Source organism: Pseudomonas sp. B1(2018), from assembly GCF_003097365.1.
Classification (GTDB): domain Bacteria; phylum Pseudomonadota; class Gammaproteobacteria; order Pseudomonadales; family Pseudomonadaceae; genus Aquipseudomonas; species Aquipseudomonas laurylsulfatiphila.
Genome location: NZ_PYUK01000016.1, coordinates 1 through 57,671 on the forward strand (window position 1 = coordinate 1; position 57,671 = coordinate 57,671).

52 protein-coding genes (1 of these 52 running past the window's edge) are annotated in these 57,671 nt (G+C 59.9%); 27 read left to right on the forward strand and 25 right to left on the reverse strand.

Annotation, left to right across the window (positions count from 1 at the left end):
* Window positions 1-254: 254 nt before the first annotated feature.
* The gene (gene tyrS / locus C9422_RS22665; protein ID WP_007980168.1) at window positions 255-1,454 is read right to left on the reverse strand and encodes a tyrosine--tRNA ligase; all 1,200 of its coding nucleotides are present in this window, start codon (window positions 1,452-1,454) and stop codon (window positions 255-257) included.
* Window positions 1,455-1,665: 211 nt separating this feature from the next.
* Between tyrS and C9422_RS22670 the strand changes: the two genes are divergently transcribed.
* Both C9422_RS22670 and C9422_RS22675 read left to right on the forward strand, forming a co-directional pair.
* The gene (locus C9422_RS22670) at window positions 1,666-3,090 is read left to right on the forward strand and encodes a peptidoglycan DD-metalloendopeptidase family protein (RefSeq protein WP_116582232.1); all 1,425 of its coding nucleotides are present in this window, start codon (window positions 1,666-1,668) and stop codon (window positions 3,088-3,090) included.
* Window positions 3,091-3,093: 3 nt separating this feature from the next.
* Window positions 3,094-4,185, forward strand: coding sequence for an anhydro-N-acetylmuramic acid kinase (locus C9422_RS22675; protein ID WP_116582233.1), 1,092 nt, complete (start codon window positions 3,094-3,096; stop codon window positions 4,183-4,185).
* A gap of 68 nt (window positions 4,186-4,253) precedes the next feature.
* Here C9422_RS22675 and erpA read toward each other — a convergent pair whose 3' ends face one another.
* Window positions 4,254-4,604, reverse strand: coding sequence for an iron-sulfur cluster insertion protein ErpA (erpA, locus tag C9422_RS22680; RefSeq protein WP_007906865.1), 351 nt, complete (start codon window positions 4,602-4,604; stop codon window positions 4,254-4,256).
* 166 nt (window positions 4,605-4,770) lie between these two features.
* A complete protein-coding gene (gene argC / locus C9422_RS22685) occupies window positions 4,771-5,805 on the reverse strand; it encodes an N-acetyl-gamma-glutamyl-phosphate reductase (RefSeq protein ID WP_007980174.1) in 1,035 nt (344 codons plus the stop codon).
* A 134-nt stretch (window positions 5,806-5,939) separates the two neighbouring features.
* Between argC and hemJ the strand changes: the two genes are divergently transcribed.
* From hemJ to coq7, 6 genes are all read left to right on the forward strand, one after another.
* A complete protein-coding gene (gene hemJ, locus C9422_RS22690) occupies window positions 5,940-6,368 on the forward strand; it encodes a protoporphyrinogen oxidase HemJ (protein ID WP_116582234.1) in 429 nt (142 codons plus the stop codon).
* A 33-nt stretch (window positions 6,369-6,401) separates the two neighbouring features.
* Window positions 6,402-7,370, forward strand: a complete 969-nt coding sequence (locus C9422_RS22695) for a nitronate monooxygenase family protein (protein ID WP_015097043.1) — start codon at window positions 6,402-6,404, stop codon at window positions 7,368-7,370.
* A 93-nt stretch (window positions 7,371-7,463) separates the two neighbouring features.
* The gene (locus C9422_RS22700) at window positions 7,464-8,429 is read left to right on the forward strand and encodes a DUF805 domain-containing protein (RefSeq protein ID WP_116582235.1); all 966 of its coding nucleotides are present in this window, start codon (window positions 7,464-7,466) and stop codon (window positions 8,427-8,429) included.
* Window positions 8,430-8,490: 61 nt separating this feature from the next.
* On the forward strand, window positions 8,491-9,279 hold the full coding sequence (locus tag C9422_RS22705) for an SDR family oxidoreductase (RefSeq protein ID WP_033048446.1): 789 nt from the start codon (window positions 8,491-8,493) through the stop codon (window positions 9,277-9,279).
* Window positions 9,280-9,359: 80 nt separating this feature from the next.
* Window positions 9,360-9,698 carry a histidine triad nucleotide-binding protein gene (locus C9422_RS22710; RefSeq protein WP_007980184.1) on the forward strand — a complete coding sequence of 113 codons (339 nt, stop codon included), beginning with the start codon at window positions 9,360-9,362 and terminating at the stop codon, window positions 9,696-9,698.
* Between the two features lie 211 nt (window positions 9,699-9,909).
* Window positions 9,910-10,557: a 2-polyprenyl-3-methyl-6-methoxy-1,4-benzoquinone monooxygenase gene (gene coq7, locus C9422_RS22720; RefSeq protein ID WP_116582236.1), complete on the forward strand. Its 648-nt coding sequence runs from the start codon at window positions 9,910-9,912 to the stop codon at window positions 10,555-10,557.
* Between the two features lie 118 nt (window positions 10,558-10,675).
* On the opposite strand, the gene speD is transcribed toward coq7, so the two are convergent.
* Both speD and C9422_RS22730 read right to left on the reverse strand, forming a co-directional pair.
* Window positions 10,676-11,467, reverse strand: a complete 792-nt coding sequence (speD, locus tag C9422_RS22725; protein ID WP_007980189.1) for an adenosylmethionine decarboxylase — start codon at window positions 11,465-11,467, stop codon at window positions 10,676-10,678.
* A 239-nt stretch (window positions 11,468-11,706) separates the two neighbouring features.
* A complete protein-coding gene (locus C9422_RS22730) occupies window positions 11,707-12,129 on the reverse strand; it encodes an OsmC family protein (protein ID WP_003176451.1) in 423 nt (140 codons plus the stop codon).
* Window positions 12,130-12,353: 224 nt separating this feature from the next.
* On the opposite strand from C9422_RS22730, the gene crp reads away from it, so the two are divergent.
* On the forward strand, window positions 12,354-12,998 hold the full coding sequence (gene crp / locus C9422_RS22735; RefSeq protein WP_104449986.1) for a cAMP-activated global transcriptional regulator CRP: 645 nt from the start codon (window positions 12,354-12,356) through the stop codon (window positions 12,996-12,998).
* A gap of 10 nt (window positions 12,999-13,008) precedes the next feature.
* On the opposite strand, the gene C9422_RS22740 is transcribed toward crp, so the two are convergent.
* The 4 genes from C9422_RS22740 to C9422_RS22755 all read right to left on the reverse strand — a co-directional run bounded on the left by C9422_RS22740 (window position 13,009) and on the right by C9422_RS22755 (window position 16,295).
* The gene (locus C9422_RS22740; RefSeq protein WP_116582237.1) at window positions 13,009-13,710 is read right to left on the reverse strand and encodes a lipoate--protein ligase family protein; all 702 of its coding nucleotides are present in this window, start codon (window positions 13,708-13,710) and stop codon (window positions 13,009-13,011) included.
* A gap of 99 nt (window positions 13,711-13,809) precedes the next feature.
* A complete protein-coding gene (trpC, locus tag C9422_RS22745) occupies window positions 13,810-14,646 on the reverse strand; it encodes an indole-3-glycerol phosphate synthase TrpC (RefSeq protein ID WP_104449988.1) in 837 nt (278 codons plus the stop codon).
* Window positions 14,643-15,692 (reverse strand): anthranilate phosphoribosyltransferase, encoded by a 1,050-nt coding sequence (gene trpD / locus C9422_RS22750; protein WP_116582238.1) that lies wholly within the window; start codon window positions 15,690-15,692, stop codon window positions 14,643-14,645. The genes trpC and trpD overlap by 4 nt, the downstream gene beginning before the upstream one ends.
* 9 nt (window positions 15,693-15,701) lie before the next feature.
* Window positions 15,702-16,295, reverse strand: coding sequence for an aminodeoxychorismate/anthranilate synthase component II (locus C9422_RS22755; RefSeq protein WP_007980194.1), 594 nt, complete (start codon window positions 16,293-16,295; stop codon window positions 15,702-15,704).
* 408 nt (window positions 16,296-16,703) lie between these two features.
* Here C9422_RS22755 and estP point away from each other — a divergent pair, with 408 nt between their 5' ends.
* On the forward strand, window positions 16,704-18,614 hold the full coding sequence (gene estP, locus C9422_RS22760) for an esterase EstP (RefSeq protein ID WP_116582239.1): 1,911 nt from the start codon (window positions 16,704-16,706) through the stop codon (window positions 18,612-18,614).
* A 187-nt stretch (window positions 18,615-18,801) separates the two neighbouring features.
* Here the strand turns inward: estP and trpE are convergent, their stop codons facing one another.
* From trpE to C9422_RS22815, 10 genes are all read right to left on the reverse strand, one after another.
* Entirely contained in the window at window positions 18,802-20,283 is a 1,482-nt protein-coding gene (gene trpE / locus C9422_RS22765) for an anthranilate synthase component I (protein ID WP_095964072.1), read from the reverse strand.
* Between the two features lie 69 nt (window positions 20,284-20,352).
* Window positions 20,353-21,171: a phosphoglycolate phosphatase gene (locus C9422_RS22770; protein WP_015097053.1), complete on the reverse strand. Its 819-nt coding sequence runs from the start codon at window positions 21,169-21,171 to the stop codon at window positions 20,353-20,355.
* Window positions 21,168-21,842: a ribulose-phosphate 3-epimerase gene (gene rpe, locus C9422_RS22775; RefSeq protein ID WP_116582240.1), complete on the reverse strand. Its 675-nt coding sequence runs from the start codon at window positions 21,840-21,842 to the stop codon at window positions 21,168-21,170. The genes C9422_RS22770 and rpe overlap by 4 nt, the downstream gene beginning before the upstream one ends.
* A gap of 115 nt (window positions 21,843-21,957) precedes the next feature.
* Window positions 21,958-23,106: an iron-containing alcohol dehydrogenase gene (locus C9422_RS22780; protein WP_116582241.1), complete on the reverse strand. Its 1,149-nt coding sequence runs from the start codon at window positions 23,104-23,106 to the stop codon at window positions 21,958-21,960.
* A gap of 182 nt (window positions 23,107-23,288) precedes the next feature.
* Window positions 23,289-24,113: an ABC transporter permease gene (locus C9422_RS22790; RefSeq protein ID WP_007980200.1), complete on the reverse strand. Its 825-nt coding sequence runs from the start codon at window positions 24,111-24,113 to the stop codon at window positions 23,289-23,291.
* A 12-nt stretch (window positions 24,114-24,125) separates the two neighbouring features.
* The gene (locus C9422_RS22795; protein ID WP_007980201.1) at window positions 24,126-25,373 is read right to left on the reverse strand and encodes an ABC transporter permease; all 1,248 of its coding nucleotides are present in this window, start codon (window positions 25,371-25,373) and stop codon (window positions 24,126-24,128) included.
* A 177-nt stretch (window positions 25,374-25,550) separates the two neighbouring features.
* A complete protein-coding gene (locus C9422_RS22800) occupies window positions 25,551-26,594 on the reverse strand; it encodes an ABC transporter substrate-binding protein (protein ID WP_056726652.1) in 1,044 nt (347 codons plus the stop codon).
* Between the two features lie 48 nt (window positions 26,595-26,642).
* Window positions 26,643-27,767, reverse strand: coding sequence for an ABC transporter ATP-binding protein (locus C9422_RS22805; RefSeq protein ID WP_095964077.1), 1,125 nt, complete (start codon window positions 27,765-27,767; stop codon window positions 26,643-26,645).
* 339 nt (window positions 27,768-28,106) lie between these two features.
* Complete coding sequence (locus C9422_RS22810; RefSeq protein ID WP_007993216.1) at window positions 28,107-28,760, reverse strand: response regulator transcription factor; 654 nt, start codon at window positions 28,758-28,760, stop codon at window positions 28,107-28,109.
* 102 nt (window positions 28,761-28,862) lie between these two features.
* Window positions 28,863-31,259: a PAS domain S-box protein gene (locus C9422_RS22815; protein ID WP_116582242.1), complete on the reverse strand. Its 2,397-nt coding sequence runs from the start codon at window positions 31,257-31,259 to the stop codon at window positions 28,863-28,865.
* 73 nt (window positions 31,260-31,332) lie between these two features.
* On the opposite strand from C9422_RS22815, the gene C9422_RS22820 reads away from it, so the two are divergent.
* Window positions 31,333-32,322, forward strand: coding sequence for an alpha/beta hydrolase family protein (locus C9422_RS22820; protein ID WP_116582243.1), 990 nt, complete (start codon window positions 31,333-31,335; stop codon window positions 32,320-32,322).
* Between the two features lie 137 nt (window positions 32,323-32,459).
* Here C9422_RS22820 and C9422_RS22825 read toward each other — a convergent pair whose 3' ends face one another.
* The 3 genes from C9422_RS22825 to C9422_RS22835 are packed head-to-tail and all read right to left on the reverse strand — an operon-like array spanning window position 32,460 to window position 34,916.
* Window positions 32,460-33,227 carry a TerB family tellurite resistance protein gene (locus C9422_RS22825; protein WP_116582244.1) on the reverse strand — a complete coding sequence of 256 codons (768 nt, stop codon included), beginning with the start codon at window positions 33,225-33,227 and terminating at the stop codon, window positions 32,460-32,462.
* A gap of 1 nt (window position 33,228) precedes the next feature.
* The gene (gene murU / locus C9422_RS22830) at window positions 33,229-33,900 is read right to left on the reverse strand and encodes an N-acetylmuramate alpha-1-phosphate uridylyltransferase MurU (protein ID WP_116582245.1); all 672 of its coding nucleotides are present in this window, start codon (window positions 33,898-33,900) and stop codon (window positions 33,229-33,231) included.
* Window positions 33,897-34,916 (reverse strand): aminoglycoside phosphotransferase family protein, encoded by a 1,020-nt coding sequence (locus tag C9422_RS22835; protein WP_116582246.1) that lies wholly within the window; start codon window positions 34,914-34,916, stop codon window positions 33,897-33,899. Before C9422_RS22835 ends, murU begins: the two co-directional genes overlap by 4 nt.
* Before the next feature lie 130 nt (window positions 34,917-35,046).
* On the opposite strand from C9422_RS22835, the gene C9422_RS22840 reads away from it, so the two are divergent.
* The 11 genes from C9422_RS22840 to C9422_RS22890 all read left to right on the forward strand — a co-directional run bounded on the left by C9422_RS22840 (window position 35,047) and on the right by C9422_RS22890 (window position 49,237).
* Complete coding sequence (locus C9422_RS22840; protein ID WP_116582247.1) at window positions 35,047-37,857, forward strand: LPS-assembly protein LptD; 2,811 nt, start codon at window positions 35,047-35,049, stop codon at window positions 37,855-37,857.
* Entirely contained in the window at window positions 37,832-39,154 is a 1,323-nt protein-coding gene (gene surA / locus C9422_RS22845; RefSeq protein ID WP_007980211.1) for a peptidylprolyl isomerase SurA, read from the forward strand. Before C9422_RS22840 ends, surA begins: the two co-directional genes overlap by 26 nt.
* A complete protein-coding gene (gene pdxA, locus C9422_RS22850) occupies window positions 39,151-40,140 on the forward strand; it encodes a 4-hydroxythreonine-4-phosphate dehydrogenase PdxA (protein WP_116582248.1) in 990 nt (329 codons plus the stop codon). Before surA ends, pdxA begins: the two co-directional genes overlap by 4 nt.
* Entirely contained in the window at window positions 40,137-40,955 is an 819-nt protein-coding gene (gene rsmA, locus C9422_RS22855; RefSeq protein WP_007980213.1) for a 16S rRNA (adenine(1518)-N(6)/adenine(1519)-N(6))-dimethyltransferase RsmA, read from the forward strand. The genes pdxA and rsmA overlap by 4 nt, the downstream gene beginning before the upstream one ends.
* 115 nt (window positions 40,956-41,070) lie before the next feature.
* The gene (apaG, locus tag C9422_RS22860; protein ID WP_007980214.1) at window positions 41,071-41,451 is read left to right on the forward strand and encodes a Co2+/Mg2+ efflux protein ApaG; all 381 of its coding nucleotides are present in this window, start codon (window positions 41,071-41,073) and stop codon (window positions 41,449-41,451) included.
* Window positions 41,451-42,332: a symmetrical bis(5'-nucleosyl)-tetraphosphatase gene (locus tag C9422_RS22865; RefSeq protein WP_116582249.1), complete on the forward strand. Its 882-nt coding sequence runs from the start codon at window positions 41,451-41,453 to the stop codon at window positions 42,330-42,332. Before apaG ends, C9422_RS22865 begins: the two co-directional genes overlap by 1 nt.
* A 33-nt stretch (window positions 42,333-42,365) precedes the next feature.
* Complete coding sequence (gene glpE, locus C9422_RS22870) at window positions 42,366-42,695, forward strand: thiosulfate sulfurtransferase GlpE (protein WP_116582250.1); 330 nt, start codon at window positions 42,366-42,368, stop codon at window positions 42,693-42,695.
* Between the two features lie 297 nt (window positions 42,696-42,992).
* Window positions 42,993-44,915 carry a PrkA family serine protein kinase gene (locus C9422_RS22875; protein ID WP_007980217.1) on the forward strand — a complete coding sequence of 641 codons (1,923 nt, stop codon included), beginning with the start codon at window positions 42,993-42,995 and terminating at the stop codon, window positions 44,913-44,915.
* 204 nt (window positions 44,916-45,119) lie between these two features.
* Window positions 45,120-46,391 (forward strand): YeaH/YhbH family protein, encoded by a 1,272-nt coding sequence (locus C9422_RS22880; protein WP_007980218.1) that lies wholly within the window; start codon window positions 45,120-45,122, stop codon window positions 46,389-46,391.
* Window positions 46,388-47,950, forward strand: coding sequence for a SpoVR family protein (locus C9422_RS22885; RefSeq protein WP_007980219.1), 1,563 nt, complete (start codon window positions 46,388-46,390; stop codon window positions 47,948-47,950). The genes C9422_RS22880 and C9422_RS22885 overlap by 4 nt, the downstream gene beginning before the upstream one ends.
* A gap of 63 nt (window positions 47,951-48,013) precedes the next feature.
* Window positions 48,014-49,237 (forward strand): multifunctional CCA addition/repair protein, encoded by a 1,224-nt coding sequence (locus C9422_RS22890; RefSeq protein ID WP_116582251.1) that lies wholly within the window; start codon window positions 48,014-48,016, stop codon window positions 49,235-49,237.
* An 83-nt stretch (window positions 49,238-49,320) separates the two neighbouring features.
* Here the strand turns inward: C9422_RS22890 and folK are convergent, their stop codons facing one another.
* Entirely contained in the window at window positions 49,321-49,839 is a 519-nt protein-coding gene (gene folK, locus C9422_RS22895) for a 2-amino-4-hydroxy-6-hydroxymethyldihydropteridine diphosphokinase (RefSeq protein ID WP_116582252.1), read from the reverse strand.
* Complete coding sequence (gene folB, locus C9422_RS22900; protein ID WP_007980224.1) at window positions 49,830-50,186, reverse strand: dihydroneopterin aldolase; 357 nt, start codon at window positions 50,184-50,186, stop codon at window positions 49,830-49,832. The genes folK and folB overlap by 10 nt, the downstream gene beginning before the upstream one ends.
* A 74-nt stretch (window positions 50,187-50,260) precedes the next feature.
* On the opposite strand from folB, the gene plsY reads away from it, so the two are divergent.
* Complete coding sequence (gene plsY, locus C9422_RS22905) at window positions 50,261-50,830, forward strand: glycerol-3-phosphate 1-O-acyltransferase PlsY (protein WP_007993197.1); 570 nt, start codon at window positions 50,261-50,263, stop codon at window positions 50,828-50,830.
* A 23-nt stretch (window positions 50,831-50,853) separates the two neighbouring features.
* On the opposite strand, the gene tsaD is transcribed toward plsY, so the two are convergent.
* A complete protein-coding gene (gene tsaD / locus C9422_RS22910) occupies window positions 50,854-51,879 on the reverse strand; it encodes a tRNA (adenosine(37)-N6)-threonylcarbamoyltransferase complex transferase subunit TsaD (RefSeq protein ID WP_116582253.1) in 1,026 nt (341 codons plus the stop codon).
* A gap of 199 nt (window positions 51,880-52,078) precedes the next feature.
* Between tsaD and rpsU the strand changes: the two genes are divergently transcribed.
* The 4 genes from rpsU to C9422_RS22930 form a co-directional block, all read left to right on the forward strand.
* Window positions 52,079-52,294 (forward strand): 30S ribosomal protein S21, encoded by a 216-nt coding sequence (gene rpsU, locus C9422_RS22915; RefSeq protein WP_002551877.1) that lies wholly within the window; start codon window positions 52,079-52,081, stop codon window positions 52,292-52,294.
* Window positions 52,295-52,774: 480 nt separating this feature from the next.
* Window positions 52,775-54,742, forward strand: a complete 1,968-nt coding sequence (dnaG, locus tag C9422_RS22920) for a DNA primase (RefSeq protein WP_007980233.1) — start codon at window positions 52,775-52,777, stop codon at window positions 54,740-54,742.
* A gap of 67 nt (window positions 54,743-54,809) precedes the next feature.
* Window positions 54,810-56,657, forward strand: coding sequence for an RNA polymerase sigma factor RpoD (rpoD, locus tag C9422_RS22925; protein ID WP_007980239.1), 1,848 nt, complete (start codon window positions 54,810-54,812; stop codon window positions 56,655-56,657).
* Window positions 56,658-56,780: 123 nt separating this feature from the next.
* On the forward strand, window positions 56,781-57,671 hold the start of the coding sequence (locus tag C9422_RS22930) for a bifunctional diguanylate cyclase/phosphodiesterase (RefSeq protein ID WP_116582254.1). 2,856 nt of this gene lie beyond the right edge of the window; only the first 891 of its 3,747 coding nucleotides appear in the window; the start codon lies at window positions 56,781-56,783; the stop codon falls past the right edge of the window.

Genomic DNA, 57,671 nt, shown 5'->3' on the forward strand with positions numbered 1-57,671 from the left:
GTTTTCAAGGAATCCTTAACAACTTCAACCACTTGCGCCTTCGATCTCTCGTCAGCGGGAGGCGAATTCTACAGCGTTACTCGCTGCTGTCAACACCTCTTTTTCAACTTCCTTGGCGCTTCGATGACCTGAAGCAACCTGCTGCCGAAAACCGCGTAACTCTTTGTTTACCAAGGAGTTTTCCGTTTCGACTGCGCCGGAAGTGGGGCGAATTATAGGCCTCTAAAATTCGCCGTCAACACTTAATTTCAACCTTATTCAGCTTTGAGCGTAATACGCGCAAATGCCTTCTTGCCGGCCTGGCAAACATGGGTCGCACCCACTGCGTATATAAAGGTGCGATCAACCACCTCACCATCTATACGCACGCCACCCGAGCCGAGAAGATCGCGCGCCATTGCCGAGTTCTTCACCAGGCCCGCCTTATTAAGGACGGCAGCAATCGGCATATCCTCGGCAGCTGTCAACTCGATCTCTGGCAGATCGTCCGGCAGCTCGCCATCCTTCATTCGATTACCGGCAGCACGATGAGCGTTGGCAGCAGCCTCTTCACCATGGAAACGCGCAACGATCTCCTCAGCCAGCTTGATCTTGATGTCGCGCGGATTGGCACCCGCCTCCACATCAGCGCGGAACGCATTGATCTCATCCATGGAGCGGAAGCTGAGCAATTCGAAGTAGCGCCACATCAGCGCATCCGGAATGGAAACCAGCTTGCTGTACATCACACCCGGCGCTTCCTGGATGCCGACGTAGTTGCCCAAGGACTTGGACATCTTCTTCACGCCATCCAGCCCCTCAAGCAGCGGCATGGTCAAGATGCACTGAGCCTCCTGACCATAACCACGCTGCAGCTCACGCCCCATCAGCAGGTTGAACTTCTGATCGGTACCTCCGAGCTCGACGTCTGCCCGCAGAGCTACCGAGTCGTAACCCTGAACCAGCGGATACAGGAACTCGTGAATGGCGATTGGCTGATTGGTCGTGTAGCGCTTGTCGAAGTCATCGCGCTCGAGCATGCGAGCCACGGTGTACTGCGAAGTCAGGCGAATGAAGTCGGCCGGCCCCATCTGATCCATCCAGGTGGAGTTGAAGGCCACTTCGGTTTTTGCCGGGTCCAGAATCTTGAAGACCTGAGTCTTGTAGGTCTCGGCGTTCTCGAGGACCTGCTCGCGAGTGAGCGGCGGACGTGTAGCACTCTTGCCGCTCGGATCACCGATCATCCCGGTGAAGTCACCAATCAGGAAGATCACCTGATGCCCCAGTTCCTGGAACTGACGCAGCTTATTAATAAGCACGGTGTGACCCAGGTGCAGGTCCGGAGCCGTTGGATCGAAGCCTGCCTTAATACGCAGCGGCTGGCCACGCTTGAGCTTTTCAATCAGCTCGGACTCGACCAACAGTTCTTCCGCACCACGTTTGATCAGCGCTAGCTGCTCTTCAACCGACTTCATAACAGACCCGCAAGGCTCAGATTCAAAGGGAACCAACCATACAAGATCGCGCGTCAAATACAAGGTTTGCCCGGCGCACGGACGCCAATCCGCAGGCAGGGCACCTACGGACTTGCTTCAGAGATGATTTGGTTATATTTTATACAGTTATTTCATCTTCATCATGTCATTCATCTTTTCCAATTCATCTTTTTCAAAGTCAAAATCACTTATGACCAACGAATCGTCTAAAGCGCCGCCGCTTTACCCGAAGACCCACCTGCTCGCCGCAAGTGGAATCGCCGCCCTTCTCAGCCTGGCGCTCCTGGTATTCCCTTCCAGCGATGTTGAAGCCAAAAAAACGACCCTGAGTCTTGAACTGGAAAGTCCTGCTGAACAACTGACACAAGATCAAGACGCTGCAGAAGTCGTTCAAGCCACAAATGAACCCGCAACATCCCCCTTCGCGCAGATCGACAACAGCGCCGAGGACACCCAGGAAGCCGCTCAAGCCGAACCGGCGCCGGTCGTTGAAGTTGAAGAAAAGAAGCCGGCAAGCCACAGGGAAGTGATCGTCGCCAAAGGCGATACCCTCTCCACGCTGTTCGAGAAAGTCGGGCTTCCAGCCACTTCGGTGCATGAAATACTGGCCAGCGACAAGCAGGCCAAGCAGTTCAGCCAGCTCAAGCGTGGCCAAAAACTTGAATTCGAACTGAGCCCTGACGGCCAGTTGACCAACTTGCACAGCAAGCTCAACGACGTCGAAAGCATCAGCCTGACCAGGAACGACAAGGGCTACACGTTCAATCGCATCACTGCGAAACCGACCGTGCGCTCCGCCTATGTTCACGGCGTGATCAACAGCTCGCTGTCGCAGTCTGCGGCCCGAGCGGGCTTGTCCCACAGCCTGACCATGGACATGGCCAGTGTGTTTGGCTACGACGTGGACTTCGCCCAGGACATTCGCCAGGGCGATGAATTCGACGTGATCTACGAGCAGAAAGTGGTCAACGGCAAGGCCGTCGGTAATGGCCCGATCCTGTCGGCACGCTTTACCAACCGCGGCAAGACCTACACCGCCGTTCGCTACACCAACAAACAAGGCAACAGCAGCTACTACACCGCTGACGGCAACAGCATGCGCAAGGCGTTCATCCGCACGCCAGTGGACTTCGCCCGCATCAGCTCGAAATTTTCCATGGGCCGCAAACACCCGATCCTGAACAAGATCCGCGCCCACAAAGGCGTCGACTACGCAGCACCACGCGGCACGCCGATCAAGGCAGCCGGTGATGGCAAGGTCTTGCTGGCCGGTCGTCGTGGTGGCTACGGCAATACCGTCGTTCTCCAGCACGGCAATACCTACACCACGCTCTACGGCCACATGCAAGGCTTCGCCAAAGGCGTGAAAACTGGCGGCACGGTGAAGCAGGGCCAGGTGATTGGCTATATCGGCACCACTGGCCTCTCCACCGGCCCGCACCTGCACTACGAGTTCCAGGTCAATGGTGTGCACGTCGACCCGTTGGGCCAGAAGCTGCCGATGGCCGATCCGATTGCCAAGGCCGAACGCGCACGCTTCCTCGCCCAAAGCCAGCCTCTGATGGCGCGCATGGATCAGGAAAAAGCCACGATGCTGGCTTCGAGCAAGCGTTAAGTCATGGCGCTCTATATAGGTGTGATGTCCGGGACCAGCCTTGATGGCCTGGATATCGCGCTGATCGAGCAAGCCCCGGCGATCAGGCTGATCGCCTCCCACTACATCCCGATGCCCGCCCCCCTGCGCGCCGAGCTGCTCGGCTTGTGCGCCAGCGGCCCGGACGAAATCGCCCGCTCCGCCATTGCCCAGCAGAACTGGGTGAAACTGGCAGCGCAAGGGATTCACACCCTCCTCGCTCAACAGCAACTGAAGCCTGACGACATTCGTGCCATTGGCAGCCATGGCCAGACCATCCGCCATGAACCGGCACGCGGCTTCACCGTGCAGATTGGCAACCCGGCCCTGCTGACGGAGCTGACCGGCATCACCGTGGTCAGCGACTTCCGCAGCCGCGATGTCGCTGCCGGGGGACAAGGTGCACCGCTGGTTCCCGCCTTTCACGAAGCCTTGTTTGAAGAGCGGATCGGGAACCGTGCAGTACTGAACGTAGGCGGCTTCAGCAATCTCAGCCTTATCGAGCCCGGCAAGCCAGTCGCCGGTTTCGACTGCGGCCCGGGCAACGTGCTGCTGGACGCCTGGATCCATCAGCAACGCGGCGACCACTTTGACCGAGACGGCCAATGGGCTGCCAGCGGCAACATTCAACCGGTGCTGTTGAATGCGCTACTGAGTGACCCGTTCTTTGTGACCAAAGGCCCGAAGAGTACCGGGCGGGAAGTGTTCAACCTGCCATGGCTGACGCGGCATCTGGCCCAGCTGCCAGCCTTCTGCGCCGAAGATATTCAGGCGACGCTGCTTGAACTGACTGCACTGACCATTATCGAATCACTGCAAAGCGCCCAGACAGACACGCAGGAACTGCTGGTCTGCGGCGGCGGCGCCCACAACACGGCCTTGATGAACCGCCTGGCCAGCCTGCTGCCAAACGCCAGTGTCAGCAGCACCGCGATATACGGTGTAGACCCCGACTGGGTCGAAGCCATGGCCTTCGCATGGCTGGCTCATTGCTGCCTCGAAGGCATCGCGGCCAACCGTCCGAGCGTTACCGGTGCCCGCGGATTACGCGTACTCGGCGCCATCTACCCCGCATAAATCCTCCACACAGCAAAACGCCGCAAGACCCTGAGGCCGTGCGGCGTTCTGTGAAACAGGTGCGCTGATCAGATCGAGAACGAAGAACCGCAGCCACAGGTGGTGGTCGCATTCGGGTTCTTGATGACGAAGCGCGAACCTTCCAGACCTTCCTGGTAGTCCACCTCGGCACCGGCCAGGTACTGGAAGCTCATCGGATCGACCACCAGGCTCACGCCTTCGCGTTCGACGATGGTGTCGTCATCGGCCACTTCCTCATCGAAAGTGAAACCGTACTGAAAACCTGAACAACCGCCGCCCGTAACGAATACGCGCAGCTTCAAGCGATCATTCCCCTCTTCATCGACCAGGCTCTTCACCTTGTGCGCGGCACCGTGGGTGAATTGCAAAGCCGTGGGGGTGAAGGATTCGACGCTCATGCTGACTATCTCCCGGCGTTACGCCGTCATATTGCGTGATGACGCGCATTATCCGCTTCTCCTAGAAAAGCGGTCAACTATTGTTATGGTATATCAACCAATCCGATCGCCGGCCCGAAATGCAAAAAGGCCCGTCAGACGGGCCTTTTGCTGTACGCGATAAACCTTACGGCAGCATGCCGGCGTGGGAGAGACCCAGACGCTCATCCAGCCCGAACAGAATGTTCATGTTCTGCACGGCTTGACCCGACGCCCCCTTGACCAGGTTGTCGATCACCGAGAGCACCACCACCAGATCACCGTCCTGAGGGCGATGCACGGCAATACGGCAAACGTTGGCACCCCGCACGCTACGCGTCTCCGGATGGCTGCCGGCCGGCATGACATCGACGAACGGTTCATTGGCATAACGCTTTTCAAACAACGCCTGCAGGTCCACCGAGCGATCGACAACAGTGGCGTAGAGCGTCGAGTGAATGCCACGAATCATCGGTGTCAGGTGCGGAACGAAGGTCAGCCCGACGTCTTTGCCTGCTGCACGACGCAACCCCTGGCGGATTTCCGGCAAATGACGGTGACCTTTGACGGCATAGGCCTTCATGCTTTCCGACGTCTCGGAGTACAGCGAACCTACGGAAGCACCACGACCGGCACCGCTGACACCGGATTTGCAGTCAGCAATCAGATGCGCAGCATCGGCCAGGCCGGCTTCGAGCAATGGCAGGAAACCCAATTGCGTTGCAGTTGGGTAGCAGCCCGGCACGGCAATCAGGCGCGCTTTCTTGATCTGCTCGCGATTGACTTCCGGCAAGCCGTAGACCGCTTCGTCCAACAACTCCGGTGCACCGTGCGGCTGGCCGTACCACTTGGCCCATTCATCGGCGTCTTGCAGACGGAAGTCGGCCGACAGGTCGATGACCTTGGTCCCGGCCGCCAGCAGTTCGCCCGCCAAGGCATGGGCAACACCGTGCGGTGTAGCGAAGAACACCACATCGCAGGCGCCCAGGGTCTTGATGTCCGGAACGCTGAACGCCAGGCCGTCGTAATGGCCTCGCAGGTTCGGGTACATGTCGGCTACGGCCAGGCCAGCCTCGGATCGGGAAGTGATGACAACCACCTCAGCCTGCGGATGTTGCGCCAACAGACGCAGCAGTTCGACACCGGTGTAACCCGTGCCGCCGACGATACCGACCTTGACCATAAACCTGCCCTCAACGAACCCACTGGAAAGCCGTCGATAATAGGGGCCGCGCGCCCCTGCGACAACCGTCAAGGTGACGTGCGGACGCTCAAGCCTCTACTATTCAGACTACCGTGAACCTGGAATAACCAAAAATGCTCTATCTGTGGATCAAAGCGCTTCATATCGTCAGCGTCGTCTGCTGGTTTGCCGGCCTGTTCTACCTGCCACGACTGTTCGTTTATCACGCTCAAAGCGAAGACACGATCAGCAAGGAACGCTTCAGCGTCATGGAGCGCAAGCTGTACCGGGGCATCATGGGCCCGGCGATGATCGCCACGCTGATCTTTGGCGGCTGGCTCATCTACCTCAATCCAGGCATCTTCAGCCAGGGTGGCTGGATACACGCCAAACTGACCCTGGTCGTGTTGCTGATCGGCTATCACCACATGTGCGGCGCCCAGGTAAAACGTTTTGCCCGTGGCGAAAACACCCGCAGCCATGTCTTTTATCGCTGGTTCAATGAGGTTCCGGTTCTGATATTGCTGGCAATCGTAATTCTGGTCGTCGTTCGGCCGTTCTAAACCCAATAGACACAACTCACCGGGGTACTTCCAATGTCGCTGCCCGCTCTGCTCGAACAACGTTTGCGCCTGCCTGTGGTGGCTGCGCCGATGTTCCTGATTTCCAATCCGCAATTGGTACTCGCCTGTTGTCGTCAGGGCGTGGTCGGCAGCTTCCCGGCGCTGAACCAGCGCGAAAGCAGCGGCTTCAAGGCCTGGCTGGAAGAGATCGAAGCCGGACTGGCGACAATGGAAAACCCCGCGCCTTATGCCGTGAACCTGATCGTGCATAACAGCAATCCCCGCTTGCAGGCGGACCTGGAGATCTGTGTAGAGCACAAAGTGCCGATCGTGATCACCAGCCTCGGCGCCGTCAAAGAACTGGTCGATGCGGTGCACAGCTACGGCGGCCTGGTGTTCCATGATGTGACGACACGTCGTCATGCCGAGAAAGCGGCCGAAGCCGGCGTGGATGGATTGATCGCCGTGGCTGCCGGGGCCGGCGGACACGCCGGGACCTGGAGCCCGTTCTCGTTGATTGCCGAAATCCGCCAGTTCTTCGACAAGACCCTGTTGTTGGCCGGCTGTTTGAACCACGGGCATGAAATTCTTGCCGCGCAATTGCTCGGCGCGGATCTGGCCTACTTTGGCACTCGGTTTATCGGCACGACCGAAAGTCACGCACCCGAAGCCTACAAAGAAATGCTGCTGACATCCAAAGCCGCAGACATCATCCATACTCCAGCCGTGTCAGGTGTCCCCGCGAGTTTCATGCGCCAGAGCCTGGAAGCCGCCGGTTTCGACATGGCCGCGTTGCAGGGCAAGGGCGAGATCAACTTCGGCTCCAAGCTCAAACCCGTGAGCGATGAGGCCAAAGCCTGGAAAACCGTTTGGTCTGCAGGCCAGGGCGTGGGAGAAATCGAGGACTTGCCGAGTGTCGAGCAGTTGATTGCACGTCTCGACGCCGAGTACCGCCAGGCCCTGGAGCATGCCGCCCAGCTGCCTAAACGCTGGCCGCGCTGACAGTAAATCTTGGCCAGCCCCGCCCGGCTGGCCTTACACTCACCCTGGCACAACCCTCTTCTTTCAACCTCTCGCGACAAGGATGCCTCGCACATGGGCGAAAATCGTTTCAAGATCATCTTCGAAGGCGCCTTGCTGCCTGGTGTCGACATCACCACGGCAAAGCTCAATCTCGCCGAATTGTTCAAAAGCGATGTCACGGCCATCGAGCGTTTGTTCACCGGGCGCCCGGTAGCGCTCAAACGCAACCTGTCGCAGGCCGATGCCCAAACTTATCTCCAAGCGCTGAGCAAGACCGGTATCGACGCGCGCATCGAAGCCGAAACACCGATCGAGTTGAACCTCGCCGACGTGCATGACCATACCCCGGCCAGCAGCCAAGCGGCCTTGGCAGAAGCGCAGTCTCCATACGCTCCGCCTCGCGCGTCCGTCGGCGAAGCCGTGGCGGAATTCGCCACGCTCAAGCCATTCAGTTTCGATGGCCGTATCGGTCGCTTGCGTTACCTCGCCTGGACGCTGGTGCTGACCCTGGTGCTCTCGGCTGTTTGCGGGGTGTTTGCATTGGTCGCTCTGGCCCTCATCGGTGCGGATTCAACCGCCGGCCTGATCCTGGGCGGCTTGCTGGCCCTGATCCTGTTTGTCGGATTTGCCTTCGTCAGTATCCAGATCACCGTTCAACGATTGCATGATGTCGGCTGGTCCGGCTGGCTGTGGTTGCTGAACCTGGTGCCGTTTGTGGGTACTTTCTTTCCGTTCGTGACCATGGTTGTACCGGGCAACGAACTGGCCAACCGCTACGGCCCACCGCCTCCGCCGAACAGTACCGCGGTCAAAGTATTGTCTTCGCTGTGGCTGCTCGTCATCGCACTGATCCTGGTCGGCTCCCTGGCCGGTGGTCTCTCGGCGATACAGGAAGAATACGAAAACGCCGCCCAGAGCAGCTACGACAGCAGTTCGGTCACCACCGATGAAATCGACGTCGAGGTCGAACCGGTGCCAAATTCCGCCGACGATGCAGCCGAAGAGGCCCAGCCCCCTGTAGACTCTGCGAAAGAATGAACAGCGCTCCTGGCCCGTGACACCTGCGTCGCGGCGCGGAGCTGTTGCGATGGAGAACTGCATGACCCGTTACGCTCTGATCACTGGCGCCTCCAGCGGCATCGGCCTGGCAATGGCCGAAGCGCTGGCCCGGCGCGGCCGCAGCCTGATTCTGGTGGCCCGACAACGTGATCAGCTGGAAAGCATTGCGATTGAATTGACCCAAAGGTTCGGCGTGGAAGTGCTGTTCCGTGCCTGTGACCTGGGCGAACCGTTGCGTCTGTCCGGATTCCTGCTGGAGCTGGAAGAAGGCGACCGGCAGATCGATCTGTTGGTCAATTGCGCCGGCATCGGTACATGCGGCCCGTTTCTGGCCCAGGACTGGATGACCGAGCAAGACCTGATCGAAGTGAACATCCTCGCCCTCACCCGCCTGTGCCATGCCATCGGCAACAGCATGGCGCTGCAAGGTGGCGGGCAGATTCTGAATGTGGCCTCGGTGGCCGCGTTTCAACCGGGACCGTGGATGAGCACCTATTACGCCAGCAAGGCCTATGTGCTGCACTTTTCCGAGGGATTGCGCGTCGAGCTGAAAAAGTGCGCGATCAAGGTTTCGGTGCTCTGCCCCGGGCCGACCCGCACAGCGTTCTTCCGTACCGCGCAACTCGACAGCGACAAACTGACCAACAGCAAACTGTTGATGAGCCCCGAGGAAGTGGCGCTCTACACCGTGCGCGCCCTGGAAAAGAATCAAGCGATCATTATTCCGGGGCGGCGCAACCGCTGGTTCGCCTTCCTGCCAAGGCTCGGCTCACGCTGGCTGACGCGCACAATCGCCGGCATGGTCAACAAGGCTTACTGCCCGCGCTGATCCAAATCAAGGTAAAAGGCTGGGCGCTGGCATACGCCATGAGTACACTCAGGCCAGCCCAAACAACGGAGAAAACAGCTGTGGATACTCTGTTCACCAAGATCATCAACCGGGAAATCCCGGCGAAGATCATTTACGAGGACGACCAGGTACTGGCCTTCCACGACATTTCCCCACAGGCACCGGTACATTTCCTGGTGATCCCGAAGAAGCCGGTTCGCACCCTCAACGATCTGACGGAAGACGACAAGGCACTGGCCGGACACATTCTGTTCACCGCCCAGCGCCTGGCCCTGGAACTGGGTTGCGAAAAAGGCTTCCGCGTCGTCATGAACTGCAATGAAGAAGGTGGGCAAACTGTCTACCACATTCATATGCACGTGCTGGGTCAGCGCCAGATGCACTGGCCGCCGGGCTGATTGCTGCCTCCCCCCCTGTGGGAGCGGGCTTGCTCGCGAAGAGGGCCTCACTTTCAACATCCTTGTTGACTGACACTCCGACTTCGCGAGCAAGCCCACTCCCACAAGGGCATCACAACACTGTCACAGCCTCTGCATCACAATGACCTAGCGCAAACCATCCCCGGCCGATTGGGTTAAACTGGCCGCCGAAATTCCCCCGGAGGTCAGCATGACTACCCAACGTCACTACTCGCCCATTGACCGCCTTCTGCTGCAAGCCGATGCCGCGATGCGCACCCTGCTGCCCTTCAGCGGCCAGCCGTACCGTCCGTCGCCGGCCATCGTGCAGCCCGATGCAAAAATGAGCGACGAAGACACGCGCCACGTTGCCGGCCTGATGCGCATCAACCATACCGGCGAAGTCTGCGCCCAGGCGCTGTATCAGGGGCAGGCGCTGACCGCCAGACTGCCGCAGGTGCGTGCCGCCATGGAACATGCCGCCGAAGAAGAAATCGATCATCTGGTCTGGTGCGAACAACGCCTCCATCAACTGGGCAGCCACACCAGCATCCTCAATCCGCTGTTTTATGGCATGTCGTTCGGAATTGGCGCCGTGGCCGGCCTGATCAGCGACAAAGTCAGCCTGGGCTTCGTGGCGGCAACGGAAGACCAGGTGTGCAAGCACCTGAACGAACACCTGGAGCAATTGCCGGCCGAGGATGAAAAATCCCGGGCGATTCTTGAGCAGATGCGTATCGACGAAGAACAGCACGCCGAAAGCGCGCTGGAGGCTGGCGGGTTCCGCTTTCCGGCGCCGGTGAAGTTCGGGATGAGTCTGATGGCCAAGGTGATGACCAAGAGTACTTATCGGATCTGATATCCCGGTTGCCTGTGAGGGCCTCTTCGCGGGCAAGCCCGCTCCCACAGGGGCCGCGTTTCGGCAATAAAAAAGGCGACTGCCGTGAGGTAGTCGCCTTTTTTTGTGTTCGAGAATCTTACGCCATGTTGCGCGCGTAGAAGATTTCGAGCATTTCGTGTTTCACCCGCTCGGTCACCTGGGCGCGTTGCTCAGAGGACAGGTTGCTGGTGGCGTCACCGAACAGGTAGTTATCCAGTTCGAAGTTCTTCAGCAGCATTTTGGTGTGGAACAGGTTTTCCTGGTACACGTTCACGTCGGTCATCTGGTACGCGTCGCGAGTGTCATCGGAGAGGTAGTTCTGGATCGAGTTGATCTCGTGGTCGATGAAGTGCTTTTTGCCTTCAACGTCACGGGTGAAGCCGCGCACACGGTAGTCCACGGTCACGATGTCCGAATCGAACTGGTGAATCAGGAAGTTGAGCGCTTTAAGCGGTGAAATGACCCCGCAAGTCGACACGTCGATGTCCACACGGAAGGTTGCAATACCGCTGACCGGATGGATTTCCGGGTAGGTGTGCACCGTGATGTGGCTCTTGTCGAGGTGGGCCAGAATGATTTCGGGCAGCGGGCCCGGGGACTCTTCGATCTGACTGTCGGTCGGGGTTACCGGCTCTTCGGAGATCAGGATCGTGACGCTGGCGCCCTGCGGCTCATAGTCCTGACTGGCAATGTTCAGGATGTTGGCACCAATGATATCGACAACTTCCGTGAGGATCTGCGTCAGGCGTTTCGCGTTGTACTCTTTATTGATGTACTCGACGTAAGCCTGCTGGTCTTGCGGGGTTTCCGCGTAGCAGATGTCATAGATGTTGAAGCTCAAGGTCTTTGTCAGGTTATTGAACCCGTGGAGCTTGAGTTTGCTTTTCACCGTTAAAAACTCTCTATGTGTTTGCGGCCCGGCCGCGTGATCAAGCATGCCCGTCAGATGCGAACAACGCACCTGCGTAGGACGGTTAACACCTCTTCGCGATGGCGATTTTGGTTGTCTGTTCGGGTGCGAGGCCTGTCGGCTGACGGGCCACTACCCTGAAAAAAGTGGCGCATTATGCAGACGTCAGCTTGTGTTCGCCAGAGTCTGCACTGCTTTTATGATAGTTGAATGTCGATTCAACCGAGCTCGATGATCTCGTAGTCGTGAGTAATTGCCACGCCAGCCGCGCCGAGCATGATCGAGGCCGAGCAATACTTCTCGGCAGACAATTCAATGGCGCGTTTGACCTGGGCCTCTTTCAGCCCGCGGCCCTTGACCACGAAGTGCATGTGGATCTTGGTGAAAACCTTTGGATCTTCGGTCGCGCGCTCGGCTTCGAGGAAGGCTTCGCAGCTCTCGACGGCCTGGCGGGACTTCTTGAGGATGCTGACCACGTCGAAATTGCTGCAACCGCCGACACCCAGCAGCAGCATTTCCATTGGCCGGACACCCAGGTTACGTCCGCCGGCCTCGGGCGGACCGTCCATGACCACGACATGACCGCTACCGGATTCGCCGAGGAACATGGCTTCGCCAGCCCATTGGATGCGTGCCTTCATCGCCAAGACTCCACTGTATAAAAAAGGGTCGCCAGCTTAGCACAGCCCCCGAGATTGACAGCGCCCGCCGTCCTAGGACATATCCCACTGCCTTGTAGGTAAATGCTCGAATATTTCAGGAGGTGTCTGGTAAGCTGACGCCAATTCAATGGCGCATGGCCAGCCTCACTCCAGCGTTCGCTATTTATAAAAACCATACCGTGCAGTCTTTTCGGGATACAACCATGGTTGCTATTGCCCCCAACCCCAAGCTCAAGAACCTCGACAAGCTGTTGATGCATTGCCAGCGCCGCCGCTATCAGGCCAAGAGCAACATCATTTGTGCCGGTGACCGCTCGGAAACGCTGTTCTTCATCATCAAAGGCTCAGTCACCATCCTGATCGAGGATGACGACGGGCGGGAAATGATCATTTCCTACCTGAACGCCGGGGACTTTTTCGGTGAGTTGGGCCTGTTTGAGCAAGCCGGCCTGGAGCAGGAGCGCAGTGCCTGGGTGCGGGCCAAGGTCGAATGCGAAGTTGCGGAAATCAGCTACGCAAAATTCCGCGAGTTGTCCCAGCAGGACCCGGACATTCTTTACGTCCTCAGCGGACAAATCGCACAGCGCCTGCGCAACACCACGCGCAAGGTCGGTGACCTGGCATTTTTTGACGTGACCGGTCGCGTTGCCCGCTGCCTGCTGGAGCTGTGCAAACAGCCAGACGCCATGACCCACCCCGATGGCATGCAAATCAAGGTGACCCGTCAGGAAATCGGGCGGATTGTCGGTTGTTCCCGGGAGATGGTCGGGCGCGTGCTCAAGGATCTGGAAGAGCGCAACCTGGTCGATGTCAAAGGCAAGACCATGGTGGTCTTCGGCACGCGCTAAGCTCGAAAACCTAGCCGCTGAACATCTGTGCCAGCATCAACCGATAGAGTTCGTCGAGGCGCGCGAGTGCATCGGGTGCCGTGAACTTCTCATGCAATGCGATGTGGCTTTCGGCGCGTACTCGTTGTTCCAGACCACAGGCCTCGTTGAAGCGATTGACCGCGGCGACCATTGACGCCCGGTCGTCATCCATCAACATCGCACCGTGCACCAGGCCCACCGGACGCTGACCACCCTGGCTCTGGCGCCAGCGCTGGGCGGTGCCAACCATTTTGCGCCCGTCGAGATTGACGTTGAAGCGGCCATCGCAGAACGCACCGTCGATTTCGCCGAGGGACGACGAGCCACCCAATTCATCCAGCAACTGGCAGATGGGGTCGCAGAGGCGCCGGTAACCGGTTTCGATGCGGTTCAAATCACCTTCGCTGCGTGGTGGCGCGTAAACCAGGGCGATATTGATCGTAGTGGCGGATTGTGGAACCGGTTCGCCGCCGGTATCGCGCAGCAGCACCGGCCAACCGGCCGCCGCCGACACTTCACAGGCAGCCTCGAAACCCGGCAAGCGATTCAAGCGGCGCGGCATGACCAATGCCTGATCACTCGGCTGCCAGAACAACAGGCCAAACTCCGCGTCGCCGGCACACACCGAGGCCAACAGATTTTGTTCGGCTTGCAGGCCGGCTTCGATGGTCAGGGAGGTTGGCAGCGACATGGAAGGCTCCGACAGACCTGAGGTCTCTAGGGGATTTGCGGGCCTCTTCGCGGGCAAGCCCGCTCCCACAGTGGAAGCGGTTTGCCTGTGAAGATGTGTTTAGTCGAGGGTCGAGCCGCTGACTGGAACACCACGCTCGGGGAAGAACAGTCGCTGCAATTCGGTACCCGGGCTTTCGGCGCGCATGAACGCTTCGCCGACCAGGAACGCGTAGACGTCGCTGATTTCCATGAGTTCGACATCGGCGCGGTTGAGAATGCCGCTCTCGGTGATGACCAGTCGATCGCGCGGAATACGCGGCAACAGGTCAAGGGTGGTTTCCAGGCTGACATCGAAGGTGTGCAGGTTGCGGTTGTTCACGCCCACCAGCGGAGTGTCGAGGGTTTTCAAGGCCCGCTCCAGCTCGTCGCCGTCGTGGACTTCCACCAGCACATCGAGGTTGACGCTTTTGGCCACGGCTGCCAGCTCGGCCATTTTCACGTCATCCAGCGCGGACACGATCAACAGCACGCAATCGGCACCCAGGGCACGGGCTTCGACGATCTGGTAGGGATCGATCATGAAGTCCTTGCGGATCACCGGCAGCTGGCACGCCGCGCGGGCCTGCTGCAGGTACGCATCGGCGCCCTGGAAGTAGTCGATGTCGGTGAGTACCGACAGGCAGGTCGCACCGCCCTTCTCGTAGCTTCTGGCGATATCGGCGGGAACGAAGTTCTCGCGGATCACGCCTTTGCTCGGCGAAGCCTTCTTGATTTCAGCAATGACTGCCGGTTGCTTCAGCTTGGCCTGAGCCAGCAATGCCTTGGCAAAACCACGAGGTGCATCGGCCATCCTGGCCAGGTTTTCCAGCTCGGCGAGGCTGACGCGAGCGCTGCGCTCGGCCACTTCCTCAACTTTGCGCGCCAGAATCTTTTCCAGAACCGTCGGTACACTCATCCTTCATTCTCCACTTTGAATACCGCGGTAAATGCACCCAATTCCTCTAGCTTTTCTCGAGCGAGGCCGGTGTGCAGCGCATCGTGCGCAAGTGCAACTCCCTCTTTCAAACTGCTGGCATGGTCGGCCGCATACAGGGCGGCACCGGCATTGAGCATGATCATCTCGGCCGCTTTCTGACCGTTCTCGGTCTTGCGCTTGCCCAGGGCATCGCGAATCAGCTCCAGGGACGCCGCCGGGCTTTCCACGGCCAGACCATGCAGGCTCTGACTCTTCATGCCCAGGTCTTCCGGCTCGACCCAATACTCGGTGATCTGATCATCCTTCAGCTCAGCGACAAACGTCGGTGCGGCCAGGCTGAATTCGTCCAGGCCATCCTTCGAATGCACCACCAGCACATGCTTGCTACCCAGGCGCTGCAGCACTTCCGCCAGCGGCCGGCACAAGGCCTGGGTGAATACGCCCACCACCTGATGCTTCACACCGGCCGGATTCGTAAGCGGGCCGAGCATGTTGAACAAAGTGCGCAAGCCAAGATCACGACGCGGGCTGGCGGCATATTTCATCGCAGAGTGATGAGTCTGGGCAAACATGAAACCAATACCAACGTTGTCAATGCAGCGCGCCACTTGCACCGGCGTCAGGTTCAGGTAGATGCCGGCCGCCTCCAGCAGATCGGCACTGCCGCTCTTGCCCGACACCGCACGGTTGCCATGCTTGGCCACGGTGCAGCCAGCAGCGGCAACCACGAAAGCGGAAGCGGTCGACACGTTGAAGATATTGGCGCCGTCGCCGCCGGTGCCCACCACATCGACTACACCGTCGAGGGTCTTGAGTTCGACCTTGTCCGCCAGTTCGCGCATCACCGACACCGCGCCGACGATTTCGTCGATGCTTTCGCTCTTCATGCGCATGGCCATCATGAACGCACCGATCTGTGCGTCCGTGCATTGCCCGGTCATGATTTCGCGCATCACATCGCGCATTTCATCGGTGCTGAGGTCGAGGTGATCGACGACACGGCTCAGGGCTGTCTTGATATTCATGATGAGTCCTTAGCGTGTGCCGCCGGTTTGTTTGAGGAAGTTGGCGAACAGTTCGTGGCCCTGCTCGGTGAGGATCGATTCAGGGTGGAACTGCACGCCCTCGATGTTCAGGGTCTTGTGACGCAGGCCCATGATCTCGTCGACCGAGCCGTCTTCAAGCTGGGTCCACGCCGTCAGCTCCAGGCAATCGGGCAGGGTTTCGCGCTTGACGATCAATGAATGATAGCGGGTCACCGTCAGCGGACGGTTCAGGCCTGCGAATACACCCTTGTCCTCGTGAAATACCGGGCTAGTCTTACCGTGCATCACTTGACGGGCGCGCACCACGTCGCCGCCAAAGGCCTGGCCGATGGATTGGTGACCCAGGCAGACGCCAAGAATCGGCAGTTTGCCCGCGAAATGCTTGATCGCTTCAATCGAGATGCCGGCTTCGGTCGGGGTGCAAGGACCGGGGGACACAACGATGCGCTCAGGATTGAGGGCTTCGATTTCAGCGATGGTCAGTTCATCGTTACGCACGACTTTGACCTGGGAGCCGAGCTCGCCCAGGTACTGCACAACGTTGTAGGTAAAGGAGTCGTAGTTATCGATCATCAGCAACATGGCGTTAATAACCTCTTGAATTCACTGACTTTAAAGATGGCCTTCGAATGATTGACCCGCAGAGCGCTGCGCTTTGACAGGTGCTGGAGGAGCGCCAGCAAAGCGGCATTTCAAACAGGTAAAGAAGGCGAAGCGGTACAGGTCCGGCGAAGCCGGCAAAAGAATTCAGGCGCGCCAACGCCAGCGGGCGTGTGCCTTGATGACTTGATCCAGGAGTTTACTGATGATCAACACGGGGAAGGTCTCGTTCGTACGTCCCGGCACAGTATCGTAGCTGGGCAGAGCGTGCAATATCGCCGGGGGTACTGCCCGCGAAACTATCAAAGGCTTCGCGACAGATGGCAAAAGGCCGAACGTTTTTGGTACTGTCGTTTCGTTCACTACAACAATAAATAAACGGACTTGCTCATGATCAAACAGTCGTTGTTTGTACCGCTCGCAGGATGCTTGCTCGCGATGGCATGCGCCCAGGCAAACGCCGCACCCAATCCTTATACAAATTTCGTGGTCTTCGGGGACAGCCTCAACGACGCCGGGACCTTTGCCGACACCGGCGGCCCTGCCGGGGCGACGCAGCGCTTTACCAACCGGACAGGGCCGGTGTATCTGGATGGCAGCGGCGAAGTCCGCTCGCTCAACTCCACGCAGATACTGGGTGGAAAACTCGGGGTCTCGGCGGACCAGACTGCGTCATCATCTTCGGCGGTGCGTGCCGACAACGGCCAGCCCGATGGCAACAACTGGGCCGTCGGCGGCTACCGCACGGATCAGATCCTGGATTCGATCACCAGCGTTTCCGCCACTGGCGAACGCACCCGCGCCGGCTACCTGCCGTCGAACAACTTCCGTGCCGACCCGAACGCACTGTATTACCTGTCGGGTGGTGGTAACGACTTCCTGCAAGGTCGCGTCACCAGCTTGCCCCAGGCCAGCGCTGCAGCCGATCGACTGGCCGACAGCGTGCAGACACTGCAAACCGCCGGCGCCAAATACGTCATGGTCTGGTTGCTGCCCGATATCGGCTTCACCCCGGCGTTCAACGGCACCCCGCTGCAAGCGTTCACGTCCCAACTCAGCGCCCAGTTCAATAATGAACTGGTCAGCCGACTGCAGAACATCAATGCCGAAGTCATCCCGCTCAACATTCCGGTACTGCTCAAAGAGACGTTCGCCAATCCGGCGCAATTTGGTCTGGCCACCGACCAGAACCTCATCGCCACCTGCTTCAGCGGCAACGGTTGTACCGAGAACGCCCGTTACGGCATCAACAGCGCCACGCCTGACCCGACCAAACTGATCTACAACGACTCCGTGCACCCCACAGAAGCCGGGCAGCGCCTGATTGCCGACTACGCGTACTCCCTGTTGGCAGCACCGTGGGAGCTGACATTACTGCCGGAAATGGCCCAAGGCACCCTGCGCGCGCATCAGGATGAATTGCGCAACCAGTGGCTGGCCGATTGGCAAAACTGGCAGGGCGTCGGCCAATGGCGAGCCATTGTTTCTGGCGGCGGACAGCATCAGGACTTTGACAGCCAGGACAGCGCGGTCAGTGCCGACGGTAATGGAGCCAACCTGAACATCGGGGGCAGCTACCGCATCGACGATGCCTGGCGCGTTGGCCTGGCGGCGGGTTTCTATAACCAGAAACTCGAAGCCGGCAGCAACGACTCCGACTACAAGCTCAACTCTTACCTGGGCACGGCATTCGCCCAATACCAGCAAAACCGTGTCTGGGCTGACGTGGCGCTGACGGCCGGCCATCTGGATTACGACAGCCTCAAGCGCAAGTTCCAGTTGGGTGCCAACGAACGCAGTGAAAAAGGCGATACCAGCGGCTACATCGAAGCCTTCAGCGCTCGCCTGGGTTACGACATTGCACAACAAGCCAGCAGCCCCTGGCACGTGTCGCCGTTTATCAGCGCTGATTTCTCCAAGGCGAAAGTCGACGGCTACTCGGAGGACGGCAACGATTCCACGGCGCTGACCTTTGCCGATCAGGAAGTGATCTCCCGACGCCTGGGTGCTGGCCTGCAGGGCAAATACCAGATCACCCCGCAAACCCAGGTGTTCGGCGAAGCGGCAATCGAGCGTGAGTACAACGACGATACCCAGGACGTGGGCATCAACCTCAACAGCCTGCCGAACAACCAGTTCACGCTGGAAGGCTACACCCCGCAAAGCCACTTGCAGCGCGTGAACCTGGGGGTGAGCCACAACCTCACCCGCGACCTGGCATTGCGCGCCAGCTACAACATTCGCAGGGACGACGACTTCACCCAACAGGGCATCAACGTAGGTGTTGCGCTGGACTTCTGATGTGCCGGCAATAAAAAACGCGGCGCCCTTACAGGCGCCGCGTTTTTTTATGTTGAACACTTATTGTGGTGAGCGAGCTTGCTCGCGTTCGGCTGCGCAGCAGTCGTCGATGGGGCCTGCTGCGCAGGCCAGCGGGAGCAAGCTCCCTCGCCACAAAAAGCCCTTTGCAACAGTATTAAAAGTGAACTCAGGTGTTCGGGGTTTGTTCGGCCAGCGCCACGGCGCGGAACATTGCGCGGCGCTTGTTCAGGGTTTCTTCCCATTCCAATGCCGGCACCGAGTCGGCGACGATCCCGCCACCGGCCTGCACGTGCAGCTCGCCGTTCTTGATCACCGCCGTACGGATCGCAATCGCGGTGTCCATGTTGCCGTTCCAGGCGAAGTAACCGACCGCACCGCCATAGACGCCACGCTTGACCGGCTCCAGTTCGTCGATGATTTCCATCGCGCGAATCTTCGGTGCGCCAGACAAGGTGCCCGCCGGCAGAATCGCCCGCAGTGCATCCATTGCCGTCAGCCCGGCCTTAAGTTGCCCGGTCACGTTGGACACGATGTGCATCACGTTGGAGTAACGCTCGATGACCATTTTCTCGGTGAGCTTCACCGAGCCGATTTCCGAGACGCGACCGGTGTCGTTGCGACCGAGGTCGATCAGCATCAAGTGTTCGGCGATTTCCTTGTCGTCCGACAGCAGGTCTTTTTCCAGCGCCAGATCAGCTTCTTCATTGGCCCCGCGTGGGCGGGTGCCGGCGATCGGGCGCACGGTAATCAGGTTGTCTTCGACCCGCACCAGCACTTCCGGCGAACTGCCGACGACGTGGAAGTCGCCAAAATTGAAGAAGTACATGTAAGGCGTCGGGTTGAAGCAGCGCAGCGCGCGGTACAGATCGATCGGCGCGGCCTTGAAGTCGATCGACATGCGCTGGGACGGCACGACCTGCATGCAGTCACCGGCCAGGATGTATTCCTTGATGGTATCGACCGCTTTTTCGTAATCGTCCTGGGTGAAGCTGGAGCGGAATACCGGGTCAGCCGATTGTTGCTGGCTGAAGTCCAGGCCACGGCGCGGGGTGATCGGCTGGCGCAGCTTTTCCAGCAGCTCTTCCAGGCGCGCGCGGCCTTGCTCGAAGGCATCTTCCTGCGCCGGGTCGGCCAGCACGATGGCGTGCATCTTGCCAGCGAGGTTGTCGAACACCACGACGGCGTCGGAGACCATCAGCAGAATGTCCGGCACGCCCAGCGGATCCGGGTTCGGGCACTTGCCCAGACGCTTCTCCACATAACGCACGCAGTCATAACCGAAGTAGCCCACCAGGCCGCCGTTGAAACGCGGCAGGCCGGCAATGGTCGGCACGTTGTAGCGTGCCTTGAAGGTTTCGACGAAGGCCAGCGGGTCTTCCACGTCGTGGCTTTCGGTCTCGACGCCGTCGACGGTCACGCTGACGTGATGGTCGTGAACCCGCAGCACGGTGCGGCACGGCAGGCCGATGATCGAGTAACGGCCCCACTTCTCGCCGCCCTGCACGGACTCCAGCAAGTAGGAATTGGGCTCGTCGGCCAGCTTCAGGTAGATCGACAGCGGCGTGTCGAAGTCGGCCAGGGTTTCGCAGGCAAGCGGAATGCGATTGTAGCCGGCAGCGGCCAAACGCAGGAATTCTTCGCGGATCATGAGGTGCCTCGTGGCTTGAGGGTCGAACGGTCAGGTATGCAAACGCGCCGGAAACCGGCCAGGATCAAGTCAGGCGCGCCAACGCCAGCGGGCCAGGGCCTTGATGACTTTCATCCAGAGTTTGCGAGTGACCACCACGATGGCGTTTCCAGAAGGGGGTTTGACAGCGTCGGCCAACGTTATCTCAGCGGCCGGATCCAGGCAACCGGGAATTAGTTTGCGCAGGTCGTCGATCACCAGCGCCGGCGATTCTTCGGCGATCGGCCGCCCATGGTTATAGCCGTAGCTCAGGGCCACACACTTGACCCCAGCCGCTTTCGCCGCCAGCACATCGCTGCGTGAATCGCCGACGAACAACGACTGCGAAGCCGGAATGTTGGCCATTTTCATCACAAAAAACAGCGCGGCCGGATCGGGCTTTTTCTGTGGCAGGGTGTCGCCGCCGATGATCCAGCGGAAATAACGGCCGATCTTCATCTGGTCCAGCAGCGGCGCGACGAATCGCTCCGGCTTGTTGGTGATCAGCGCCATCTCGACACCCTGCTTTTGCAGCCATTTGAGGGTATCGCGCACGCCGGGGTAAACCACCGTCAGCTCATGGCTCTCGCCATAGGCCTGCATGAAATACTCCAGCGCCCGTTCGGCCTCGGCGTTATCGACCGCCGAATGATCGATGCCGCCGGCCAGCGCGCGACGCACCAGTACCGGCGCGCCATTGCCGACCCATTCGCGCACCGCTTCCAGGCCGGCGGGTTGGCGACCGAGATTGAGCAGCATCTTGTCCACAGCCACTGCCAGGTCCGGGACCGAATCGATCAACGTGCCGTCCAGATCGAACATCACCAGCCGTGGCAATTGCCCCGGGAACAGCTGCTCAAAGCCACTCATGGGCGAGCCAGCGCCAGTTCGGAGCGCATCTTGTCGATGACTTCCTGATAGTTCGGCGCATTGAAGATGGCCGAACCGGCGACGAAGGTGTCAGCACCGGCCGCAGCGATTTCGCGAATGTTGCTCACGTTCACGCCGCCGTCGATTTCCAGGCGAATGTCACGGCCCGAAGCATCGATCAAGGCCCGCGCTTCACGCAGTTTGTCGAGGGTGCCGGGGATGAACTTCTGCCCGCCGAAGCCCGGGTTGACGCTCATCAGCAGGATCATGTCGACCTTGTCCATCACGTACTTGAGTACGTCCAGCGGGGTCGCCGGGTTGAACACCAGGCCCGACTTGCAGCCGCCTTCACGGATCAGTTGCAGGGAGCGGTCGACGTGCTGGGTGGCTTCCGGGTGGAAGGTGATGTAGGTCGCACCGGCTTCGATGAAGTCGCCGACGATGCGGTCCACCGGGCTGACCATCAGGTGCGCGTCGATCGGCGCGGTCACGCCGTACTTGCGCAGTGCCGAGCAGACCATCGGGCCGATGGTCAGGTTCGGTACGTAGTGATTGTCCATGACATCGAAGTGCACGAAGTCGGCGCCGGCGGCCAGGACGTTGTCCACTTCTTCACCCAGGCGGGCGAAGTCGGCGGAGAGAATCGATGGAGCAATTACGAAGGGCTGCATGACGCACCTTTTCTGAGCAGAATCACGATGGCGCGCATTGTATACCTCATGCTTTGACGCGCGCACCGTGAGCGCGATGATTGGACCTTGCCATCATCCATCAACGGCAAAGCCTCTAGTACGCCGCGCGATAGATCTTTTCGATATCGACGGCACTCAACTTGCGCGGGTTATTGCGCATCAGGCGCTCGATCCCCGCCGCTTCCACGGCCATGGATGCGATCGCGTCCTCGGGTACACCGAAACTGCGCAGGCCCTGGGGAATTTCCACGGCGGCACACAGCTCGGTCATGGCTTGCACGGCTTTGTCAGCAGCTTCGTTGACACTCAGATGAGCGGTCTTCACGCCCATGGCCTCGGCGATATCCTGCATCCGTTCGATGCAGGCCATCTTGTTCCAGGTCATGACATAGGGGAGTAACAAGGCATTGCTCACGCCATGGGCAATGTTGAAACGTCCGCCTAGCGGATACGCCAGCGCATGCACCGCGCCGACCCCGGCGTTGCCGAACGCCATGCCGGCCATCAGGCTGGCGGTGGCCATGTCTTCCCGGGCTTGCAGGTTCGACGGGTTGGCGTAGGCCTTGGGCAAGGCCTTGGCGATCAACTTGATGGCGCCGATGGCCAGGGCATCGGTAATCGGCGAGGTATTGACCGACAGATAGGATTCGATGGCATGCACCAGCGCATCGACGCCGCTGGCCGCCGTGACGCTGCGCGGACAGGTCAGGGTCATTTGCGGACTGACCAGCGCCACATCCGGCAACAGGTAGTCGCTGACGATACCTTTTTTCAGTTGCGCGACCTTGTCGGAAAGGATGGCGACGTTGGTCACTTCCGAACCGGTACCGGCCGTGGTCGGGATAGCGATCAACGGCGGGCCTTTGCGCGGCACCTGATCGATACCGAACAGATCCTCCAGCGCACCGTGGTATCCGGCATAGGCCGCCACGCTCTTGGCAATGTCGATGGCACTGCCGCCGCCCAGGCCGATCAGGCCGTCATGCCCGCCCTCGCGATACACCTGCATGCAATCTTCGACGATGGCGATTTCCGGGTCCGGCAGTACCCGGTCGAAAATTTCGTAGCTGCGTTCGCCCAACTGCGCCAGCGCCAGTTCTACCGTGCCGGACTTGACCAGGGCGGCATCGGTGACGATCAGCGGATTATCAATGTCCAGACGCGCCAGCTCGGCGGACAGCTGCTCGATGGCACCTGCGCCGGTGATCAGTTTGTGAGCGATCTTGAAAGAGGAAAGACTCATGTGCGCAGCCTCTTATAGGTAGGGGAGCTGGGCACAATAGTAGCTGGGGATTGGGGTTTGTCTGCCATTCAAGCCATGAATGAAGATCGCCCTTTGTAGGAGCTGCCGCAGGCTGCGATCTTTTGACTTTGCTTTTCAAGATCAAGAGATCGCAGCCTTCGGCAGCTCCTACAGGGATCGGGTCAGACCTGCGCGGTTCGCAGTTTCTCGCTACGCCCACGCAGCCATTCCAGGGTCAGCAACAGGATCACCGAGAAGGCAATCAGCAGCGTCGCCGCGGCGGCGATGGTCGGGCTGAGGTTTTCGCGGATGCCGCTGAACATCTGCCGTGGCAGGGTCGCTTGTTCAGGGCCGGCGAGGAACAGCGTCACCACCACCTCATCGAACGACGTCGCGAAGGCGAACAGCGCCCCGGAGATCACGCCCGGCGCGATCAGCGGCAAGGTCACCCGGCGGAACGTGGTCAGCGGCGAAGCACCCAGGCTCGCAGCTGCCCGCACCAGATTGTGGTTGAACCCCTGCAAGGTCGCCGACACGGTAATGATCACAAACGGCACACCCAACACCGCATGCACCACGATCAGCGAGAAGAAACTGTTACCCAGCCCCAGCGGAGCGAAGAACAGGTAACTGGCCACACCGATGATCACCACCGGCACCACCATCGGCGAAATCACCAGCGCCATCACCAGCGCCTTGCCGGGGAAGTCGCCGCGGGTCAGGCCGATCGCCGCCAATGTACCGAAGACCATGGCCAGCACCGTGGCCGCCGGGGCGACGATGATGCTGTTCTTCAGGGCGCGCATCCACTCCGCCGAGGCGAAGAAATCGTGGTACCACTGCAGTGAGAAACCTTGCAGCGGGTACACCAGGAAACTGCCGGAGTTGAACGACAGCGGAATGATCACCAGCACCGGCAGGATCAGGAACAACAGAATCAAGCCGCAGAGAATCCGCAAGCTGTAGAACCACACCCGTTCGATGGGCGACATGTAAGGACTCAGCATTTCGTTCTCCCCTTAGCTCAGGCGCAGGCGGCTCGCGCCTACCAGCCAGCTGTAAATCAGATAAAGCACGACCGTTGCGAGCAACAGCAGCCCACCGAGTGCGGTCGCCATGCCCCAGTTGATGCTGGTGTTGGTGTAGAAGGCGACGAAGTAGCTGACCATCTGATCGTTCGGGCTGCCCAGCAATGCCGGGGTGATGTAGTAGCCGATGGCGAGGATGAACACCAACAGGCAACCGGCGCCGACACCGGCATAGGTCTGCGGGAAGTACACCCGCCAGAAACTGGCGAACGGATGGCAGCCGAGGGAAATCGCGGCGCGCATGTAAGTCGGCGAGATGCCTTTCATCACGCTGTAGATCGGCAGGATCATGAACGGCAGCAGGATGTGCACCATGGAGATGTAGACACCGACGCGGTTGAACACCAGTTCGATCGGCTTGTCGATGATGCCCATGGCCATCAGGCCGCTGTTGATCAGGCCGCCCGACTGCAGCAACACGATCCACGCCGCGACCCGTACCAGGATCGAGGTCCAGAACGGCAACAGCACCAGAATCATCAGCAGGTTGCTCTGGCGCGACGGCAGATTGGCCAGCAGGTAAGCCAGTGGATACGCCAGCACCAGGCAGATCACGGTGATGATCAGGCCCATCCAGAAAGTGCGGGCAAAGATGTCGAGGTAGATCGCCTGGTCCGGGGTGGCCGGGGCGATTTCGCCGAGGTCGTCGATGCGATGATCGACAGCCGCCAGCAGGTAATACGGGGTGATGCTGCTGGTGTTGCGGCGCACCGCTTGCCAGTAGGCCGGGTCGCCCCAGCGCTCATCGAGGCCTTCCAGCGCTTCCTTATAAGAGGCCGGCTCGGTGGCGAGCGGCAAGGCGCGGGCGGTTTTGGTCAGCAGGCTGCGGTAGCCGGCCAGCTCCATGTTCAGGCGCTTGGACAGATCGCCCAGGGTCTGGTTCTTGCGGGCTTCGGCGAGGTCTTCGGCCGCCGCTTTGTAAACCGGTTCAGCGGGCAGGCCGCGGCCGTCCCAGCTGGCGATGGCAGTCACGGTGCGCGGCATGCCGCCGACCACTTCCGGGTTGCCAACACTTTTGTAGAGCAGCGCCACGATCGGCACCAGGAACACCAGCAACAGAAACAGCACCAGCGGCGCGATCAACGCCTGGGCCTTCCAGCGGTTGACCCGCTCGGCGTGCTTGAGCCGCTGCTTCAAGGTGGGGCTGGTGCCCTCGTTCAGGGGAACGGCGATAGCCATGACGTACTCCGGAAATCTTTGGATGGGCGGCATCACCCATGGTGATGCCGCATTACATCAACATTCATCAATTACGCCGCTCCTGTAGGAGCTGGCGCAGCCTGCGATCTTTTGGCGTCCTTGAGACCGCTGAAGATCAAAAGATCGCAGCCTTCGGCAGCTCCTACGGGCGAAGGATTACTTCGCTGCCCAGGCGTTGAAGCGCTGTTCCAGTTGCTCGCCGTTGTCAGCCCAGAAGCTGACGTCGATCTGCACCTGGTTGGCGATGTTTTCCGGGGTGGTCGGCATGTCCTTCAGGACATCCTTGGCCAGCAAGGGTACGGCTTGAGTGTTGGCCGGGCCGTAGGCGATGTTTTCCGAGTAGGTCTTCTGCTGCTGTGGCATCACCGAGAAGGCGATGAACTTCTTCGCTGCTTCAGCACGCTTGGCGTCCAGACCTTTTGGAATGGCCCATGCATCGAAGTCGTAGATGCCACCGTTCCACACGACTTTCAGGTTGCTTTCTTTCTGCACGGCAGCGATCCGGCCGTTGTAGGCCGAACTCATGACCACGTCACCGGAAGCAAGGTATTGCGGCGGTTGTGCACCGGCTTCCCACCACTGGATGTTCGGCTTGAGTTCATCGAGCTTCTTGAACGCGCGGTCTTGACCGTCTTTGCCGGCCAGCACTTTGTAGACGTCCTTCGGCGCAACGCCGTCGGCCATCAGAGCGAATTCCAGGGTGTACTTGGCGCCTTTACGCAGGCCACGCTTGCCCGGAAACTGCTTGGTATCCCAGAAATCCACCCAACTGGTCGGTGCGGTTTTCAGCTTGTCGGCGTTGTAGGCCAGCACGGTCGACCACACGAAGAAACCCACGCCGCACGGCTGGATAGCGCCCTTGACGTAGTCTTCGGTCTTGCCGAACAACTTCGGATCAAGCTGTTCGAACATGTCTTCGTCGCAACCACGGGACAGTTCCGGCGACTCAACCTCTACCAGATCCCAGGACACGCTCTTGGTGTCGACCATGGCCTTGACCTTGGCCATTTCGCCGTTGTACTCGCCGGCCACGATCTTGCCGTTGCCTGCCGCTTCCCACGGTGCGTAGAAGGCTTTGACCTGAGCCGCCTTGTTCGCCCCGCCAAAGGACACCACGGTCAGGTCAGGGCCGGCCGCCATTGCGTGTGCCGCGCCCATCATGCCCAGTGCCAAAGCGGTGAATTTCAGGGATCTCAACATTTATTGTTCTCTCCACGTGCAGGGTTGGTGTTGGTATTGCCGGGGCGATCAGTTCGCCTCTAGAAGGGGATCGAGTGCACGAACGTGCTCGACCTGCCAGCCAAGCGGTACCACGTCGCCGACGGCGAGCGAGGGATCAAGCTCGGCAATCGGTTGTTTCACGAAGAAGTCGGTCTTGCCGCAGACTTCCATGCGCACCCGGACGTGGTCGCCCAGATAGATGAATTCCTCGACCCGCCCGGAGAAGCGGTTGACGCATTGGTCGCTGGAGCCGTTGAGGCTCACTCGTTCCGGACGAATGGACAGGGTCACCGGCTCGCCGGTCTGGCCAACGTTGACCGCCAGGGCTTCCACCTTCTCGCCGCGCCCGAGCTCCACAATGCAACGGTCGCCGGTTTGGCTGTGCAGGCGGCCATTGAGACGGTTGTTCTCGCCGATGAAGTTGGCGACGAAGGTGTTTTTCGGCTCTTCGTAGAGGGTGCGCGGCGGCGCGATCTGCTGGATTTCGCCCTGATGGAACACCGCCACACGGTCGGACATGGTCAGGGCTTCGCCCTGATCGTGGGTCACGTAGACCACGGTGACGCCCAGGCGCTGGTGCAGGTGCTTGATTTCCATCTGCATGTGTTCACGCAGTTGTTTGTCGAGTGCGCCGAGAGGTTCGTCCATCAGCACCAGTTGCGGCTCGAACACCAGCGCCCGGGCCAAGGCCACACGCTGTTGCTGACCACCGGAGAGCTGCGCCGGGTAACGCTGGGCGAAGCTGTCGAGCTGGACCATGCTCAGCACGCGCTTGACCCGGGCACTGACATCGCTCTTGTTCATCCCGCGCACGGTCAGCGGGAACGCCAGGTTCTCGGCCACCGTCATGTGCGGGAACAAGGCGTAGTTCTGAAACACCATGCCGATGTCGCGCTTGTGCGGTGGCACGTTGTTGATGGCGCGCCCGGCCAACAGGATTTCGCCTGCGGTCGGCGTTTCGAAGCCGGCGAGCATCATCAGGCTGGTGGTCTTGCCGGAGCCGGACGGCCCGAGCAACGTGAGGAATTCGCCTTTGCGAATGTCCAGGTTGAGGTCTTTGACGATCAGGTTCTCGCCGTCGTAGCTCTTCTGCACTCCACGAAAGCTGACCAGAACATCATTGGCCCCTGCGCTTGAATCGACCTGGCTCATACCCACACCTTTGTTGTTGATGACTGCTGTGGGGTTAAGCCTAGTGGACGCTGGGGACCACGCAAATCGGGGGGCAAGAGAGATTCGCCTCAGCCGGATGGAAGGTTGGGGGTAGGGATTGCCCTACAAGGATGGCGCGTTTTGGCAACCGCAGTGACCGGCGGTCAGCTGCAGGCCGCCAGCAAAGGCAAAAGCACTGGCGGGCATTGTCGCAAATGGATACGCCCCCTCGTCCCCTGTAGGAGCTGCCGCAGGCTGCGATCTCTTGATCTTCAGCGACCTTGAGGCCGCTAAAAGATCGCAGCCTGCGGCAGCTCCTACGGGAGATCGCGTGCAGAGTCAGAGCAGCTTGTGCTCCATCGCGTACTTCACCAGTTCCGCCAGCGAGGTGATGTTGAGCTTCTGCATCAGCCGCGCCTTATGGGTGCTGATGGTCTTGCTGCTCAGTGCCAGTTGCTGGGCGATGTCGTTGACGTTGGCACCCTGGGCCAGGCGTTCAAACACGGAAAACTCGCGCTCGGAGAGCAACGAATGCAATGGCCTCGAGTCGGTCAGGCCGACCTCGAAAACCATGCGGTCGGCCAGTTCAGGGTCGATATAACGCCCGCCTGACGCCACTTTGCGAATGGCCGTCAGCAACAGTGCCGGATCGCTGTCCTTGGTTGCATAACCGGCGGCCCCGACCTTCAGCGCCCGGGCAGCCATTTGCGCTTCGTCGTGCATCGACAACACCAGGATCGCCGGCGGATTGTTCAGGGCGCGAATCCGCGGAATGGCCTCCAGGCCATTGACGCCCGGCATGGAGATGTCCAGCAGCACCACTTCGCAGGGCACATGACGCAAGGTGTCGAGCAACTGCTCGCCATTGCTTGCCTCCCCCACCACCAGCAAGTCCTTGGCCAGGCCAATCAGCTGCTTGATGCCTTCGCGGACAATGGTGTGGTCTTCGGCTACCAGTACACGGATCACGTTCTTCTCCAGATTCAAGATCATTCGCGAGCAAGCCCGCTCCCACAATGGATTTTGTGACCACCCTAGATCCCCTGTGGGAGCGGGCTTGCCCGCGAAGGCGTCAGTACAGACAACATTAAACAATCAGGCTGCATCCAGTGGAACGCGCACACTCAGCGTCGTACCCTCACCCGGCTCACTCTCAAGGGACAACTCCCCTCCCATGATCAACACCCGCTCACGCATTCCGACGATCCCGAAGGACGTTGGCCTGCCAGGCGCAGCAACAAATCCTACGCCATCATCGGCGACCGTCAGACACAACACATCGCCTTCCAGCGCCAGTGTCAGTTCAACAGTATGCGCCTGGGCATGGCGCATGACATTGGTCAGTGCTTCCTGAAGGATCCGGAACAGGCCGATGGCCTTGGCATCGCTGAGCACCGGCAGATTGTCCGGTACCTGCACCAGACACGGAATCTGCGTACGCGCCTCGAATCGTCGGGCCTGCCATTCGATGGCCGAGGCAATGCCGGCATCGAGAATCGGCGGGCGCAAGGCAGTCGCCACGTCGCGAACCAGCTGAAAGAGCTGAGCGATCAGGCGTTTCATGCTGCCCAGGCGCTCGTTAAGGCCCGGATCAAGTTGCGCGTAAGCCAGTTCGCACATGGAGGTTTCCAGCTTGAGCACGGTCAGCATCTGCCCCAGTTCATCGTGAACTTCCCGGGCGATGCGCGCTTTTTCTTCTTCGCGCACGCTCTCCAGGTGCGCGGACAACTCACGCAGTTGTTCCCGGGAACTGGCCAGCTCAAGCTCGATGCGCTTGCTCTCGCTGATGTCCCAGACGATGCCGTCCCAGACATAGGCGCCGTCTTCCAGCCGGCGGGTGATGGCCTTGATTTCCGCCCAGCGCTGCTCGCCCTGACGCGTGAGGATTCGCCCTTGCCACGACCAGTCGCTGTCGGTATCCAGCGCATGATCCTGGGTCTGGTGATAACTCGCCTTGTCATCCGGATGCACCAGGCTGCGCAGGCCTTTGTCACGATGCGCCAGGGTGGCCGGTGAATAACCCACCAGGCTTTCGCTGCCTTCGCTGATATAGGCAAAGTCGATCTGGCCAGTCACCGGTGCCCGCTCCAGGCGGAAAACCAGCCCCGGAACGTTGGCGGCGATGCCCTGCAGCCGCGCCTCGCTTTCCTGCAAGGCCGCCAGGGCGCGGCGCCGCTCGGTGACATCGTTGAGGTAAACCACCAGGTATTCGCCATCGCGAAAACGCAGAAAACTCAATGAAACATCGGCCGGCAGTATGCTGCCGTCGGCGCGCACGCAGTTGGTTTCGAAGCTTTGCGGGCCCTCTTCACTGGCCCGGGCACGCTTCCACAGATTGAGCCAACGATCCATGTGCAGGCCGGGTTCGAAATCGATCAGCGGCCGATCGATGATCGCGCCGGATGGATAGCCGAGCATGCTTTCCGCCGCACGATTGGCGTAGCGCACGTGACTGTCCCAGTTGACCCAGAGGATGCCGACGGTGCTTTGATCGATGGAAAACTGGGTCAGCCGCAACGCCTCTTCGCTGGCGGCACGCAAGGCAATGTCTTCCTGCGCAGCCATCAGGCGTTGTTCCAGGCTGTGCTGCTGGCGACGCTGCCAGAACACGATGGCCATGCAACTCGACGCCAGCACGGCCAGCAACAGGCAGAGGTTTTGCCAGAACCCCCGCGACTCGGTGAGGCGTGGATACTTGGGCTGCAGCCATTGATTGTGCAGTTGCTCCAGATCCTTGGCCGGGATCGCCCGCAATGCGCTTTCGACAATACCCGCCAGTTCCGGCTTGTCGCGACGCGTGGCTACCCGCAACAGCTGCGGCAGGCCGACATCCCCGACCACCACCAACCCGGCAAACTCCGGCTCGACGGAGAGGCGCCCCAATTGCGCTTCATCGACCACCGCATAAGCCGCCTGCTGGCCCGTCACTAACTGCAATGCCTGGCGCTCCATCGGGACGCCCTGCAGATTCAGGTGTGGATAGTTGCCGTGCAGGTAATCGGCGATGGCGCTGGGCATGCGCACGGCGACGCGGGTCTGACTGTCGAGCTTCTCCAGTTCGATCGCCCCGGCGCTTTTCTGGTCGCTGACCACCAGTTGCGGCACCCGCATGTAGGGGTCGGAGAATTGCCAGAGGCGCAGCCCGCCGGGTGTCTGGGTCAGTCCCGGGGCGATGTCGATTTCGCCTTCGCGTGCGGCAGCTTCCAGTTGTTCAAGGTCGGGAAAGTTGCGCCAGCTCAACTCGACGTCGAGGGTCTTTGCCAACCGCTTCATCAAGTCGACATTCACCCCGGACAGGCGCTGCAAGCGGCGATCGTATTGCGCATAGGGTGCCTGCAACACCAGTCCGACCCGTAACTCGCCCTGCTGCGTCAGCCAGTGCTGTTGTTTCGGGGTCAGTTGGGCAACGTGCGCCGGGGGCACGACTGCCGCCCAACCCATCAAGGGAAACCACAAACAGCCGATAACCCACAGGCAGCGAAAACGCATCATTGAACTCTCACACACTGACAAATACTGACCAACCCATTAGGCTGCCGGAACATCTTCTGGCCTGGAATATCCAATGCCCCCTGTCTACCGCCTGGCACTGCCAGCATTGTGCATGTCGCTGATCCTGCCTTGCGTTTTTTCCGTGGAGGCGGCCGAACCGGCGCCTGCCGCAACAGAAAAGCCCGCCGAAGAAAAACCACTCGAACGTCAGCCGCTGCCTGAGCGCAGTCAGGAAGAAGCGACTGCACTTGAGCGAAAAATCCCGGCTCAGGAACAGCAACAACTGCAAGCGGGCACCGACACTTTTCTGGCCTTGTGGAAACCGGCCAATACCGCCGAACCCAAAGGCGCGGTGATTATCATCCCGGGCGCCGGCGAAACTGTTGACTGGCCGCAAGCGGTCGGTCCTTTGCGGCGCAAATTGCCGGACGCCGAGTGGAGCAGCCTGAGTATCACCTTGCCGGACCTGCAAAGCGATGCCATTGCGCCACGAATCGTGGAGGCAACGCCGGCACCCAAGGCCCCCGAAGCCGGCAGCAAGGACTCGACCACCGCCGCCCCGATCGAACAGGTGGCCGGTGGCGAGGCCGATGTGGCCGACAAGGCCATCGCTGACACCACCGAAGAACAATCCAGGGCAGATGCCGAGCGCATCTTCGCCCGGATCGACGCCGCGATTGCGTTTGCCGAACAACAAAGCGCCCGCAGCATCGTAGTGCTGGGGCATGGCACGGGTGCCTATTGGGCGACGCGCTACCTGAGCGAGAAGCAGCCATCGCAAGTCGAGAAACTGGTCATGGTCGCCACTCGCACACCGGCGGCAGCGAAGCCCGAGCTGGCGGAACTGACCCCGACCCTGAAACTGCCGACCGCCGATATCTACTACAAAGACAAAGCGCTGGACCGCAACGCCGCGCTGGAACGCCTGCAGGCCAGCAAACGCTTGAAGTCCTCGACATTCAGCCAGGTCGCACTCAAGGCCTTGCCCGATAGCAAGGCCGAACAGGAGCAATTGTTCCGGCGGGTGCGGGGTTGGTTGAATCCACAGCCTGCGACAGACTGACAGACCGAGGCGCTTCATTCGCGAGCAAGCCCGCTCCCACAGGTTTTATGCCGGTCACGAAATGGCAGACGACATCAAACCTGTGGGAGCGAGCTTGCTCGCGATAGCGGTATCACTGGCGACGCAAGTTTTCCGGGCTAGCGAAAATCCCGCCGCTCCCGAATCAGCGTATAGGCACTATGCAGTTCACGCGTTCTCTCGGTGGCCTCACGCACCTGCATCGCCGTCGCACCACTGCCGGCAATCTTGTCCGGATGATGGCGACTGAGCAGGCGCCGGTAAGCACGCTTGATCTGCGCCGGTTCAGTGGTGGCCGACACCCCCAACAGCTTCAAGGCGTCCTGATAGCTTGGTACGCTGCCGCCCAATGGCCGCCTCTGCGGCTCATAATCGTGGGCCAACGCCTGCACCTGGTGCGGCGTCCAGCCCAGCCACTGGCCCCACTGGCGGATCAACTCACGCTCACTGCTGCCGGCACGACCATCGGCCCACACCATTCGCCAGCAGGCGCGTAACACGCCCTCCGCCGCATGGGGCTGGGCACTCAGGCGACGCAGATACCCGCGTAGCCGATCGCGACCCGACTTGCCACGGTTGAACGCGGCAATTGCACGGCGCTGAGCCGGCCCGGACATATCCAGCGAGCGCATTTCCGCACGGGCCTGTTCGATGTGCCCGGCCATCACCTGGCCGTCGCACTTGGCCAGGCGTCCCAGCAGGACAAACAGCAATTCATCGTTGCGCAGCACCGGGCGGCCGCCCAGTTTCTCCCGCAAATGCCCCCAGCTCTGCAACTGCAAGCGTCGATCCAGCGCCTGCCCCAACAATGCGCCGAGCATGGCCCCCGGAATGCTGGCTATGGCAAAGCCCGCTCCGGCTCCTATCAGAGTCCCTGGCCACAGCATGTCAGCGGCTCGCTTCTATTAATGTTTCAACTTCGGCCAGACGCTCGTGAGTACCGACATCGACCCAGTGCCCCCGCAACTGCTCGCCGGTCACCTGCCCGTCAGCCATGGCTTTGCGCAGCAGCGGCGCGAGCTTGAAGGCCCCGGCGGTGCAACCGTCGAACAACTGCGGGTGCAACACGGCGATGCCGCTGTAGGTCAGGGTGGGAGCCTGCGGTTGACCGTCGTGCACCTGATTCCCGACCAGGCTGAAGTCCCCGGCCGGATGATGCGGCGGGTTGCTGGCCAGCACCAGGTGCGCCAGGCCATTGATGGGTTGGTGCAGCACACTGAAGTCGTAATCGGTCCAGATATCGCCGTTAACCACCACAAAAACTTCATCTCCCAACAACGGCAAGGCACGGAAAATCCCGCCGCCGGTTTCCAGGGGTTCACCTTCCGCCGAATACTGGATGCTCACGCCATAACGCGAACCATCGCCCAGATAGTCTTCGATCTGCTGACCGAGCCAGGCGTGGTTGATCACGATGTCGGTGAACCCGGCGGCAGCCAGCGCTCGCAGGTGATACTCGATCAGCGGCACGCCGCCGGCACGCACCAGCGGTTTTGGCGTGGTCAGGGTCAGCGGGCGCATGCGCTCGCCTTTGCCCGCGGCCAGAATCATTGCCTTCATGCTTTCACTCCGGCACGCAGACTGGCCAACAGCACATCTAGCTCGGCCAGTTCGGGGCGGCGAGCGATCACGGCATCTATATAGGCAAAGAAACGCGGAACATCGCCCAGATAACGCGGTTTGCCGTCGCGATGGCAGATACGCGCGAAAATACCGATGACTTTCAGGTGACGTTGCACCCCCATCAAGTCGCTGGCACGCAGAAAGTCCTCGAACTCGGGCTGAACCGGAATACCGAGGGCGCCCGCCTGTTGCCAGTAGCTTTCGAGCCAGCCGTGTACACGCTCCTCGGGCCAACTGAGGAAGGCGTCCTTGAACAGGCAGGTCACGTCGTAGGTCACCGGGCCATATACCGCATCCTGGAAATCCAGCACGCCGGGATTGGGCTCGCTGAGCATCAGGTTGCGCGGCATGTAGTCGCGATGCACCAGGACTTTTGGCTGTGCCAGGGCGCTGTCGATCAACAGATCGCTGACCTGCTGCCAGAGCACTTGCTGAGCCGCGTCGAATTCGATGCCCAATTCGCGCTTCACGTACCACTCGGGGAACAGTTCCAGTTCGCGACGCAGTAATGCCACGTCATAGCTCGGCAGCGGCGCAACCATCGGCAACTGCTGGAAAGCCAGCAACGCCTGCAAGGCATCCTTGAACAAATCGTCGGCGTTTTCGCTGTCGATGACGTCCAGATAGGTCTTGTTGCCCAGGTCATTGAGCAAAAGAAAACCGCGCTCCAGGTCTTCGGCATAAATTTTCGGCACGTTTATTCCGGATTTCGCCAGCAAAAAGGCGATATCCACGAAGGGTTTGCAGTTCTCCTGGGGCGGTGGCGCGTCCATCACGATGAAACTTCTGCCATCGCCTTCCCAGCGGAAATACCGCCGGAAACTCGCGTCGCTGCTGGCCGCGGTCAACGTGGCCGGGGGTACGACGCCCCAACCCTGCTCGGCAAAAAGGGTCGCCAATTGTTCATCGAGCCAAACTTTCAGGTGTTGCAAGCGTACATCTTGATCAGGCATTGCAAGGGTCTCCGACGGCGCTAGCCGTCAAGCGGGTCATGCTTTATTATCCAGCATCTTTTTCAGACCATCGAGAGGCGTGCGGCCCACACCGCGGGCAGATGGCACGCAGGAAGCCCGGACTAATAAGATGGCATTGAAATCCCCCGCGTTTCGTAAAAAATTTCCGTTGTTGGTTACCGGCAGTTTGCTGGCGCTGCAACCCCTTGCCACTTCCTACGTGGTCGCCGCGGAACAGTTTGACTGCTCAGTCTCTGCTTCGGGCTCCTGGGACTGCGCGCCAAAGACGCCGGCGGCTGCATTGCCACCGCGTCCCGTCCATGACGGCAGCGCAGTTTCCGCCACCGGCGAAGCCCCGGCCGAGAACGGCTCCAGTGAAGACACTGGCGCCAAGCCGGTGCTGGTCACCGAATCCAAAGGCCGTGGCCTGAAGTCGCGTAGCGAAGACTACAGTCACCTCGACTGGGTTCCCCGCGAGCAGCTCACCGCCGCACAATTGGCTGAAACCGGTCCTTATTGCTCTGGTTCCTATATCGAACCGATTCGTCCTGGCATGAATGACAAGACGGATAAAAGTGACGCGCCTACCTTTATCGGCGCAAAAGCCTCCCGCTATAAGCAGGATGAGCAAGTCGCGACCCTGGCCGGCGACGTCGTCATGCGCCAGGGCAGCATGCAGGTCGAAGCCGACGAAGCCAACCTGTACCAGGCCGAGAGCCGTGGCGACCTGAATGGCAACGTGCGCATTCGCGACAATGGCGCGCTGATCGTGGGCGACCACGCCGACGTGCAACTCGACACCGGTGAAGCCAAGGTCGACAACGCCGAATACGTGATGCACAAGTCACGCATCCGCGGTAATGCGCTGTACGCCAAACGCGCCGAGAACGCGATCATCCGCCTCAAGGATGGTACGTACACCACGTGCGAACCGAACAGCAACGCCTGGCAGCTCAAGGGCAACAACATCACCCTGAACCCGGCCACCGGTTTCGGTACGGCGACCAACGTGACGCTGCGGGTCAAGGACATTCCGGTCCTGTACACGCCGTACATCTATTTCCCGATCGATGACCGTCGCCAGTCCGGCTTCCTGCCGCCGACCATCGGCACCGGCAGCGATACCGGCTTCATGCTGGTCACCCCGTACTACTTCAACCTGGCGCCGAACTACGATGCCACGTTGTACCCGCGCTACATGGAAAAGCACGGCTTGTTGATGGAAGGCGAGTTCCGCTACCTGACCAAGTCCAGCGAAGGCCAGTTCGGTGCGGCGTACCTCAACGACGAAAGCAATGAGCGCGACAAACAGTCCGACTCGGAAAAAACCCGCTACATGTACAACTGGCAGCACAAGGGTGGCCTCGACTCGCGAGTACTCACGCAAGTCGACTACACCAAGATCAGCGATCCGTATTACTTCCAGGATCTGCAGACCGACCAGATTGGCATAAAAAGCAACGACTACGTGAACCAGCAGGGTTCCGTGACCTATCGCGGCGAGGGCTATACCGCTCGCGCGAACGCCCAGGCATACGAACTGGCGAGCGTATCGAACATTACCCCGTACAACCGCCTGCCGCAGCTCACCCTCGACGGTATGCTGCCTTACCATCCGGAAGGCCTGGATTTCACGTACAACACCGAACTCGTGCGGTTTGACCGGGATCTGCAGAACGGGACCTACTTTGACGAAGATGGCGTCGGCTCTCCCCGTATTGATACCAACATTCAAGGTCTGGCTCGCGCCACTGGCGACCGCATGAATCTTGCGCCCGCCATGAGCCTGCCGATGAACACGACATACGGCTTCCTGACACCGAAGCTTAAGTACCAGTACACCCAGTACCAACTGGATCTGGACGGTACCGGCAAAACTCAAATCGTTCAGCAAAATCAAAACGCAGCTCTCAACGGGACTAAAAATTTCAACGGTCAGTTCGACAGCAACCAGAACCGCGGCGTGCCGATTGCCAGCATCGACAGCGGCCTGTACTTCGATCGCAATACCCAGTATTTCGGCAAGAACTACCGCCAGACCCTGGAGCCGCGCCTGTTCTACCTGTACGTGCCTGAGGTCGACCAGGAAGACATTCCGGTATTCGACACCAGCGAATACACCTTCAACTTTGCGTCGCTGTTCCGTGACAACCGTTTCTCCGGCTCCGACCGTGTCGGCGACGAGAACAAACTGTCCCTGGGCCTGACCAGTCGCTGGATCGAAGACAGCGGTTTCGAGCGCCAACGCATCAGTGTTGGCCAGGCCCTGTACTTCAAGGACCGCGAAGTTCAGTTGCCAGGTATCGACCCAAAAACCCGCGCCGATGCACATTCGAATGTTTCGCCTTATGCGCTGGAATACGAATATCGCTGGAACCGCGACTGGCGCACCACGGCCGACTACAACTGGGACCCGGACAGCCGCAGCCCTCGCTCGGGCAGCGCGATGTTCCACTACCAGCCTGAAGACAACCCGAACAAGATCGTCAACCTCGGCTATCGCTATCGTAACGACCAGGTGATCTACAACCAGAACACCGGTCAATGGCAGTTCGGTGGCAACTACGGCACCGAAGGCCAGCCTGGCTTCGTGAAGGACTACTACAAGATCGAACAGCACGACTTCTCGGTGATCTGGCCGATCGTGCCGCAATGGAGCGCTATCAGCCGCTGGCAGTATGACTACAACCGCAACCGTACCCTGGAAGCCTTCGGTGGCTTCGAGTACGACAGCTGCTGCTGGAAACTGCGCCTGATCAACCGTTACTTCGTTGATTACGACGAGTTCAGCCAGCAGGCACCGGAAAACGAAAAAGGCGACCATGGCGTCTTCCTCCAAATTGTTCTGAAGGGACTCGGCGGCCTCACCGGCGCCAAGGCAGAGAGCTTCCTCGACAAAGGCATTCAAGGTTATCGTGAACGTGAAGACCAAGCTTTCTGATTGTCTGCGCCCGCTGATGCTGGGCGCGCTGTTCCTGAGTACGGCGGCCAGTGCCGCCGTGCAGTCCATCGACAAAGTGGTGGCCATCGTCGACAACGACGTGGTCATGCAGAGCCAACTGGACCGACGCGTCCATGAAGTTCAGCAAACCATTGCCAAGCGTGGTTCTGCCGTACCGCCGGCCAGCGTGCTGGAGCAGCAGGTACTTGAGCGCCTGATCGTCGAGAACCTGCAATTGCAGATCGGCGAGCGTTCCGGCATCCGCATTACCGATGAAGAGTTGAACCAGGCCGTCGGCACCATTGCCCAGCGCAACAACATGTCGATCGAGCAGTTCCGCGCCGCCCTGACTCGCGACGGTCTGTCCTACGACGACGCACGCGAGCAGATCCGTCGCGAAATGGTCATCAGCCGCGTGCGCCAGCGTCGGGTCGCCGAACGCATTCAGGTCTCCGAGCAGGAAGTGAAGAACTTCCTGGCGTCCGACCTGGGCAAAATGCAGCTGTCCGAAGAGTTCCACCTGGCCAACATCCTGATTCCTACGCCGGAAAGCGCCAACTCCGAAGCGATTCAGAGTGCCGCCAAACAGGCCGATGCGATTTACCAGCAGCTCAAGCAAGGCGCTGACTTCAGTCAGTTGGCAATCGCCAAATCCGCCAGCGAAACCGCTCTGGAAGGTGGTGACATGGGCTGGCGTAAAGCCGCTCAATTGCCTCCGCCGTTCGATCGCCTGCTGAGCACCATGCCGGTGGGTGATGTCACCCAGCCAATGCGTACCCCGGGCGGCTTCATCATCCTGAAGATCCTCGACAAGCGTGGCGGCGAGACGCAGATGCGCGACGAAGTGCATGTACGTCACATCCTGGTCAAGCCGAGCCCGATCCGCGACGCAGCGAAAACCAAGGCCCTGGCCGAATCGCTCTACAGTCGTATCGAGGCTGGCGAAGACTTCGGTGAGCTGGCGAAAAACTACTCGGAAGACCCGGGTTCCGCCCTCAACGGCGGCGACCTGAACTGGATCGACCCGAACGCGCTGGTGCCCGAGTTCCGCGAAGTGATGGCCAAGACCCCGCAAGGTCAGCTGTCCAAGCCATTCCAGACTCAATACGGCTGGCATGTGCTGGAAGTTCTGGGCCGTCGCGCCACCGACAGCACCAGCCAGGCTCGCGAGCAGCAAGCCATGACCGTTTTGCGTAACCGCAAATACGACGAAGAGCTGCAAACCTGGCTGCGTCAGATCCGTGACGAAGCGTACGTGGAAATCAAACTCCCTGGCGCCGACCAGGCAGCGCAGTGAAACTCCAACGTTTCGCGCTGACACCCGGTGAACCAGCCGGCATAGGTCCCGACCTGTGCCTGCTGCTCGCCTCGCAAGCCCAGCCCCATCCCCTGATTGCCATTACCAGCCGCGACCTGCTCATCGAGCGGGCCGCGCAACTGGGCGTGGCGGTCGACTTGCTGCCGGTCACCCCGGACAACTGGCCGGATGTACCCGCGCCAGCCAACAGCCTGTATGTCTGGGACACACCGCTCAGCGCCAAGGTCACCGCCGGACAACTGGACAAGGCCAACGCTGCGTTCGTCCTGGAAACCCTGACCCGGGCCGGCCAAGGCTGCCTGAGCGGGGATTTTGCCGGCATGATCACCGCGCCTGTGCACAAAGGCGTCATCAACGAATCCGGCATCGCCTTTTCCGGGCACACGGAATTCCTTGCCGACCTGACCCACACCGCGCAAGTGGTGATGATGCTGGCCACTCGTGGTTTACGCGTAGCCCTGGTGACCACTCACCTGCCCCTTCGCGAGATTGCCGATGCCATCACGCCGGAGCGGCTGGAGCGCGTCACGCGAATCCTGCACGCCGACCTGCAAAACAAGTTCGGCATCGCCCGGCCGCGCATCCTGGTCTGCGGGCTCAACCCGCATGCCGGTGAAGGCGGACACCTGGGCCATGAAGAAATCGATATCATCGAACCCACATTAGAGCGCCTGCGCGGCGAGGGTATGGACCTTCGCGGCCCCCTGCCCGCCGACACTCTGTTTACCCCCAAATATCTGGAGCACTGCGATGCGGTGCTGGCGATGTACCACGACCAGGGCCTGCCGGTGCTGAAATACAAAGGCTTCGGCGCGGCAGTCAACGTGACCCTCGGCTTGCCGATCATCCGTACTTCGGTCGACCACGGCACCGCCCTGGATCTGGCCGGCAGCGGCAAGATCGACACCGGCAGCCTGCAAGTCGCCCTGGAAACCGCCTACCAGATGGCCGAGACCCGTTTATGACCGAGCAATACCAACACAAGGCGCGCAAACGCTTTGGCCAGAACTTCCTGCACGATGCCGGCGTTATCGACCGCATCCTGCGCTCCATCCATGCCAAGGCAGAAGACCGCCTGCTGGAGATCGGCCCGGGCCAGGGCGCACTGACCCAAGGTTTGCTCAGCAGCGGCGCGCAACTCGACGTGGTGGAACTGGACAAGGACCTGATCCCGATCCTCAACCAGCAGTTTGCCGGCAAGAGCAACTTCAACCTGCATCAGGGCGATGCGCTGAAGTTCGACTTCAACAGCCTGAATGCCGCGCCAGGCAGCCTGCGAGTGGTCGGCAACCTGCCGTACAACATCTCCACGCCGCTGATTTTTCACCTGCTGCACAACTCGCACCTGATCCGCGACATGCACTTCATGCTGCAAAAGGAAGTGGTCGAGCGCCTGGCTGCGGGCCCGGGTGGTGGTGACTGGGGCCGTCTGTCGATCATGGTTCAGTACCATTGCCGGGTCGAACACCTGTTCAACGTCGGCCCGGGCGCGTTCAACCCGCCACCGAAAGTCGATTCGGCCATCGTGCGCCTGGTGCCCCACGCGGTACTGCCGCACCCGGCCAAGGATCACCGCCTGCTGGAGCGCGTCGTGCGCGAAGCGTTCAACCAGCGCCGCAAGACCCTGCGCAACACCCTCAAGCTGCTGCTGAGCAATGCCGAAATCGAAGCCGCCGGCGTCGATGGCAGCCTGCGCCCCGAGCAGCTCGACCTGGCCGCCTTCGTGCGCCTGGCTGACAAGCTCAGCGAGCAAGCGCCACAAAAGCCTGCCGCGAACTGACAGGCGATGAGCGCTATCGGGTAGGACGCCACTCTGGTCTACTACCCGATACTTGGCCTAGACTGAAACCCATCAGCTACGCCCCGCGTCCCGCTTCGTTTTTAAGGCCCCTTGCATGTCCGATCCTCGTTATCAGGTCGACGTCAGCGTCGTCACCCGCTATCTGGCAGAACAATCGCAACCCGAGCACGACCGCTTTGCCTTCGCGTACACCATTACCGTGCAAAACAATGGCGAAATGCCCGCCAAACTGCTTTCACGGCACTGGGTCATCACCGATGGTGACGGGCATGTCGAAGAAGTCCGCGGCGCAGGCGTGGTAGGCCAGCAGCCGCTGATCGACCCCGGCAAGAGCCACACCTACAGCAGTGGCACGGTGATGACCACCAAGGTCGGCACCATGCAAGGTACCTATCAGATGCTTTCCGACGACGGCAAACATTTCGATGCCATCATCGCACCCTTCCGCCTGGCGGTGCCGGGAGCCCTGCACTGATGGCAACCTACGCTGTCGGCGACCTGCAAGGCTGCCTTCAGGCCTTGCAATGCCTGCTCAAACAAGTGGCGTTCGACCCTCAACGCGATCGCCTGTGGCTGGTGGGCGACCTGGTCAACCGCGGCCCACAGTCGCTGGAAACCCTGCGCTTCCTCTATAGCATCCGCGAATCGCTGGTGTGCGTGCTCGGCAACCACGACCTGCACCTGCTGGCGGCCGGGCGCAACATCGAACGCCTGAAGAAGGCCGATACCCTGCACGAGATCATTGAAGCGCCGGATAGCGCGGAACTGCTCGAATGGCTGCGCCAGCAAAAGCTCATGCACTACGACGAACAGCGCAACATGGCACTGGTCCATGCCGGCATTCCACCCCAGTGGTCGCTGCGCAAAGCCTTGAAGTGTGCCGCCGAAGTCGAGACCGCCTTGCGTGACGACAACCTGCTGCCGCCCTACCTCGATGGCATGTATGGCAACGATCCGGCGAAATGGGACAATGACCTCAAAGGCGTGACGCGCCTGCGGGTGATCACCAACTATTTCACCCGCATGCGTTTTTGCACCGCCGAAGGCAAACTCGACCTCAAGAGCAAGGAAGGCCTCGATACCGCACCCCCCGGCTACAAACCCTGGTTCCAACACAAGGAGCGCAAGACCAGGGGCCTGAAGATCATCTTCGGTCACTGGGCAGCACTGGAAGGCAATATCAATGAGCCTGGCATCTCGGCCCTCGACACCGGTTGCGTCTGGGGCGGCGCCCTGACCCTGATGAATGTCGACAGCTTTGAGCGCCTGTCCTGCAAATGCGACGAACACGGCCATGCCGTACCGCCAGTCGCCTCATCCATTCCCCAAACATCGCCAGCCAGCGCACCGCGCTAGACTGCCCAATCTGCCGAGCCACAGGAGCCCGCCATGAGCGAATTCAAACGTATCCCCCCGGAACAGGCCCAGGCCCTGCGCGAGCAAGGCGCGGTGGTGGTCGATGTCCGCGACCCGGCCACTTTTGCCGCCCTGCATATCGCAGGCTCGAAGCATCTGGACAATCATTCCCTGCACGCTTTCATCCAGGGCGCCGACCTCGACGCACCGACCGTGGTGGTCTGTTATCACGGCAATTCCAGCCAGGGTGCGGCCGCCTACCTGATCAGCCAGGGCTTCTCCGACGTCTACAGCATGGATGGCGGATTCGAGTTGTGGCGTACGACCTATCCGACGGAAACGGCGCAAGGCACTGCCGAATAATTTTTTTGTAACGTTGCAGGCCCCGGCTCCCGCGGGCTAGCGCGGTGGCAGACGAACGGTCTGCCACAACTAATTACGTATCTCGCCTTTACCTCTCGAATTCCCAACTATCCTTAAGCCCAGGCCATCCAAAACAGGGGAGAGCCGGTACACCGGCGCACGGGTCATCGGGAGTAGCTTTCGGAGTCGTCAGCTCCGGGAGAGTTCTGGGGGGTAAACAGCAATCGCCTGTTCGGTTGCTGCCAGCATCGACTGAGTGATCCGGCGTCGGCTCCACGTATCGAGCGAGGTGACGTCATGAGTATCTTTAGCCACTTCCAACAACGCTTCGAGTCCACACGCCAGGAAGAACTCTCACTGCAAGAGTATCTTGAGCTGTGCAAAAAAGACCGCAGCGCCTACGTTTCCGCCGCCGAGCGTCTACTGCTGGCCATCGGTGAACCGGAACTGCTCGACACCTCGACCAACTCGAGGCTTTCGCGCATCTTCTCCAACAAGGTCATCCGCCGCTATCCGGCCTTTGAAGACTTCCACGGGATGGAAGAATGCATCGACCAGATCGTGTCGTATTTCCGCCACGCCGCTCAAGGCCTGGAAGAGAAGAAACAGATCCTGTACCTGCTCGGCCCTGTCGGTGGCGGTAAATCGTCCCTGGCCGAGAAGCTCAAGCAGCTGATGGAAAAAGTGCCCTTCTACGCGATCAAGGGCTCGCCGGTTTTCGAGTCGCCCCTGGGTCTGTTCAACTCCACCGAAGATGGAGCGATCCTCGAGGAAGACTTTGGCATTCCACGGCGCTACCTCAACACCATCATGTCGCCATGGGCGACCAAGCGCCTGGCCGAATTCGGTGGCGACATCAGCCAGTTCCGCGTGGTGAAACTCTACCCGTCGATCCTCAACCAGATCGCCGTGGCCAAGACCGAGCCTGGTGACGAAAACAACCAGGACATTTCGGCACTGGTGGGCAAGGTCGATATCCGCAAACTGGAGGAGTTCCCACAGAACGACGCCGACGCCTACAGCTATTCGGGCGCCCTCTGCCGGGCCAACCAGGGCCTGATGGAATTCGTCGAAATGTTCAAGGCACCGATCAAGGTGCTGCACCCGTTGCTGACCGCCACCCAGGAAGGCAACTACAACAGTACCGAAGGCCTTGGTGCGATTCCGTTCACCGGGATCCTGCTGGCGCACTCCAACGAATCGGAGTGGCACACCTTCCGCAACAACAAGAACAACGAAGCCTTCATCGACCGGATCTACATCGTCAAAGTGCCGTACTGCCTGCGGGTCAGTGACGAAGTGAAGATCTACGACAAGCTGCTGTTCAACAGTTCGCTGGCCAAGGCGCATTGCGCGCCGGACACCCTGAAGATGCTGGCCCAGTTCACCGTGCTCTCACGCCTTAAAGAGCCGGAAAACTCCAACATCTATTCGAAGATGCGCGTGTACGACGGCGAGAACCTCAAGGACACCGATCCGAAAGCCAAGTCGATCCAGGAGTACCGTGACAACGCCGGTGTCGACGAAGGCATGAACGGCCTCTCGACCCGCTTCGCGTTCAAGATCCTGTCGAAGGTGTTCAACTTCGATCCGCACGAAATTGCCGCCAACCCGGTACATCTGCTCTATGTGCTGGAACAACAGATCGAACAGGAACAGTTCCAGGCCGAGACCCGCGAACGCTATCTGCGCTTCCTCAAGGAGTACCTGGCACCGCGCTACATCGAATTCATCGGCAAGGAGATCCAGACTGCCTACCTCGAGTCCTACAGCGAGTACGGCCAGAACATCTTCGATCGCTACGTGCTGTACGCCGATTTCTGGATCCAGGACCAGGAATACCGCGACCCGGAAACCGGCGAAATCCTCAACCGCGTAGCCCTGAACGAAGAACTGGAGAAAATCGAAAAACCGGCCGGCATCAGCAATCCGAAGGATTTCCGCAACGAAATCGTCAACTTCGTCCTGCGTGCCCGGGCCAACAACAACGGCAAGAACCCGACCTGGCTCAGCTACGAAAAACTGCGGGTGGTCATCGAGAAGAAAATGTTCTCCAACACCGAGGACCTGCTACCGGTCATCAGCTTCAACGCCAAGGCCAGCAAGGAGGACCAGCAAAAACACAACGACTTCGTCACACGGATGGTCGAGCGGGGCTACACCGACAAACAGGTACGACTGCTGTCCGAGTGGTACCTGCGGGTCAGAAAATCACAATAACCCGCTGCCGGTCAGACCGGTTGTCGTCAGCCAGAGACCTGTGTGCGCTTTTTCTGTTACACAGGCCTCTGGAAGGTGTTCGAAAGTCGGTAGCGAGTTCAGGCAGCATCCAAGGCGCTTGGGGGAGCGTTCAATATCCCTCGGCTCTCGGTTCGATGCTGCATCACCGCTCGCCCCTTTCAGGACAGCTTCTAAGGAGCAGTCATGAGCTATGTGATCGACCGACGTCTCAATGGCAAGAACAAGAGCACGGTGAACCGCCAGCGGTTTCTGCGGCGCTACCGTGATCACATTAAAAAGGCTGTCGAAGAGGCGGTCAGCCGGCGCTCCATTACCGATATGGAACACGGCGAACAAATCAGCATTCCCGGCCGCGACATCGACGAGCCGGTGCTTCACCACGGGCGCGGTGGCAAGCAGACGGTCGTGCACCCGGGCAACAAGGAGTTCACCAGTGGCGAACATATCGCCCGCCCACCGGGAGGCGGTGGTGGCCGAGGCCCCGGCAAGGCTGGCAATTCCGGTGAAGGAATGGACGAATTCGTCTTCCAGATCACCCAGGAAGAGTTCCTCGAATTCATGTTCGAGGATCTGGAACTGCCCAACCTGGTCAAACGCAACCTGACCGGCACCGACACCTTCAAGACCGTGCGGGCCGGGATCAGCAACGAGGGCAACCCGTCGCGGATCAACATCATCCGCACCCTGCGCTCAGCCCATGCCCGACGCATCGCCCTGTCCGGCAGCAGCCGAGCAAAACTGCGCGAAGCCAAGGAAGAACTTCTGCGACTCAAGCAGGAAGAACCGGACAACTTCGGCGATATTCAGGAAATCGAAGCTGAAATCGAAAAACTCAGCGCGCGCATTCACCGCGTGCCGTTTCTCGACACGTTCGACCTCAAGTACAACCTGCTCATCAAGCAGCCCAACCCCAGTTCCAAGGCCGTAATGTTCTGCCTGATGGACGTGTCCGGCTCGATGACCCAGGCGACCAAGGACATCGCCAAGCGCTTCTTTATCCTGCTGTACCTGTTTCTCAAGCGTAACTACGACAAGATCGACGTCGTTTTCATCCGCCATCACACCAGTGCCCGCGAAGTGGACGAGGAAGAGTTTTTCTACTCCCGGGAAACCGGCGGCACCATTGTCTCCAGCGCCCTGAAACTGATGCAGGAGATCATGGCCGAGCGCTACCCGAGTAACGAGTGGAACATTTACGCCGCACAGGCCTCCGATGGCGACAACTGGAACGACGATTCCCCGATCTGCCGCGACATCCTGATCAACCAGATCATGCCATTCGTGCAGTACTACACTTACGTTGAGATCACCCCGCGCGAACACCAGGCCCTTTGGTTCGAATACGAGCGCATCGCCGAAGCCTTTTCCGACACGTTTGCCCAGCAACAACTGGTCTCGGCCGGGGATATCTATCCGGTCTTCCGTGAACTCTTCCAGCGCAGGTTAGTGACATGACCGCCAAAGAGCAGAAGCGCCAACCCATTTCCACCGGCTCCGAATGGACGTTCGAGCTGATCCAGGCGTACGACCGCGAAATCAGCCGCATTGCGGCGGGTTACGCCCTCGATACGTACCCGAACCAGATCGAAGTGATCACCGCCGAGCAGATGATGGATGCCTACGCCTCCGTCGGCATGCCTCTGGGTTATCACCACTGGTCCTACGGCAAGCACTTCCTCAGCACTGAAAAATCCTACACCCGCGGCCAGATGGGTCTGGCGTACGAGATCGTGATCAACTCAGACCCGTGCATCGCCTACCTGATGGAAGAAAACACCATCTGCATGCAGGCGCTGGTGGTGGCCCATGCCTGCTACGGGCACAACAGCTTTTTCAAAGGCAATTACCTGTTCCGCACCTGGACCGATGCCAGCTCGATCATCGATTACCTGGTGTTTGCCAAGCAGTACATCATGCAATGCGAGGAGCGCCACGGCATCGACGCAGTCGAGGACCTGCTCGACTCCTGCCATGCGCTGATGAACTATGGCGTCGACCGCTACAAACGCCCCTATCCGATTTCCGCGGAAGAAGAGCGCCGCCGGCAAAAGGACCGGGAAGAGCATTTGCAGAAACAGATCAACGATCTGTGGCGCACCATTCCCAAAGGCGCGGACAAATACAGCGACAAGGACAACGCACGCTTTCCCGCCGAACCTCAGGAAAACATCCTGTATTTCATCGAAAAACATGCGCCGCTGCTGGAACCATGGCAGCGGGAAATCGTGCGCATCGTGCGCAAGATCGCCCAGTATTTTTATCCACAGCGCCAGACCCAGGTGATGAACGAAGGTTGGGCCACCTTCTGGCACTACACCCTGATGAACGATCTGTACGACGAGGGCCTGGTCACCGACGGCTTCATGATGGAGTTCCTGACGTCCCACACCAGTGTGGTGTTCCAGCCGGGCTTTGACAGCCCCTACTACAGCGGCATCAACCCTTACGCCCTGGGGTTTGCCATGTACCGTGACATCCGTCGCATGTGCGAAGAACCCACGGAAGAAGATCGCCGCTGGTTCCCTGACATCGCCGGTACCGACTGGCTGGCAGCCATCAAGTTCGCCATGAGCAGCTTCAAGGATGAGAGCTTCATCCTGCAGTACCTGTCGCCCAAGGTGATCCGCGACCTGAAGCTGTTCAGCATTCTCGATGACGACCAGAAGGACGACCTGCTGGTGCCTGCCATTCACGACGAAGGCGGCTACCGCATCATCCGTGAAACCCTCGCGGCACAGTACAACCTGGGCAATCGCGAGCCTAACGTGCAGATCTACAGCATCGACCGGCGTGGCGACCGTTCCCTGACCCTGCGTCACCAGCAACACGACCGCAAACCGCTGGGCGACTCGACCGAAGAAGTGCTCAAACACCTGCACCGTCTCTGGGGTTTCGACATTCACCTGGAAACCCTGCAAGGGGACACCGTGATGAAAACCCACCATGTGCCGCCCCGAAACGAGCACAGTGAAGGTGATTACGGTCGACTGGACCTGGCTGTCATCCATCTTTGATCCGCTTTGTGCCTCCGAAAGCTCGATGCAAGGGTTATCCTGTCGAGCTAACGGAGGTTTTTTATGCGTATTTATAAAGTCGGCGGCGCGGTACGTGATCGCCTGCTGGGTATACCGGTCACCGATATCGACTGGGTCGTGGTCGGCGCCACCACCGAAGAAATGCTCGCCAAGGGCTTTCGCCCGGTGGGTGCGGATTTCCCGGTGTTCCTTCATCCAAAAAGCGGCGAGGAATACGCCCTCGCCCGCACCGAGCGCAAAAGCGGGCGCGGTTACGGCGGGTTCACGTTTCACGCCAGCCCTGAAGTCACCCTTGAAGAAGACCTGATCCGTCGCGACCTGACCATCAACGCCATGGCCGAAGACGATCAGCAGAACCTGATCGACCCCTACCACGGCCAGCGCGATCTCGAAGCGCGCCTGCTGCGCCATGTTTCCCCGGCGTTTGCCGAGGATCCGCTCAGGGTCCTGCGCGTTGCCCGCTTTGCTGCACGATATGCCGCACTGGGTTTTACCGTTGCCCCGGAAACCCTGGAACTGATGCGTCAACTCAGCGAGTCAGGCGAGCTTGAGGCGCTGACGCCCGAGCGCAGCTGGAAGGAAATCTCCCGCGCCCTGATGGAAGATCAGCCACAGGTGTTTATCGAAGTGTTGCGCGCATGCGGCGCACTCAAGGTGCTGATGCCGGAAGTCGACGCACTGTTCGGCGTCCCGCAGCCCCCGGCCCATCACCCGGAAATCGATACTGGCGCACATACCCTGAGCGTGTTGGAGCAAGCAGCACTGCACAAGCAGCCACTGACCGTGCGCTGGGCCTGCCTGCTGCACGACCTGGGCAAGGGCCTGACGCCAGAGGAGGAGTGGCCGCGGCACATTGCCCATGAGTTCAAAGGCCTGAAGCTGATCAAAGCGGTCAACGAACGCTTCAAGGCGCCGAGAGACTGCCAGGAACTGGCAATGCTGGTAGGCGAGTACCACACCCACGGGCATCGCGCCCTTGAGCTGAAGCCATCGACATTGCTGGAACTGTTGCAAAGCTTCGACGTTTACCGTCGGCCACAGCGGTTCGAGGAGTTCATCGCGGCATGCGAGATGGATGCGCGCGGACGTGAGGGGCTGGAAGAGAGAAGTTATCCACAGGCGGATTATCTGCGCGGGGCTTCGACTGCGGCGCGAACCGTTGCGGTTCAGCCGTTGCTGGAGAAGGGGTTCAAGGGGCCGGAGTTGGGTGAGGCGATCAAGCGTGAGCGGCTCAAGGCGTTGAAGGCCTACAAGGAACAAGTCTAAGCAAGATCAAAAGATCGCAGCCTTCGGCAGCTCCTACACAGGCGTTTCCCTGTAGGAGCTGCCGAAGGCTGCGATCTTTTGCTTTAAAGGAAACCGGACGGGGTCAATTGCTCCCCACGCCACTCAAACGCCACCGGCGCCAACACCTGATCAATCTGCGATTCGGCCCACAACCTGGCGAAATCTTTACCGACACCGGGGTGAACGCGATCCGGCGCGATCAACGACAACGGCCACAAAACGAACGCATTTTTCAGGATTTCTGCCCGCGGCAAGATCAGGCCATCGAAGTTGCCCACCAGGTCGCCGAACAACAACACGTCGATATCCAGCGGCAAACCTCGGCGATCCGGTGCGTAACGACCGTTATCAGCCTCAATGAACTTCAGCCGACGATCAAGCTCCATCAGCGGCAGATCGGTATACGCCGACACCACGAAATTGAAGAACGGACCGCTCTTGATACCCACCGGCTGGCTTTCGAACACTGCCGAACAGCGGATATCGACAAGGAACGCCGCCAATGCATCGAGCCCCGCCCGCAAATGGGTTTCACGCTCGATATTGCTACCGAGCCCGAGGTACACCTGAGTCAGCGACATCCGCGCTCGATCTCCACGCCCACACCACCGGTGGCAGCCGGGACCGCGCCGGGCTTGGTCAACTTCAGACGCACCCAGGTGATCTTGAATTCGCTCATCAGCACTTCAACCAGACGCTCGGCAAAGGTCTCGACCAGTTGGTATTGCGCCTGCTCGGCAAACGCCTGAATGCGCGAAGAAACACTGGCGTAGTCGAGCGCCAGGGTCAGGTCATCACCGGCCGCGGCCGGGCGATTATCCCAGGCGAAGCTCAGGTCAAGACGCAAGCACTGTCGGATGCCTCGCTCCCAGTCGTAGGCACCAATCACCGTGTCGACTTCCAGGCCCTCGATAAACACTCTGTCCAAGCACTTCTCTCCGCTACACGACAAGGGCGCAATGCGCCGTTAGAATCAGGGCTTCCTCGCCCGGAATAGTTAGCATGTTTTGGTTATTGGCGATCCTCGCCTACCTGCTCGGCTCTCTGTCCTTTGCCATTTTGCTCAGCCGCCTGACCGGTAACCCCGATCCGCGAATGAGTGGCTCGGGCAATGCCGGCGCCACCAACATGTTGCGCCTGGCCGGCAAGAAACTCGCCATCCTGACCCTGCTCGGCGACCTTTGCAAAGGCCTGCTGCCGGTACTGATAGCGCGCCTTGCGGGCCTTTCGCAGCAGGAGCAAGCCTGGATCGGCGTCTATGCCGTCATCGGCCATCTGTTTCCGCTGTACTTCCGCTTTCGCGGCGGCAAGGGTGTCGCCACCGCTGCCGGCATGTTGCTGGGACTGTACCCGCCCGCCGCCCTTCTGGCGGTCTGCGCCTGGCTTCTGACGTTCTACCTGACCCGCACCAGCTCCCTGGCCGCCCTGATCGCCACGCCGCTGACCCTGCCTTTGCTGGCCTGGCAAGAACCGGCGGCCCTGCTGCCCATGAGCACGCTCACCGGGCTGATCGTCTGGCGCCACCGCGGCAATCTACGCGACCTGTTTGCCGGGCGCGAACGGCATTTCTAGCGGCCGGACATGAACGCCGCTCATCACAACGCCGACAACTGCTCCATCGGCCAGCGTGCCTGCACGCTGATCGCCAGGCTTTCCTGCTGACCGGCCTGCAAGCGCTGGCAACCGGCAAAGGCGATCATCGCACCGTTATCGGTACAGAACTGCGGACGGGCATAAAACACATCGCCCTTCATATCGCCGAGCATTTTCTCCAGAGAAACGCGCAACGCCTTGTTGGCACTGACGCCCCCGGCGATCACCAGGCGCTTCATGCCGGCGGCTTTAAGGGCACGCTTGCACTTGATGGTCAAAGTCTCCACCACGGCCTGCTGGAACGCCAGTGCGATGTCGCATTGGGCTTGCTCGCCGTCGTCCCCGGCACTGACGCACTGCTGCCAGGTATTCAACGCAAAGGTTTTCAGGCCACTGAAGCTGAAATCCAGACCCGGGCGGTCGCACATCGGACGCGGGAAGACAAAACGCCCTGCAACACCCTGCTCTGCAAGGCGAGCGATCTCCGGTCCGCCCGGATAATTGAGGCCCATCATCTTGGCCGTCTTGTCGAAAGCTTCGCCGGCCGCATCATCCAGGGTCTCGCCCAAGAGCGTGTACTGACCAATTCCGTCGACCTGAACCAGCTGCGTATGACCACCGGAGACCAACAAAGCGACGAACGGGAATTCCGGCGGTTGCGACTCCAGCATCGGTGCCAGCAAGTGGCCTTCCATGTGGTGTACGCCGAGGGCCGGAATACCCCAGGCAAAGGCCAGCGCCTGGGCGCAGGAAGCCCCCACCAGCAAGGCGCCGACCAGGCCAGGACCCGCGGTATAGGCGATGGCGTCGATCTCGGTCGGCACGCAGTCGGCCTCGGCCAACACCTGACGAATCAAGGGCAGCATGCGTTTGACGTGATCGCGCGAGGCCAGCTCCGGCACCACGCCACCATAGGCGCGGTGCAGGTCGATCTGACTGAAAAGCGCATCGGCCAACAGCCCGCGTTCACTGTCATATAATGCGACGCCGGTTTCGTCGCAGGAGGTTTCTAATCCCAGTACTAGCATGGGTTTGCGCCTTGTTTAGGCTGAATTCGAAGGCGCGCATAATAGTCGTCGCAGGATGCCCCGACCAGCGGTTTTCGATCAGAGGCTTTGCATTCCGAGCGATGAGGGGTTAACATCCGCAACCCTTAAAAACCGACGTCTTCAAGTGCTCTTTTGCCGCGAGGATGTTGACCCCGGTAATGAATGAAGGTAGCTCTGGATGCCAGCCGTCAAAGTAAAAGAGAACGAACCCTTCGACGTAGCTCTGCGTCGTTTCAAGCGCTCCTGCGAAAAAGCCGGTGTACTGGCTGAAGTTCGTAGCCGCGAATTTTACGAGAAGCCAACTTCTGAGCGTAAGCGCAAAGCAGCTGCTGCTGTTAAGCGTCACGCCAAGAAAGTTCAGCGCGAACAGCGCCGCGCCGTTCGTCTGTACTAATACACAGACGACCGTAGCAAGCTTCTGCCAAGCCCGGCCCTCAGCCGGGCTTATGGCATTTGCGTAAAACGCTTGATGCTTCACTGTCGAAGCCGCAGACGCGACCGAGACAAATCTGCTTCACCGCGTCAGACCTGGCTCTTTTGCCAGCGGTGCACGTCTTTTCTGACGAGCCTTTCAAGGCTACTGACGAGCACACCCACTGATTCCTCTCACGACGATCAGCCCAAGGCACCTGCTTGCGTGCCGAATGATGAGCTATCCGAGGCCTGTGATTGGCCGCAGCGGATTCAGCGCAACACATTCAAACAGTCGAATACTGATTGGCATTAACGTCAGTGGATTTTCGGCAGATACACTTCCCGACAGCGATTACGCAGACGACACTGGTCGAGCCGCACACTTTGCGCGCCTCAATCAATGCCCGCGTTCGGTCACCGTACGTTTCGGGCTCCTTTCAGCGCAGATGACGAGAACGCCATGGCCGGGCTAATTCCCCAGAGCTTCATTGACGACCTTCTGAACCGCACCGACATCGTCGATGTGGTCAGCTCTCGCCTGCAATTGAAAAAAGCCGGCAAGAACCACACCGCCTGCTGCCCGTTCCACAAGGAAAAGACGCCCTCGTTCAGCGTCAGCCCCGACAAGCAATTCTACTATTGCTTCGGCTGCGGCGCTGGCGGCAACGCCCTCGGCTTCATCATGGACCACGACAACCTGGATTTCGTCCAGGCGGTCGAAGAACTGGCCAAAGCCGCCGGCATGGAAATCCCCCGCGAAGAAAGCGGCCGCCCGCACAAGCCGCGGCAGCCGACCGATTCGCCGCTGTATCCGCTGCTCAGCGCCGCCGCCGACTTTTATCGCCAGGCCTTGAAGAGCCATCCATCGCGCAAGGCCGCCGTGGACTACCTGAAAGGTCGCGGGCTGACGGGCGAAATCGCCCGGGACTTCGGCCTGGGCTTTGCGCCGCCCGGTTGGGACAACCTGTTCAAGCACTTGAGCAGCGATACCCTGCAGCAAAAAGCCATGATCGATGCCGGCCTGCTGATCGAAAACGCCGAAAGCGGCAAACGTTACGACCGCTTCCGCGACCGAGTGATGTTCCCGATCCGCGACAGCCGCGGGCGCGTCATCGCCTTTGGCGGCCGCGTATTGGGCGACGACAAGCCGAAGTACCTCAACTCCCCGGAAACCCCGGTGTTCCATAAGGGCCAGGAACTCTACGGCCTGTACGAAGCGCGCAAGACCAACCGCAACCTCGACGAGATCATCGTCGTCGAGGGCTACATGGACGTCATCGCCCTGGCCCAGCAAGGCCTGCGCAATGCCGTCGCGACCCTGGGTACCGCCACCAGCGAAGAGCACCTCAAGCGGCTGTTTCGCGTCGTGCCCAGCGTGCTGTTCTGCTTCGACGGCGATCAGGCCGGTCGCAATGCGGCCTGGCGGGCACTGGAGGCGACACTTTCGAGCTTGCAGGACGGTCGTCGTGCACGTTTTCTGTTCCTGCCCGAGGGCGAGGATCCGGACACCCTGGTCCGCTCCGAAGGCACCGACGCCTTCCGCGCACGGATCAACCAGCACGCACAACCTCTGGCCGATTACTTCTTCCAGCAATTGACGGAAGAAGCCGACCCGCGCTCGCTCGAAGGCAAGGCCCACATGGCCACCCTCGCCGCACCGCTGATCGACAAAGTCCCGGGCGCCAACCTGCGCACCCTGATGCGTCAGCGCCTGAGCGAAATCACCGGCCTGAGCGGCGAAGCGGTGAGCCAGCTGGCACAAAGCGCCCCGCAGGAAGCACCGCCGGCCTACGATCCGGGCATCGATTACGACGCGATGCCCGATTACAGCGACTATCATCAGCCGCAGGCACAGGACATGTATGTGCCGCAGCAGGAATGGACGCCAAAGAAACCCGGTGCAGGAGGCAAGAAATGGGACAAGAAACCGTGGGACAAGAATGGCAAACGGGGCGGTGATCGCGATCAACCCCGCGCGCCACGAGTGCCCGCCGCCGTAGAACCGCCGACCCTCGCCGCCTTGCGCACGCTGCTGCATCACCCGCAACTGGCCGAGAAAGTCGAGGATGCCGGGCACTTCGCCGCCGAGGATCACACCAACACACAATTGCTGGTGGCGCTGCTCGAAGCCGTGCAGAAGAATCCCAAGCTAAACTCAATTCAGCTGATTGCCCGCTGGCACGGCACAGAGCAGGGCCGCTTGCTCAAGGCCCTGGCGGAAAAGGAATGGCTGATTGATGGAGACAACCTTGAACAACAGTTTTTCGACACCATTACTAGCTTGTCAGCCCGCCAACGCGAGCGAAACCTGGAACAACTTCTTCGAAAAGCACGTCAAAGTGAATTGAGTACCGAAGAGAAAAACCAACTGCGCGACCTTTTAAGTCGCAATGTTTCCGCATCAAACCCGACCTCAACTGGCGCGTGAGGTCATAGCTCAGGTATAATCCTCGGCTTGTTTTTTGCCCGCCAAGACCTTCAGTGGATAGGGTGTTATGTCCGGAAAAGCGCAACAGCAGTCTCGTATCAAAGAGTTGATCACACTTGGTCGTGAGCAGGGCTACCTGACTTACGCGGAGGTCAACGACCACCTGCCGGAGGATATTTCAGATCCGGAACAGGTGGAAGACATCATCCGCATGATCAATGACATGGGGATCAACGTATTCGAGGTTGCGCCAGATAAGGATTCCCTTATGCTGGCCGACGCCGATACCGACGAAGCCGCAGCCGAAGAGGCCGCTGCAGCGTTGGCTGCGGTCGAGACCGACATTGGTCGCACTACCGACCCGGTGCGCATGTACATGCGCGAAATGGGTACGGTGGAGCTCCTCACGCGTGAAGGCGAAATTGAAATCGCCAAGCGTATTGAAGAGGGCATCCGTGAGGTGATGAGCGCCATCGCGCACTTCCCTGGCACGGTTGATCATATTCTCTCCGAGTACACCCGCGTCACCACCGAAGGTGGCCGCCTGTCCGACGTCCTGAGCGGTTATATCGACCCGGACGACGGCATCGCGCCGCCTGCGGCAGAAGTGCCGCCACCGATTGACGCGAAAGCCGTCAAGGCGGATGACGACACCGACGACGAAGACGGTGAAGCCTCGGATGACGAGGAAGAAGCCGAAAGCGGTCCGGATCCGATCATCGCCGCCCAGCGTTTTGGCGCTGTGGCCGATCAGATGGAAATCACCCGCAAGGCGCTGAAAAAGCACGGTCGTCACAACAAGGCAGCGATTGCCGAGTTGCTGGCCCTGGCCGACCTGTTCATGCCGATCAAACTGGTACCGAAGCAATTCGAAGCCCTGGTCGAGCGTGTTCGCAGTGCCCTGGATCGCCTGCGTCAGCAAGAGCGTGCAATCATGCAGCTCTGCGTTCGTGATGCGCGCATGCCGCGTGCCGACTTCCTGCGCCAGTTCCCGGGCAACGAAGTCGACGAAAGCTGGAGTGACGCCCTGGCCAAAGGCAAAAGCAAATACGCTGAAGCCATTGGTCGTCTGCAGCCGGACATCGTCCGTTGCCAGCAGAAGCTGACCGCGCTGGAAACCGAAACCGGTTTGACCATCGCCGAGATCAAGGACATCAACCGTCGCATGTCGATCGGTGAGGCCAAGGCCCGCCGCGCGAAGAAAGAGATGGTTGAAGCCAACTTGCGTCTGGTGATCTCGATCGCCAAGAAGTACACCAACCGCGGCCTGCAGTTCCTCGATCTGATCCAGGAAGGCAACATCGGCTTGATGAAAGCGGTAGACAAGTTCGAATACCGTCGCGGCTACAAATTCTCGACTTATGCCACCTGGTGGATCCGTCAGGCGATCACTCGCTCGATCGCCGACCAGGCCCGCACCATCCGTATTCCGGTGCACATGATCGAGACGATCAACAAGCTCAACCGCATTTCCCGGCAGATGCTGCAGGAAATGGGTCGCGAACCGACCCCGGAAGAGCTGGGCGAACGCATGGAAATGCCTGAGGACAAGATCCGCAAGGTATTGAAGATCGCTAAAGAGCCGATCTCCATGGAAACGCCGATCGGTGATGACGAAGACTCCCATCTGGGTGACTTCATCGAAGACTCGACCATGCAGTCGCCAATCGATGTTGCAACCGTTGAGAGCCTGAAAGAAGCGACTCGCGAAGTGCTGTCCGGCCTCACTGCCCGTGAAGCCAAGGTACTGCGCATGCGTTTCGGTATCGACATGAATACCGACCACACCCTCGAAGAGGTTGGTAAGCAGTTTGACGTGACCCGTGAGCGGATTCGTCAGATCGAAGCCAAGGCGTTGCGCAAGCTGCGCCACCCGACGAGAAGCGAGCATCTACGCTCCTTCCTCGACGAGTAATCACAAAACCCCCGGCCTAGGCCGGGGGTTTTGTTTTATGGCAGATTAATATCTCCACACCTCCCCTCCGCCCTGTAGCCCGTCTACACTCGAAACATTCCCCAGAGCCATAACGAGACCGTTATGCCCAGACTGCCGACCGTGCTTTTTTTGCTGTCGCTCATGACCTGGACCGCAACGGCTGGCGCGCTGACTCTAACTGAGGATGAACGTAGCTGGCTGGCGGCTCACCCGGACTTGCGCCTGGGTGTCGATGCATCGTGGCCGCCCTTCGAGTTTCGCGACGATGAGGGCCGCTACCAGGGCCTTGCCGCGGATTACATCGAGGTTATTCGCCAAAGGCTGAAAACCCGGCTCACGCCCATCGAGCCGGTGAGCTGGACCGCCGTCCTGGAACAAGCCAAAAAGAGCAAAATCGACCTGCTGCCGGGCATCATGTCGACCCCTGAACGCCAGAAATACCTGTCGTTCACCCGCCCCTATCTGGATTTTCCGATCGTCATCCTGGCCCATGTCAGGGGCGCCCAGCCACACAACCTGCAAGACCTGTATGGCCTGAAAATCGCCGTGGTGGAAAACTACGCCCCCCACGAACTGCTGCGCACCCACAATCCCGACCTGAACCTGGTGGCGATGCCCAATGTCAGTTCGACGTTACAGGCGCTGGCCACCGGTGCAGTGGATGCGGTGGTGGGCGATCTGGCGTCCAGCGTCTGGAGCCTGCGTCAGCTCAAGCTCGACGGGCTGTATGTCAGCGGTGAAACCCCCTATCGCTATCAACTGGCCATGGCAGTACCCCGCGACAACGCAATCCTCGTCGGCATTCTCGACAAAGTCCTGGCGGATATGAGCCCCGCCGAAATCAGCGCCATTCAGGAGCATTGGGTCGGCAACGTCATTGATCATCGAACTTTCTGGAATGACCTGCTGGTGTATGGCCTGCCCGGGTTGCTGCTGCTGACCCTGGTGCTGGCGGCGGTTATCCGCATCAACCGCCGCTTGAGTTCGGAAATC

Coding starts and splice junctions, on each gene's coding strand:
- tyrS (WP_007980168.1), bottom strand. CDS start 1,454: ATGAAGTCGGTTGAAGAGCAGCTAGCGCTGATCAAACGTGGTGCGGAA.
- C9422_RS22670 (WP_116582232.1), top strand. CDS start 1,666: ATGACCAACGAATCGTCTAAAGCGCCGCCGCTTTACCCGAAGACCCAC.
- C9422_RS22675 (WP_116582233.1), top strand. CDS start 3,094: ATGGCGCTCTATATAGGTGTGATGTCCGGGACCAGCCTTGATGGCCTG.
- erpA (WP_007906865.1), bottom strand. CDS start 4,604: ATGAGCGTCGAATCCTTCACCCCCACGGCTTTGCAATTCACCCACGGT.
- argC (WP_007980174.1), bottom strand. CDS start 5,805: ATGGTCAAGGTCGGTATCGTCGGCGGCACGGGTTACACCGGTGTCGAA.
- hemJ (WP_116582234.1), top strand. CDS start 5,940: ATGCTCTATCTGTGGATCAAAGCGCTTCATATCGTCAGCGTCGTCTGC.
- C9422_RS22695 (WP_015097043.1), top strand. CDS start 6,402: ATGTCGCTGCCCGCTCTGCTCGAACAACGTTTGCGCCTGCCTGTGGTG.
- C9422_RS22700 (WP_116582235.1), top strand. CDS start 7,464: ATGGGCGAAAATCGTTTCAAGATCATCTTCGAAGGCGCCTTGCTGCCT.
- C9422_RS22705 (WP_033048446.1), top strand. CDS start 8,491: ATGACCCGTTACGCTCTGATCACTGGCGCCTCCAGCGGCATCGGCCTG.
- coq7 (WP_116582236.1), top strand. CDS start 9,910: ATGACTACCCAACGTCACTACTCGCCCATTGACCGCCTTCTGCTGCAA.
- C9422_RS22730 (WP_003176451.1), bottom strand. CDS start 12,129: ATGAAGGCACGCATCCAATGGGCTGGCGAAGCCATGTTCCTCGGCGAA.
- crp (WP_104449986.1), top strand. CDS start 12,354: ATGGTTGCTATTGCCCCCAACCCCAAGCTCAAGAACCTCGACAAGCTG.
- C9422_RS22740 (WP_116582237.1), bottom strand. CDS start 13,710: ATGTCGCTGCCAACCTCCCTGACCATCGAAGCCGGCCTGCAAGCCGAA.
- trpC (WP_104449988.1), bottom strand. CDS start 14,646: ATGAGTGTACCGACGGTTCTGGAAAAGATTCTGGCGCGCAAAGTTGAG.
- trpD (WP_116582238.1), bottom strand. CDS start 15,692: ATGAATATCAAGACAGCCCTGAGCCGTGTCGTCGATCACCTCGACCTC.
- C9422_RS22755 (WP_007980194.1), bottom strand. CDS start 16,295: ATGTTGCTGATGATCGATAACTACGACTCCTTTACCTACAACGTTGTG.
- estP (WP_116582239.1), top strand. CDS start 16,704: ATGATCAAACAGTCGTTGTTTGTACCGCTCGCAGGATGCTTGCTCGCG.
- trpE (WP_095964072.1), bottom strand. CDS start 20,283: ATGATCCGCGAAGAATTCCTGCGTTTGGCCGCTGCCGGCTACAATCGC.
- C9422_RS22770 (WP_015097053.1), bottom strand. CDS start 21,171: ATGAGTGGCTTTGAGCAGCTGTTCCCGGGGCAATTGCCACGGCTGGTG.
- rpe (WP_116582240.1), bottom strand. CDS start 21,842: ATGCAGCCCTTCGTAATTGCTCCATCGATTCTCTCCGCCGACTTCGCC.
- C9422_RS22780 (WP_116582241.1), bottom strand. CDS start 23,106: ATGAGTCTTTCCTCTTTCAAGATCGCTCACAAACTGATCACCGGCGCA.
- C9422_RS22790 (WP_007980200.1), bottom strand. CDS start 24,113: ATGCTGAGTCCTTACATGTCGCCCATCGAACGGGTGTGGTTCTACAGC.
- C9422_RS22795 (WP_007980201.1), bottom strand. CDS start 25,373: ATGGCTATCGCCGTTCCCCTGAACGAGGGCACCAGCCCCACCTTGAAG.
- C9422_RS22800 (WP_056726652.1), bottom strand. CDS start 26,594: ATGTTGAGATCCCTGAAATTCACCGCTTTGGCACTGGGCATGATGGGC.
- C9422_RS22805 (WP_095964077.1), bottom strand. CDS start 27,767: ATGAGCCAGGTCGATTCAAGCGCAGGGGCCAATGATGTTCTGGTCAGC.
- C9422_RS22810 (WP_007993216.1), bottom strand. CDS start 28,760: ATGATCTTGAATCTGGAGAAGAACGTGATCCGTGTACTGGTAGCCGAA.
- C9422_RS22815 (WP_116582242.1), bottom strand. CDS start 31,259: ATGATGCGTTTTCGCTGCCTGTGGGTTATCGGCTGTTTGTGGTTTCCC.
- C9422_RS22820 (WP_116582243.1), top strand. CDS start 31,333: ATGCCCCCTGTCTACCGCCTGGCACTGCCAGCATTGTGCATGTCGCTG.
- C9422_RS22825 (WP_116582244.1), bottom strand. CDS start 33,227: ATGCTGTGGCCAGGGACTCTGATAGGAGCCGGAGCGGGCTTTGCCATA.
- murU (WP_116582245.1), bottom strand. CDS start 33,900: ATGAAGGCAATGATTCTGGCCGCGGGCAAAGGCGAGCGCATGCGCCCG.
- C9422_RS22835 (WP_116582246.1), bottom strand. CDS start 34,916: ATGCCTGATCAAGATGTACGCTTGCAACACCTGAAAGTTTGGCTCGAT.
- C9422_RS22840 (WP_116582247.1), top strand. CDS start 35,047: ATGGCATTGAAATCCCCCGCGTTTCGTAAAAAATTTCCGTTGTTGGTT.
- rsmA (WP_007980213.1), top strand. CDS start 40,137: ATGACCGAGCAATACCAACACAAGGCGCGCAAACGCTTTGGCCAGAAC.
- apaG (WP_007980214.1), top strand. CDS start 41,071: ATGTCCGATCCTCGTTATCAGGTCGACGTCAGCGTCGTCACCCGCTAT.
- C9422_RS22865 (WP_116582249.1), top strand. CDS start 41,451: ATGGCAACCTACGCTGTCGGCGACCTGCAAGGCTGCCTTCAGGCCTTG.
- glpE (WP_116582250.1), top strand. CDS start 42,366: ATGAGCGAATTCAAACGTATCCCCCCGGAACAGGCCCAGGCCCTGCGC.
- C9422_RS22875 (WP_007980217.1), top strand. CDS start 42,993: ATGAGTATCTTTAGCCACTTCCAACAACGCTTCGAGTCCACACGCCAG.
- C9422_RS22880 (WP_007980218.1), top strand. CDS start 45,120: ATGAGCTATGTGATCGACCGACGTCTCAATGGCAAGAACAAGAGCACG.
- C9422_RS22885 (WP_007980219.1), top strand. CDS start 46,388: ATGACCGCCAAAGAGCAGAAGCGCCAACCCATTTCCACCGGCTCCGAA.
- C9422_RS22890 (WP_116582251.1), top strand. CDS start 48,014: ATGCGTATTTATAAAGTCGGCGGCGCGGTACGTGATCGCCTGCTGGGT.
- folK (WP_116582252.1), bottom strand. CDS start 49,839: ATGTCGCTGACTCAGGTGTACCTCGGGCTCGGTAGCAATATCGAGCGT.
- plsY (WP_007993197.1), top strand. CDS start 50,261: ATGTTTTGGTTATTGGCGATCCTCGCCTACCTGCTCGGCTCTCTGTCC.
- tsaD (WP_116582253.1), bottom strand. CDS start 51,879: ATGCTAGTACTGGGATTAGAAACCTCCTGCGACGAAACCGGCGTCGCA.
- rpsU (WP_002551877.1), top strand. CDS start 52,079: ATGCCAGCCGTCAAAGTAAAAGAGAACGAACCCTTCGACGTAGCTCTG.
- dnaG (WP_007980233.1), top strand. CDS start 52,775: ATGGCCGGGCTAATTCCCCAGAGCTTCATTGACGACCTTCTGAACCGC.
- rpoD (WP_007980239.1), top strand. CDS start 54,810: ATGTCCGGAAAAGCGCAACAGCAGTCTCGTATCAAAGAGTTGATCACA.